Here is a 56,856-nt window from a genome sequence, read left to right as displayed (position 1 = left end):
CGATCGGGACGAGGCCGCCCGAGCTCGCCTCCTGAGTGACAGGCGTCAGTCGGTGACGATCTTGGCGCCGGTGGTGTTCTTGGCCGCATCGATGGTCCCCAGATCGGTGACGCTGGGGAAGCCGGCATTGCGCATGACGGCACTGGCCATCTTGGGCTGGTCATCAGTCCCGTAGAGCTGGTACTGGGAGTTGCGGTCCAGTCCCGAGAGCTCCTTCGGGAAATCGCCGGAGGAGAAGTCATAGTTGACGGCCCCCTCCAGGTGCCCCTGCTTGTACTCCTCGGCCGAGCGCAGGTCGATGATGACCACCGGGCCGGTGGCCTTCGCATCCGCCGGGGCGGTGTGCTTCGTGGCGGAGGTGTTAGAGCCAGAGGAGCCCGAGCAGGCGGTCAGCGCCAGTGCACCGCAGGAGACGAGCAGGATAGAGGCGGCCAGGACGCGGATGGGGCGTTTCACAGACAGTTCCTTCGAGAGTCACGCGGCTTTGTCGAGCCTGGATGGGATCAGGTGGGATGCTGGATCAGCGTGGTTAAGGCTCTGCGTCGGGAGACTCGGGGTGGGAACAGGGTCAGGGCCTTCAGAAACGAGGATAAACAGGTTCTGGTGGGAACCGGCAGTGATACTCAGCGAACCGTTGCGTGAATCTACAATCCACGTCATTCGCCGGTGAGCAGGCTCGCGGTCTCATCCTGGAAGAGCAGGGCGACCTCTCTGAGCTTCTCGCCGTGTCGACGGGCGTGGTGAGCGCAGAAGAAGAGCTCGCCGGTCAACATGACGACCCGGACGTAAGCCTGTGCATCGCAGACGTCGCAGCGGTCGGCCGTGGTCAACGGGCGCTCTGAGGAGTCGGTGGCAGAGGCGGTCTGCTCGTCCAGGGTGGTCACCGCCTGAGCGGCGGTCGAGATTCCGGTTGTGCTCATGGACCGCATTGCATCACGCCTGAGGACTCGCCGGTCGACCGAAAGGGCCGTTTCCGCCTGAGGCGCACGTGCTTTCGCCCACGGCGCACCGCCGTCATGGCGCACCTCACCGTGGAGCCGAGCGATCGGGTGAATCCTGGAGGTGGTATCGGCGGGTTGCCAACGGACGGAAATCGGGAGGGGAGCAGTCAGGATGTCGGGGATGCAGGAGTTCCGCAACCGTGAGATCGCGCGCCTGGAGCGCTCGGGATGGGCGACCAACGCGGCTCTTCGCGAGGTGCTGGACGCCGTGGGCCTGAGGCCACCGGCCGAGGTCGTGGCCGAGTGCCTGGATGAGGACGCGGACAGTGCGAACAACGTGGCCGGTGGAAGCGCTGGAAGCCGCTGGGAGCGGGCCGAACGCGCGGTCGCCCATCTGCGCGAGCACTTCGCCTCCTTCCGCTTCGCCGACGACGTCGACTATGGGCTCCTGGCGATCCCGGCGATCGACCGGCTCGACACCCGCGGCGCCATGGATCCCCGCATCCGCTGCGGCCAGCGGCCCGACCTGGTCGAGGATTTCGTCGACCCGGCCCTGGGAGAGGGTGCTGACCTCGCTGACCTCACCGGCACTGTCAAGGCCACGCTGGGCCAGGACGGCTGGACGGTGGTGGCTGGCGTCGTCGGCCAATACGGGATCTCGGCGGGAAGCTACGAGGAGATCGCCGCAGCCCCCGCGGAGCGCTTCGAGGTCGACGGCGTTGACACCCGCGCCCTCATGACCCGCCAGATCTGGGGCGCCCGCCTGCTGCAGTGTCCGCCAGGGCTCGTCCCCGACTCCGACTACGCCGAGCGGTGGACCTTCACCCTCTTCCCGGCCGAGGGCCTGGTGGAGGGCCGGGCCGTCTCGGGAACCGTGCTCAAGAAGCGGGTGCGCTTCCGCCTGGGGAAGGCGGACCGTGGAATCGGCAGCGCCCGCGTGAGCCCCGCGCTCCCGCTTGACTGAACGATCCGGCGGCGCCGGATGGCCCGACGGTGGTATGACGGTGGCATGACGTATGACGCCACACGCTTCCCCGCGGCGGGGCACGAGGCGCGGGCGGTGCTGATCGGCTAGATTCCCAGCGTGCCCTCATCCGAGAACAAGACCAGCCGGGGCGATTACTCCGCCCGCCACCTCTCCGTCCTGGAGGGGCTCGAGGCCGTGCGCAAGCGCCCGGGAATGTACATCGGCTCCACCGACCAGCGCGGGCTTATGCACTGTGTGTGGGAGATCGTCGACAACGCCGTCGATGAGGCCCTCGAAGGGCACGGCGACGACATCTCGGTGACCGTCCACGACGATGGCTCCATCGAGGTGCGCGACAACGGGCGCGGCGTACCCGTCGACATCGAGCCCTCCTCCGGCCTGACCGGCGTCGAGCTCGTTTACACCAAGCTGCACGCCGGCGGGAAGTTCGGCGGCGGCTCTTACGGCGCCGCCGGTGGCCTGCACGGTGTGGGCGCCTCCGTCGTCAACGCCCTGGCCGAGCGCATGGACGTCGAGGTCGACCGCGGCGGCAAGACCTACGCCATGAGCTTCCACCGCGGCGAGCCCGGCGTCTTCGACGACTCCGCCGGGCGCAGTCCCTCCTCACCTTTCACCGAGTTCACCAAGGCCTCCGAGCTGCGCGTCATCGGCAAGGCGCGCCGCGGCGTGAGCGGCACTCGCGTGCGCTACTGGGCCGACCCCCAGATCTTCCCCAAGCCCACAGAGTACGACTCCGCCGCCTTGCGCGCCCGGCTGCGCCAGACCAGTTTCCTCGTGCCCGGACTCACCCTGCGCCTGGAGGACCGGCGCCCGGAGGCCGAGGCCATCGCGGCCTCCAGCACGCCCGCCGCCGACGCCGGCGAGACCGACGACGCCGTCCACGAGGTCACCCTGCGGGCGGCCGCCAAGAACGCCACCGAGAACCGCGGCGACCTGTTCGACACCGGCGCCGATACTGGCGTCGAGGTCTTCCAAGCCCTGGGGGGCACCGCGGACTTCGTCGACTTCCTGGCCTCCGACGGCTCGGTTACCGACACCTTCCGCCTCACCGGACAGGGCACCTACACCGAGACCGTCCAACAGCTCGACCGCACCAGCGGCCACCTGCGGCCCGTGGAGGTCGAGCGCACCTGCACCGTCGACGTCGCCCTGCGCTGGGGGATCGGCTACGAGACCACCGAGCGCTCCTTCGTCAACATCATCGCCACCCCCATGGGCGGCACCCACCTGACCGGTTTCGAGCAGGCCCTCACCAAGGTGCTGCGCAAGCGCATCGAGGCCGACTCCCGTGCCCTGAAGATCACCTCCAAGGACGGCCGGGTCGAGAAGGACGACATCATGGCGGGCCTGACGGCCGTCATCACCGTGCGCGTGCCCGAGCCCCAGTTCGAGGGGCAAACCAAGGAGGTCCTGGGCACCGGCCCCGTGCGCCAGATCGTCTCCAAGGTGGTCGAGCGCGAGCTCACTGCCCTGCTGACCTCCTCCAAGCGGGACCTCAAGACCCAGGCGCGCGCCCTGGAGGAGAAGATCGTCGGAGAGATGCGCGCCCGGGTCTCGGCCCGGCTGCACAAGGAGATCACCCGCCGCAAGACCGCCCTGGAGACCTCCTCCCTGCCCGCCAAGCTCGCCGACTGCCGCAGCGACGACGTCGTCGCCTCCGAGCTGTTCATCGTCGAGGGCGACTCCGCCCTAGGCACCGCCAAGAATGCCCGCAACTCCGAGTTCCAGGCGCTCCTGCCGATCCGCGGCAAGATCCTCAACGTGCAGAAGGCCTCCCAGGCCGACATGCTGCGCAACGTCGAGTGCTCGGCCATCATCCAGGTGGTCGGCGCAGGCAGCGGACGCACCTTCGACATCGAGGCCGCCCGCTACGGCAAGGTCATTCTCATGACCGACGCCGATGTCGACGGCGCTCATATCCGCACCCTCCTGCTGACCCTCTTCTTCCGCTACATGCGCCCCATGATCGAGGCGGGTCGGGTCTTCGCGGCCGTCCCGCCCCTGCACCGCATCGAGGTCTCCGGTTCGGGACGGCGTAAGAAGGAGATCATCTACACCTACTCCGACGAGGAGCTGGTCACCACCCTGCGCCGCCTGGAGCGCTCGGGGCGCAGCTTCAAGGAGCCCCAGCGCTACAAGGGCCTGGGGGAGATGGACGCCCATCAGCTCGCCGAGACCACTATGGAGCCCCAGCACCGCACCCTGCGGCGCATCACCCTGGGGGACGAGGCCCAGGTCATGGAGGCCGAATCCGTCTTCGAGCTCCTCATGGGCTCATCGGTCGAGCCCCGCCGCGACTTCATTGTCGAAGGCGCTCGTGATGTTGATCGCGAGCGCATCGACGCCTGACCAACGCGTCAGGTCTCGGCAATTCCTTAAGGTAGCCTCGGTAACCTTCGCGTCACGGTCCCCTGACGGCCGAGCGCAGCATCATCGGTTCCTACCGGTTCCTACTCGTTCCGCACTCATGAGGGAGGTGCACCATGGCGCCTGGTTACGGCATCCGCCGGGCCGGCTCTTCGCCGTGGCCCATCCTGCGCCCTGGGCCCCGTTCGGCCCTGTCGCGCGAGCTGTCCTGGCGCCCTCTGGGCCCCGAGGACAACCACGAGCTGGCCGAGCTCATCGCTCGGGCCGAGGCCGTCGACAACCCTCCCTACCGCACCAGCGAGCAGGAGACGGCCGAGTATTTCATCGACCCCACCTACTCCGGGGTCGCAGGCCGCGACGCCGACGGCGTCATGCGCGCCTTCGGCCTGGTGCGGTTGCGGCCCGCCGGAGAGATCTACGCCTCCATGACCGGCACCGTGGACCCCGCCGTGCGCAAGCGCGGCATCGGCCGTGCCCTCCTGCACTGGCAGGCCGAACGGGCCCGCCATCTCGTGGGCGCCGAGCGGGCCGGTTTCGTCCCGGGCAGAGGCTCGACCCAGGTTCCCGCGCACGTGGTCACCACCGTCTTGGAGGACGACGAGCGCATGCAGGGCCATCTCAAGGACATGGGGTTCGAGCCGATGCGCTGGTACCGCGAGGTGCGCCGTTTCCTCGGCGATGAGATCCCCGAGGTGGACTTGGATGGGTTCATCACCATCGACCCTTGGACTCCCGAGATCGACGGCGACGTCCGGCGCGCCTACGACCAGGCCATGGCCGAGACCTGGAAGGCCGAGAACATCACCCCCGAGGACTGGACCGCCGGTAGCGCCTACTTCGCCCCCCAGTGGAGCTTCGTGGCCATGGACCGCTCCGGTGACCGGGCCCGCGTGGCCGGATACCTGCGCTCGGGCCGCTACGAGCAGGACTGGGAAGCCCTGGGCTGGCGCGAGGGATACACCGACGTGCTCGGGGTCTTAAGCGACTACCGCCACCGCCGGATTGGGCCCGCACTGCTCGTGGCCGCCATGCGCGCCTACGCGGCTGACGGCATGGAATACGCCGCCGCCGGCGTCGACACCGACAACCCCAACGGCGCCGTGGACCTGTACGAGTCCCTGGGCTACGTGCCCACCCGCGGCACCATCCTCTACGCCCTCGACGTCTGAGCAGGCCGCCCGGGCGGTTCAGATGCGCTGATGGGCCACCGCGCCGGCCACGATCGTGGCCAGGGGACGTACCCGGGCCAGTTCCTCGGCTCCGAGGCGCAGGGGATCCTCTGCCAGGAGCACCAGGTCGGCCGGGCAGCCCACCGCCACCGGTCCGGCCCCGTTCACGCTGGCCGCCAGGGCCTCCTCGGCTGTGAGTCGTTGATCCGGTGACCACACTGAGCCGTCCGGGGTCTTGCGCCCTACCGCCGCAGACATGGCCAACCACGGGTCCAGTGGTGCCACCGGCGCATCCGATCCCAGTTGCAGCAGTGCCCCGCCGGCCACCATGTCCGCGAACGCGTAGGTGCGTCCCTCTAGCTCCGGCCACACCCGGCTCACGGCCGCCCAGTCGTCGATGAGGTGGGCTGGTTGAACCGACAGCTCGACGCCGCACGCCACGAGGCGCCTGAGGGCCCCATCGGGTTCATCGAGGGCGTCGGCGGGCAGCAGTTGGGCGTGCTCCAGGCGCCCGGCGGCTCCGGAGAGTGCGAAGGCGGCGGCGACGTCGTCGACGGCCGCGTCCCCGATGGCGTGGATAGCCATCTCATAACCCTGTTGGGCGGCCCGGGCCATGAGGTCGGTGAGCTCGGCCCGGTCGATATTGACCACGCCGCAGGCGTGCTCCAGGCCCAGCTCGGTCGGGTAGGGCTCGCACATATGCGCGCTGCCCGAGCCCATCGATCCGTCGGCGATCACCTTGAGCGGCCCCTGAACCAGCACCGCGGAGCCATCGGGCAGGTGCGGTGAGCCGGCCAGTTCGGTCCCCGTGCGCAGGCCCTTGACGATCCAGCGTTCCAGCTTGTCGCGGTAGACCCCGATACGGATACGGGGCAGCACCTCAGGAAGAACGCCCTGGGCCGCCATGGTCTGTAGGCGCCGCGGCCAGTCGCCGGGGTCCTCCGACCAGCTCATGTCGACCACGCCGGTCACGCCCCGGGCCAGCATGTCGGCCAGGACCTGCCGATAGCCGGATTCCCGCAGCTCACGTGTCCCCGGAACCTCATCGAGCCGGTCCAGCAGGGCGAACCACGGATCCTCCTTGAGCGGCGCCCCCAGATCCTGGGCACTGGCCCCCGGCAGGCCGAAGACGCGCAGCGCCGCGGAGTTCAGCCACCCGGAGTGCACGTCCCCGGAGATGAGCAGGGTGGGAATCTCCCCGGTGACGGCGTCGAGCTCGGCGACGGTGGGAACCCGGGGCCAGTTGGACAGGCGGTGCCCGAAACCCTGGATCGTGACTGGCTCGGCGCCGGTCGGCAGGTCCCGCAGCCCCTTGGCCACCAGTTCCAGCGCCTCCTCGGCGCTACGGGTGGCCAGCGTATCGATGCGCGCCGAACGCGCCGCCTCCATGTCCAGATGGGCGTGCGCGTCCCACAGGCCGGGGATGAGAAAGGCCCCACCCGCATCCAGCACCTGCGCCCCGGGCGCTCGGAGACCCCGCCCCACCTCGACGACGCGGCCACCTGCCACGTGCACGTCGCCCGGCTCACCCGGGCAGGGCGGCGTATCCAGGGAGCCCGGGCCCGAACCGTCACGGCGCAGCGCGCCCAACTCGGTGCGGGAGCGGAAGGGGACGATGCGCGCGTCCCTGATCAGCAGGTCTGCGGATGGTAGATCGACCATAAGCCACTCTAGGCACATCCGGCCTGCATACGCGCAGTTTCAGGAAGACCTGGTCGGCATCGCGATCAGCCGATTCCGACGATGGGGGCTGGCAGTGGCGAACCGGAGCCGTCACGCCGCTCATCGGCCTGCGGCAGCGCGACCGGCTTGCCGTCCTCGCTCAGGGCCCGCGCCGGTGCCACACCCACCCAGGCGGTCACCAGCTCGTCCTCACCGCGGAGGAAGCGGTGGGAGCGCACCCCACCCGTGGCCCGGCCCTTGGCCGGGTATCGGTCCAGCGGCGTGACCTTGACACTGCCGCCGCCGGTGCCCGGAAGCGAGTCTTCGGACCCGGCCACCGTTACCACCACGGCCTCGGCCAGGAGCTCCTCGGGAACCGCCGCACCGGCGATGACCCGGGCGCCCTCGCGCAGCGAGATCCCCGCCATGCCGCCTGCACCCCGTCCCTGCGGGCGCACCTTGGTGGCCTGGAACCGCAGCAGCTGGGCATCGGAGGTCACCAGGGCCAGGAAATCCGTGTCCGCCGCGGTGCCCGCGAAGACCACCCGGTCCCCGCCGGACAGGGAGATGACCTCCCAGGCCTCGGCGTTCCTGGGCTCATCACCGGGCTTGACCCGTTTGATGACGCCGCCCACCGTGGCCAGGACGATCGGCGAGTGGACGGCCGGGCCCACCGGGACCAGACCCACCACTTTCTCCTCGGGATCGATATCCACCAGCTGGCGGGCTGGGGTCGCGCCGGCCAGGCCCGGGGCGTCCTCGGCGCGGGGCACCTCCGTGGTGGAGACGACGTCGAGCAGCACCAGCCGTCCGGTGTCGGTGACCGCGCCGATACGCCCCCGCGCCGTGGTGGCCACCTGGGAGGTCAGCGCGTCGTGGGGCCTGCGCCCGCCGATGCGGGCGACCGGCTCGGCGCCGGGGGTGCGCGCCACCAGACCGGTCGCCGATAGCATGACCCGGCACGGGTCGTCGGGAACGGTCAGCGGAACCGGCGACGAGCTCGGCATGAGCGTCATCGGTTCCACGGACGCCCCGGCCCGCCGCGCCGTCCCGCCGGAGTCAGCGGATACCGAGGCGTCGTCCGGGGTTGCAGCGCTGCCCGCCGACGATGTCACGCGCTCACCGGAGGCCTCCACCAGCACCGTGCGCCGCGGGGTGCCGAACTGTTCGGCCACGGCCGCCAGCTCACGGGAGACTACGCGTCGCAGCAGGACGTCGTCGGCCAGGATCGCCTCCAGGGCCTCGATCTCCCGGGCCAGCTCGTCGCGCTCCTTTTCCAGCTCGATGACCGAGAACTTCGTGAGCCGACGCAGCTGCAGCTCAAGGATGTAGCTCGCCTGCGGCTCGGTGAGGTCGAAGACCTGCATGAGCCGAGTGCGCGCCGTGGCCGCGTCGTCGGAGGAACGGATGACGGCGATGACCTCATCGATGTCGAGGATGGCGATGAGCAGGCCGTCCACTAGGTGAGCGCGCTCGCGGCGTTTGCCCAGGCGGAACCGGGTGCGCCGTGTGACCACCGTGAGGCGGTGGCGCACGAACACCTCCAGCAGCTCGCGCAGCCCCAGGGTGTGGGGTTGGCCGTCCACGAGGGAGACGTTGTTGATGCCGAAGGAGTCCTCCAGCGGCGTGTGCTTGTAGAGCTGGGCCAGAACGGCCTCGGGGTTATAGCCGTTCTTGACGCTGATGACCAGGCGGGTGCCGTGCCTGCGGTCGGTGAGGTCGGCGACGTCGGTGATGCCTTGGAGCTTCTTGGAGCCCACCGCCTCCTTGATCCGGGCGATGATCTTCTCAGGCCCCACCATGTAGGGCAGCTCGGTGACCACGATGCCCTTGCGGCGCGGCGAGACGGACTCCACGTGGGCGGTGGCCCGCGTCAGGAACTTGCCGCGCCCCGTCCGGTAGGCCTCCCGGATCCCGTCCAGGCCCACGATCATGCCGCCGGCCGGCAGATCCGGCCCCGGCACGAAGGCCATGAGGTCCTCCAGGCTCGCCTCGGGGTGGGTCAGCAGGTGCCGGGCGGCCGCCACGACCTCCACCAGGTTGTGCGGCGGCATATTCGTGGCCATGCCCACCGCGATACCAGCCGCGCCGTTGACCAGCAGGTTCGGGAAGGCCGCGGGAAGGACCTCGGGCTCGGTGAGCGTGTAGTCGTAGTTGGGGGTGAAGTCGACCGTGTCCTCGTCCAGGTCCGCCGTCAGCGCCAACGCCGGCGCGGCCAGGCGCGCCTCGGTGTAACGGGGAGCCGCCGGACCATCGTCCAGGGAACCGAAGTTGCCGTGCCCATCGATGAGCGGCAACCGCATCGTGAAGGGCTGAGCCAGACGCACCAGCGCCTCGTAGATCGCGGTGTCGCCGTGGGGGTGGAGGCGTCCCATGACGTCGCCCACCACCCGCGAGGACTTCACGTGCGGACGGTCCGGGCGCAGGCCCATGCGGTCCATCTGGAACAGGATGCGGCGCTGAACCGGCTTAAGCCCGTCGCGCGCGTCCGGCAAGGCGCGCGCGTAGATGACGGAATAGGCGTACTCCAGGAAGCTGGTACGCATCTCCGTGGACAGGTCGAGGTCGACGATCTCCCCGTCGGTCGGGGGAGGAGTCTGGGTGGAGGCAGACTTCGGCATGGGCGCATTGTCCGGGGAATCGGGCCGAAAACAAACCACGACACCCGGGCGTGACAGGTCAGACGCGCCCGCTGACAGCGATCGGCGGGCTTTGAACGGGGCCGCCGGCGCTCGACGACGATGGCCCAGACGATGGCACAATGGCGCCCATGACGACCCACTCACGCCAGAACTCGGCTGCAGGCCCGGTCCCCTCCGAGGAACCCCAGGACGCGGCCGCCGAGCTGGCGCAGCAGGTCGAGCTCGCCGGCTACTACCCCGACCTGGTGCTCGACACCCTCCGACTGGCTGCGGGCGAGGAGGAGATCGTCTCCGGCATGGTCCAGGCCGAGACCACCTTCGCCGAGGCCGTCCACCGGCACCTGACCGTTCTGTCCCTGACCTCCACCCGCCTCATCATCGTCCACGTCGATGACGCCCCCCGCGACGACGGCGGCCCCGGCGCCCTGGCCACCAGCGAGGCCGTCCCCCTCAGTCGCATCCGTTCCATGGCTCTGACCCGCGGCGTCTCCGATCCTGCCAGGGGCGGCGGCACCCTGACCGAGATGACGATCGCGATCTCCTGGGGCTCGGTGCGACGCATCGACATAGAGCCCGCCACCTGCGGCGACCCCGACTGCCAGGCCGATCACGGCATGACCGGCGTCTCCGTCCCCGACGACATCGTCATCCGCGTGGCCGCGGGCGTCGAAGGGGCCTCCGCCTTGGCCCGGGCCGAGGCCTTCGCCGGCCGGCTCTCGCAGATGACGGCCCGCGCCGCCTCGGCGTGACGGGACCCGCGATGAGGCCTCAGATGCTCGCCGAGGATGATGCCGAGGATCCTGTTCCGACTCCCGTCCCGAACCACCCGCAGGATCCGGCACTCCGCTACGTCCTGGCGGTCGGTGCCGTCAGCGCCGGGCTGTCCCTCAGTGATACCGGCAACGGCGGCGAAGCAGTCCTCGGCTCAGTTGCCGATTCAGTCGTCACCGACGCCCGGGCCCGTCACATCGCCCGCAGCTGGGGGATCGAGCCGACCGGGAGGCCCGGTGAGACCCCCGCCGGTGGTCCAGGAACCGTCGTCGTCCTCGTGGACGGGCTGGGTCTGGAGATGCTCCATCAACGGCGCGGGCACACCCCCACTCTGCGCCGATGGCCGGAGCGGGGCTATCAGGGTGCGGGTGGTGGCGACGAGGGAATCCTCACCTGCCGTCCCTCGACGACGGCCGCGGCCCTGACCATGTTGGGGACCTCGGCCCTGCCCGGCACCACCGGGATGGTCGGCTACTCGGTGCTCAACCCCCGCCTGGGACCCGCTCTTCCCGCCTCTACCGCGCCCAGCCCCGCCCAGGTCCTCAGCCTCATCACCTGGCAGGGCGATGACGCCCCCAGTCCCCGGGCCTGGCAGGACATTCCCACGATCTTCGAGCGCGTCCCCGCAGGGAGCGCGGTGAGCATCGGGCCTGCGCGTTTCGCCGGCTCCGGCCTGACCGAGGCGGCCCTGCGGGGCGCCGAGCACCTGGGTGCCGATCGCCTGGAGGACCGGCCCGGTCTGGCGGCGGGCGCTCTGCGCCGCGGCACGCCCCTGGTCTACCTCTACGTCGGCGAGCTGGACAAAACCGGCCACAGGCACGGCTGGCTCAGTCCGCAGTGGCTGGCCCAGCTCGAACGCCTCGACGCCGCCATGGCTGAGCTGATCCGTCGGGTCCCCGCCGGCACCCGGATCATCCTGAGCGCCGACCACGGGATGGTCGATACCGACGCCGACCATCGCATCGACCTGAGCGCCCACCGCGAGCTCGTGCGCGACGTCGTCGCCGTCGCCGGTGAGCCCCGCCTGACGCACCTGCACGTCGCCGGGGGCGACGTGGACCTGGCCGCCGAGGTGGCGCACCGGTACCGCCACGTCCTGGGGGAACGGGCGGCGTGGATCGGAACCCGCGAACAGGCCGCTGAGCACCTGGGGACTCTCAGCCCACGGGCGCTCGGCGTCGTCGGCGACGTCGTCGTGGCGATGGCCTCCACCTGGGTGCTCGTGGATCCCCGGGTCCACTCCGAGGCCGCAATCGCCATGCCCGGCGTCCACGGCTCCTTCACACCGGCCGAGACCGAAGTGCCGCTGCTCGTCACCGAGGCCTGAAGGCCCGGGCGTTCCGAGAGGCCCCGAGAGATCCTGAGAGGCCCGGTCGCTTAGCTACTCGGGCCTGGCGCCGAAGACGATCTCGTCCCAGGAGGGGACGGAGCGGCGCGAGCGGCGACGCGACTTCTTCTTGGCTGGAACCGTCCTGGGCATGTCGGGCAGTGTCTCCTGGGCGCCCGCGGTCGACGGGCCTGGGGCGGCCTTGGCCATGACCTCCGAGCGCGAGGGCATGGGAATCTCCGGCACCGGCTCGGTGGGGCTGTCGGCTCCCACCGGGGCCTGGCTGCCCACCGGTACACGTCCGAGGGCGGGGCTCGGGGCCGACGGCGCCGCCGAGGGAGCACTGGAGGCCGTTACCAACCTGGTCCCGGCCGGATGGTTGCCGGTGTGCAGACGCCGGCGCTCCGACATGGAGTAGACCTGTGCGTTCAGGCCCGCGGCCTGCTCGAGGGGATCATCGGCCGACCTGGCGCGGGTCTGGGTGTGGCGCTCCTCGATCCCCCTATTCGGGGGCGAGGGGACTTCAGGGCTGTCCGGACTGCTGATGTAGTCGATGCCGTGAGGGTCGGTGAAGGCGTCATCATTGCCGGGACCCTGCCCCGGGAGACCACCCAGGTCATCATCGTGGGGAATCTCGACCTCTACGCGCCGGCCCCGGCTGGAGGCCAGATCGGCCAGCAGTGCATCGGTGTCGTCCGCCGACATCGCCCCGCCGGTGGGACGGGCGTACTCCCGTACCGGAAGCATCCCGGCGGGCATTTCGACGGCCAAGCCGGTCGACTCGCCGGAGGCGGCGCCTGGAGCGGAGACGGCCGAGATCGCGCCGGTGCCGGGCGAACCGGCGGTAGCGGGGGAGCGCCCCGACTGGGCCGACGGCGCGGTGGCCGAGGCTCCGGGCGCCTTCGAGTCCTGGTCGAAGACCGCTGGGCGCCTCGAGCTCGCCCCCGCCTCCGTGAGCCAGCGCGCCTCGTCGTCCAGGGCGTGAACCGCGCGGGCCGTCAGGTCCAGCGACCATCGGGCCTGCTTCTCCTCGGCGGACTGCACGAAGGTCACCATGATGAGCCAGGGGTCGCGGCCCTCGCGCAACGCATCCCACTCAAGGCTGGAGGGGTCGACGCCCCGGGTGGCCAGCCGGTCCACGACCAGCTCGCCGAGCAGGGGGGAGTCCTTCTCCCAGCCGATACGGCAGGACTGGGCCTGCGAGACGGCCCACTGGCGCTCCGCGAGCACCGGCCCCTCGAAACGGCGCACGTGCTCCACGTCCATGCCCGTGCTGATCGCGACCTCGGCCGCGGTGGCGCCGGCGCGCATGTACGCCTGGAGCTGGCGGGGGCGCAGGGGCGCCGGTCCTTCGGTGGTCGTCCCCGACTGGGGGCACGATTGCGCCGCGGTCACGGCGTACCGCAGCCCTGAGGGCGTCATCGACGACGATGCTGTAACGCTCGCCGTCTTCGTCTGTCATGACAATCGTGTCACCGTTGGCACCCAGCAGCTCGAGTTCGACCATGGGTGGGGCCTCCTTCATCCCGATGTCAGCACGATATGCTCCACTACGACTCACAGCCTGCCACCCGCAGACGTCAAGCCGTGGGAGGCGCAGCGGTGTGCCACATGTGAAGCACGTGTGAATACCCTCGTGAATACCCTCGGGTGGAGCGCACTGCAAGCGAACTGTGCTCTTTCATTGGGCGATTTGGCTTGACGGGCCGCCTGTCGGTGCTATTGTGCGCGTGCCTTCCGGGACGGATGCGCCGGTCGTCGTCACGACGCCAATGTGCCTGCACGGCTCGACCGCCGTCCCCGGAGGCCACCCGAGAGCCGTCGACAGAAAAGAGTGACGAGGCCATGGCGACCGACTACGACGCCCCGCGCAAGAATGATGACGAGCCCGAGGCCGATTCCATCGAGGAGCTGACCTCGCGGCAGAAGGACCAGTCCTCCGCCGCGATCGAGGAGGACGAGAATGAGGCCGCCGAGGGTTTCGAGCTTCCCGGGGCGGACCTGTCTCGCGAGGAGCTGAGCGTTCACGTCGTTCCCCAGCTCGAGGACGAGTTCACCTGCTCGGAGTGCTTCCTCGTCCACCACCGCAGCCAGCTGGCCTTCGTCGACGAGGCGACCGGCCTGCCGGTGTGCGCCGACTGCGCCGGCTGACGATCCCACCCGAACTCAGGAGAACCCTATGGGACTGTTCTCGCGCCGCCGTGACGACGCGTCCACCGAAACCGACGAGCCCGCCCTCGACTCCGACGACGGCTCCAGCGAGTCCACGGCCTCTGGCCCCTGGGACCTGCACGAGCTGCCCGAGGACCAGGAGGAGGTGCCCCGCATCGATCTGGGCTCGCTGCGGATCCCGGCCGTCGACGGGATGCAGCTGCGCATGGAGCAGGGGCCCGAGGGCACCATCACCGCGGTGGTCCTCGCGTTGGGAGGCTCGGCACTCGAACTGAGGGTCTTCGCCGCACCGCGCACCGCCGGTATCTGGGACGAGCTGCGAGGCGACATTGCCGATGAGCTCGCCGGAAGTGGCGCTCGCTATGAGGAGAGCTACGGGGAGCACGGTACCGAGCTGGTCGCCTACCTACCCATGCGCGGCCCCGACGGCAAGACGACGACCGGCACGATCCGCTTCCTGGGCATCGACGGGCCCCGCTGGTTCCTAAGGGGCGTCCTTCAGGGGCATGCCGCCTCCTCCGAGCAGTCGGCCCAGGCCCTGCGGGAGGTTCTGCGCGGCATCGTCGTCGTTCGCGACGGTCAGGCCCGTCCTCCCCGGGAGATTCTTCCTCTGCACGCCCCTGGGGCCGCGGCTGGCCCCGAGGCCGAGGACCTGCCCGGCATCGACCCGCTCGCTCCCGGTCCGACCATCGCCGAAGTGCGTTAGATGCCGGTGCTGTCCGTCCGTCTGAAGCGGCTCGTCCAGTCGCTGCGCACCAGCCGCGAGCACCTCGAGGCCGAGGACGAGGAGCGCTCCGCCAGCCGCCGGGGCACTGATCCCATCGGGGCCCTGGCCTCGCGGCAGCGGGCTCGCGTCTCGGGGGTTCTGCAAGCGGTTACCTACCGCTCCAGTCAGGACAAGCCGATTCTCGTCGGGCAGCTCTACGACGGCACTGGCAGCATCGACCTGGTGTGGTGGGGGCGACGGCGCATCGCGGGCATCAAGCCGGGCATTCACCTGCTGGCCGAGGGACGAGTCGCCGACGGCACCCACCGCCTGCAGATCCACAACCCCGCTTATCAGTTGCTGGGGCCGGGGCAATAGCGACCGGCAGCGAGTTTCCGGGGAAGGACTTACGAATGAGCAGCCGTTCTGCTGACACTACGCGCACGGGACTGGGCGCGATCGACTCCGAGCGCTTCGACGCCATGACCGCCGTGGGCGGATGGCGCGGCATCGTCGAGTCCGTCGTGCCCACTCTCGTGTTCGTCCTCGTCATGGCGGTGCGGCCCACCGCCCTGGTGATGGCCCTAGCCGCCTCCCTGGCCGTCAGCGCCGTCGGCCTCGCGGCCCGCCTGGTCCAGCGCCAGTCTCCGGCCCAGGTCGTGGGTGGAATCGTCTTGGTGCTCATCTCGGCCCTGTGGGCCTGGCGCAGCGGCGAGGCCTCCAACTTCTACGCCACCGGACTCATGATCAACGCGGCCTGGCTGGTCGCCTGCCTAGTCTCCCTGCTCATCGGCTGGCCGGTCGTGGGCGCCCTCATGACCCTGTGGCACCGGGTCGCCGACGAGTCGGACGGGAGCGGAAATCCAGAAGAGTCTGAGGCGACGGAAGCGATCGATGACCCCGACGCCACCGCCGACGATGATCCCGCCGCGCGCCCATCGGCCTGGCGCACCGACCCGGCCCTGCGCAACGTGAAACTCCGCTACCACGCGGGCACCTGGGTTCTGACGCTGATGTTCGCCCTGCGGCTCGTCGTCGAGGTGCCCCTTTACCTGGCCGGCGAGCGGGCCGTGTCCTACCTGGGCGCCGCCCGCCTCATCCTGGGCGTGCCGCTGTACGCCCTGACCCTGTGGTTCATCTGGCTCCTGGTCGCCCCCGGCCGGATCGCCCGGGCCGAGGCGCGCACTGATCGCACTGACCAGTAGCCCTGTCACCCTGAGTCCGGTGAACGCGGCTCAGGGCTGCACGGTCACGTGAAGATGAGGGGCAGTTCCTTCAGGCTGGACTCCCCCTCGCGCGCCGTGAGGAAGATGAGCTCGTCCCCGCGCTCGAAGCGCTCGTCGCGATCGGGCGTGATGGGGCGGTAATCGCGCAGGATCGCCGCCAGCACTGTGTGGGGCGGCAGCTCGATGTCGGAGACGAGCTCGCCGACGACCGGTGAGTCCTCCGGCAGGGTCAGCTCGTGCATGGAGGCGCCCGACTGGTGGAAGTGGAAGATGCTCACCAGGCTGCCCACGCTGACGGCCTCCTCCACCAGGGCCGTCATGAAGCGGGGCGTCGACACGGCCACGTCCACGCCCCAGGTCTCGTCGAAGAGCCACTCGCTCTTGGGATTGTTGATCCGGGCCACGGTGCGGGGCACCCCGTACTCGGTTTTGGCCAGTAGGGAGATCACCAGGTTGGCCTTGTCGTCCCCGGTGGCGGCCACGATGACGTCGCAGGTCTCGGCCCCGGCGCGCTCAAGCGCCTCGATGTCGCAGGCATCCGCCAACTGCCAGTCTGCCTCGGGGACAGAGGCGATGCACATGGCCTCGGCGGAGCGGTCGACGAGTGTGACCTCGTGACCGTGGCTGATGAGCTCGCGGGCGATGGAACGGCCCACGGATCCGGCTCCGGCAATCACGATCTGCATGGCTCAGGCCTCCTGGGTCGGGGCGTGCGACAGGGCCCGGCGCACCTGGCCGATGCGGTCGGTGCTCACCGCGAGGTGCAGGCGGTCGTGCTCCTGGATGACGGTGGCGGCCTCGGGCAGCAGGGCCGTGGCATCGCGCGAGATCCAGGCGACGCGCACCCCCAGGCGGTCCTCGAGGGCCCCGATAGTCGTACCCACCCACTGCGGGGAGGCACTGGGCTGGATGAGGGCGACCATGCCCGAGGGATCCTCAAGCTCGCGGGCACTGGAACCGGGAAGGATTCGGCGCATCATCTGGTCGGCCGTCTGGCGCACGGTGGCGACCGTGGGGATACCCAGGCGCTCATAGACGTCGGCCCGGCGCGAGTCGTAGATGCGGGCCACGACGTTGTCCACCCCGAAGCTCTCCCGCGCTACGCGCGCGGCGACGATATTCGAATTGTCCCCGTTGGACACCGCGACGAAGGCGTAGGCCTCATCGATGCCGGCCTGCTCCAGGGCGTCGTGATCGAAACCCACGCCCTTGACCTTGCGGCCGTTGAAGTCCGAGGGCAGACGGCGGAATGAGTCCGAGGACCGGTCGATGACGGACACCGAGTGCCCCATGCGGTCGAGCTGAACGGCCATGGACGCTCCGACGCGGCCACAGCCCATGATGACGAAGTGCACGAGGAGGACGGTACTCCGTTCTCGGCCTGCGGACGTAGCATCTGGAGACGTGCGTGACTTCGCAGACCGCATCAAGCGGCTTCTCGTCGGCCGTCCCGTCCCCAGTGGGGCTCTGGGCGAGACGCTCCTGCCCAAGAGAATCGCCCTACCGGTATTCGCCTCCGATGCCCTGTCCTCCGTGGGCTACGCCCCAGATGAGGTGCTCATCACTCTGGCCGTGGCCGGAGTTGCCGCCACCTCACTGTCCCCGTGGGTCGCTCTGGCCGTTGTCGGCGTCCTGGCAGTCGTGGTGGCCTCCTACCGCCAGACCGTCCACGCCTACCCGTCGGGCGGAGGCGACTATGAGGTGGTCTCGGCCAACCTCGGCTCCCACGCCGGCCTCCTGGTGGCCTCGGCCCTGCTGAGCGACTACGTCCTGACCGTTGCGGTCTCCGTATCCTCCGGCACCTCCTACCTCGCGGCCGCCCTGCCCGCCCTGGCCCCCTACAAGGTGGAGATCGCCGTCGCCGTGGCCACTGTCCTGGCGGTGCTCAACATGCGCGGTTCGAAGGAATCGGGGCGAGCCTTCGCCATCCCCACCTACCTGTACATGGGCGTTATCGGCATCATGGCCGTCGCCGGCTTCATTCAGGAGCTCACCGGGAGACTCGGACAGGCCGAGTCCGCTGGTTTCGACGTCGTCACCTACCCCGCCTGGGAGCAGGGGCTGACCGGCCTGGCCGGAGGCTTCCTGGTCCTGCGGGCCTTCTCCTCGGGCTGCGCGGCCCTGACCGGCGTGGAGGCGATCTCCAACGGCGTCCCCAGCTTCCAGCGCCCCAAGTCCCGCAACGCCGCCACGACACTGCTGCTCCTGGGCGGGATCGCCGCCCTGATGCTCATGAGCGTCATCCATCTGGCCGGCGCCGTCGGCGTGCGCATGGTGGAGGACCCGGCTCATCAGCTCCTGCGCAACGGCGTCCCGGTCGGGGACACCTACCACCAGGATCCCGCGATCGGACAGATCGCCGCCACCGTCTTCTCCGGCTTCCGGCCAATGTTCTACCTGGTCGCCGCCGTCACCGGCCTCATCCTGGTCCTGGCCGCCAACACCGCCTTCAACGGCTTCCCGGTCCTGGCCAGCGTTCTGGCCCGCGACGAGTTCCTGCCCCGCCAGCTCTCCCAGCGCGGCGACCGTCTGGCCTTCTCCAACGGCATCATCGTCCTGTGGCTGGGAGCCGTGGCCTTCCTCGTGGGCTTCGAGGCCAACACCACCCGCCTCATCCAGCTCTACATCGTGGGCGTGTTCATCTCCTTCACGCTCTCCCAGGTGGGCATGGTGCGCCACTGGACGCGCGAGCTGACGATTGCCACTGACTCCAAGGCCCGCTCGCGTATGCACCGCGCTCGCATCATCAACGCCATCGGTGTGCTGGGCACCGGCACGGTCCTGGTCATCGTCCTGCTCACCAAGTTCACCCGCGGAGCCTGGATCACCTTGACGATCATGGCGCTGCTCTACCTGGTGATGAACCGGATCCGCCGCCACTACCGGCGAGTCAGCGAGGAGGTCGCCATCTCCGACCTCCACGACGCCCGCGTCCTGCCCGCCCACGTCCACGCCATCGTCCTGGCCTCTCGCCTCCACCAGCCGACGCTACGGGCCCTGACCTACGCCCAGTCGACCCACCCGACCGCCCTGGAGGCGCTGACAGTGGATACCGGGGACGGTGGCGCCGAGCGCCTCCTGGACGCCTGGGAGGAGGCCGACATCGCGGTGCCCCTGACGGTTCTGGACTCGCCCTACCGGGACATCACCCGCCCGGTCATCAATTACGTGCGCTCGGTGCGCCGCGAGTCCCCCCGTGACCTCGTGGTCGTCTTCCTGCCCGAGTACATCGTGCGCCACTGGTGGGAGCAGATCCTCCACAACCAGACCGCCCTGCGTCTCAAGACCGTCCTGCTGTTCACCCCGGGCGTCGTTGTCGCCTCCGTGCCCTGGCAGCTGGGACTGCCCGGACAGCGGCACATCCACCACGGCGTGCGCGCCCGCACCGCCGAGGGCATCATCGACGCCGATGTCGCCATGCGCCGTCACGTCGACAGCCACCTCAGTCACCTCAACGGCTCCGGCACCGGTGACGTCGGCGCAGACCGCCAGGAGAACTGATGACCCCGCACCCCAACCAGACCGGTCGGCCCGCCCCCAGCCGCGGGCGGCCCCGCGAGATCACCCTGGCCGTCGGGGCACCGGCGCACGGCGGGCATTGCGTGGCCCGGCCCGTGGACGATCCGGGCGGCCGCGTCATCTTCGTGCGCCACTCCCTGCCAGGGGAGACCGTGCGGGCCCGGCTGACCGAGATGACGTCGCGGACCTGGCGCGCCGACGCCGTCGAGATCCTCCAGGCATCCCCGGACCGCGTCGACTCCGTCTGGCCCGAGGCCGGTCCTGCGGGCGTGGGCGGGGGAGAGCTCGCCCACGTGGCCCTGGACGCCCAGCGCACCTGGAAGCGCTGGGTCCTGGCCGACTGCCTGCGCCGGATCGGCGGTCAGGAAGTGGCCGACGCCGTCGCCTCCCTGCCCGAGGCCGCATCCGGAGCCGCCGTGCCGGTCGAGCCGATGCCCACCGACGCCGAGGCCCAGGCCTCCACCAGCGCCCGCCGGCGCGCCCTTGCAGGAACCGCCACCCGCACCCGCGTGAGCCTGACGGTCACCGACGACGGCGAGCCGGGCATGCACGCCTTCCGCTCCGGGACGGTCCTTCCCCTGCGCCGTCTGCCCCTGGCCGTGGCCGCCATCACCGAGATCGGTCTGCTGGAGCGCTCCCGTTGGCGCGCCCACTACCGGCCCGGTATGCGCATCGAGGCCGTCGCCCCCAGCGGTGGAGAGCCAGTCGTCCTGCTCGACGACCGGCTCCTGACCGCCCAGGCGCGCAGCACCGGGCGTCGCCGCGTCCAGGAGGTCGTGGACGCCTCCGCCCTGGGGCTGGGGGAGCTGACCTACTCCGTGCACGCCGAGGGCTTCTGGCAGGTGCACGTCGATGCCCCCCGGGTCCTGGTCGAGCGCGTCGTGCGCGCCGCCCTGGGGGAGGATCTCGACCGCGCCGCGGGTAGCCGCGTCCTGGAGCTCTACTCGGGGGCCGGCCTGTTCACCCTGCCCCTGGCGGCCCTGGTGGGTGGCGCCGGCCAGGTCCTGTCCCTGGAGGGCGACGAGCAGGCCGTCCGCGATGCCCGCCGTACTCTGCACGACCACCCCGCTGCTCGCCTGGCCGCCGGGCGCGTCAGCCCCCGCTCGGTGCGCGAGCTCGCCGGTTCCTTCACCGGAGACCGCCCCGACGTCGTCGTCCTCGATCCTCCGCGGCAGGGGGCCGGCCGCGAGGTCATCGAGGCCGTCGCCGCTCTGGGAGCAGAGCGCATCGTTCTGGTGGCCTGCGACCCGGCGGCTCTGGCCAGGGACCTGGGAACCCTTCTGCATGCCGGCTACGTGCTGAGCTCCCTGAGCGCGCTGGACATGTTCCCGCACACGCACCACTTCGAGACGATCGCGGTGCTCGACAGAACCTGAGGCAATGGCGATGGGCCCCAGTCCGTGAAGGACTGGGGCCCATCTCATGCTCCTGGAAGGAGTTCTGTCAGCCGGCAGGCCGATCAGGCTGCACGACGACGAGTGGCCAGGATCGCATATCCCGTTGCCAGGAGGGCGGCAACGGCCGCTACCACCGGCATGGCGTTGGAACCAGTACTCGCCAGGTTACCGCCGCCATCACCCGATGGCGTGTCGGCTGTCGCACCGGGTGCGGGGACCTCGGTGGGAGTGGGCGTCGGCGTGGGCTCCTCGGTGGGGGTCGGCGTCGGCGTGGGCTCCTCGGTGGGAGTGGGCGTCGGCGTGGGCTCCTCGGTGGGAGTGGGCGTCGGCGTGGGCTCCTCGGTGGGAGTGGGCGTCGGCGTGGGCTCCTCGGTGGGGGTCGGCGTCGGCGTGGGCTTCGGAACCTCCGAGTAGGTGTTGGTAACCGTGACAAGGGTGGCGCTGGCAGGACCCTCCTTGATCGTGAAGGTCCCGTTGTCGACCTTGGTGTTGACCGTGTAGCCCTCGCGCTCGGCGCCGCCGTCAGCCTGCTTCTCCTTCTCGGAGACGACGCACTTGGTGCCTACCGGTACCAACGGGCCGTCAACGGGGGTGCCGTCGCCCTTCACGTCAAGGGTCCCCTTGGAGTCGTTCTCACACGTGTAGTCGATCCGGAAAGTCTCCTTGGAGAAAGCCTCCTTGTTGCTTCCCTCGACCTTCTTCGAGATGGAGAAGGAACCTGTCTTCTGAATGACATCGTTGTACAGGCCCACGGCCTGTACGGAGGAATCGACCGAGAACGTCGCGGTGTCCTGCGTTTCGGTGCCGTTGACGGAGAAGGTCTTGCTTCCCCAGCCGAGGGCTTCGGGAAGAGCCGCTGCGGACGTGTCCTCCGTCAGTGTGACCTTGGTTCCCTTGGGGAACTCGCGCAGGGTGTCGGTGGCCTGCTGCTGCCCCACGGTCACCTCGACGGTGTAGGGGTTCGACGTCGGCTTGTTGGCCCAGGTCGGGTAGTCGGCCTCGGTCGTGCCGTTGGGAAGCTCGTAGGAGACGTTCACACGGACCTTGGTGTCGGCTGCGACGTCATTCTGGCGGGCGCCGGTGACGTACTTTTTGACCCCAAAGGAGCCGAATCCCTGTGTCAGCTGCACGTCGTAGGAAATCGGGTCCTTGTAGGCCATCTGTGCGGATACCGTGGTGTTCTTACCACCGTTCAGGGTGGCGCTGTTGGTGTAGACCCGACCTGGAACGATCTTGCCGCCCTCGGCCAGGGACTGGTAAACGATCTCGTAGTTCGCGTTCTTGGCGAAGGTGCCGTCCGTACGGGACAGGGTGATGGACGCAGTGGTCCCGTCAGCGTTGATGGTCGGCTTCAGGACGAACGTTCCGTGGTCGGTGTTCATAGCTGTACCGTCGGCCTTGGCGACGTTGAAGTAGCCGTCGGCGCCACCGCCGTATTCCTCGGGGTTGACTCGCACGTACCAGGAGCCGAGATCCGTGTTGAGGGTTTGCCCGCCCCCGGAGACGTCGTTGAAGGTGACGCTGTTGACGCTGCCCGCCTCCACTCCCAGGTGGTTGGCGATGGTCGTACCACTGAACTGGATGTGCCAGGTCAGAGCACTGGAGTCGCGCTTAAGGGAGTTGGCGTACTTGCCAAGGTCCTTCTCAACCCAGGCGATAGGTAGAATCCGCTCGTTGTTGGGGTGGAAGACCTCGACATCGGTGCCATTGGCGTTGAAGGTGGTCTTGTTATCCTGGGTCACCTTCTGGGCCACGATCATCTGGTTACCTGACCCCTTGAGTTCGGTGGCGGCGCTGATCGCGGCGTTGAATGTGCAGGTGAGGGTCTCAGAGGTCGTGACGCAGTCGCCCACCTTGGTGCCGTTCCCGAGAACAAGATCGTCGTGTCGACCGATCTCACGGTACCGGTACTCCGCCGGAAGACCGATGCTGAAGGACTCACCCGGCTGCGGATTGGCGGTAGATGCGTCCCAGGCGAACTTCATGCGAACCGGGTCTTCGAGGTGCGCAGGCTTACCCGGATACTCCGTACCATCCTTGTCGGCGAGGATGAGAGGACTGAAGGAAACCTTCACCCCGGCATTCTGATCCGCGCTCGCACGAGGTGCCACTAGCGCGGCAAAGCTACCCAGTGCGATCAGTAGTACGCCGGCGAGCAGAGTCGCCACGTGCTTGCGATGCACAGAGAGGTGCTGTAAGTGCATTCTTTATCTCCGTCTTGATGGGGATGTTCCTGTGTTGCTGGGGGAAGTACAGGAATTCGTCGGGATACTATGATGTTGACTCCAACGGCGGGCGCACCATTTACGTTTTGTAACCATTGCGTTGCCGTATTGGTATATTTGCTGATCGGACGCTTGGGGCGTGCGCACTCCCCGTGGGCCCGCGTGGCCGCGTGAGGACTCCGTTCCCAATGCGTGTGTCTGGCTTTACCTCATTGCCGTCGTTCTACTCGATGACTGGCTCCTGGACCGCCCAGGCGCGTAGGGCCGTGCTCGTCGCCTGCGGCTCGGCGGTGCTCGCCCGGGACCTGGGCTCCCTGCTGCACTCGGGCTACGCCGTCGGCGCGTACGCGCCCTTGGCATGTTCCCACACACGCACCACGTCAAGACGATCGCGGTGCTTGACCGCCCCTGAGCCCGGCCTCGCGCATGGGGAGGGTATCCCGTGGACCGCGGCGCGGCTCTGCGGTCACCATGTGGGCATGAGTTCCACGGTGATGAGTCGTCGTGCGCTTGCGGGGCTGGTTGCGCTCGGCGGTGCCGGCGTGGTGGCGTCCTGCCGGAATGGTGACGGCGGTGCGGTGGCGTCCTCTCCGAGCGGCGGTGCCTGTCCTCGACCGGGGCGGGAGCCGGGGGTTGAGACCAGGATTCTCAAAGATCATGATGATGCGGACGGTCGTCTGTGGCAGGCGGCGACTGCGGCGAGCTGGCGGACGGACACGGGGTTGCGGTTCACCGGTTCCTTGAGTGGGGACTATCTCGACTACGGCGGTCCTGAGAGGCTCGGTTCGTCCCGCCAGGATTTTGCGGAGATGCCCAAGCTGGTGCATGAGGATGAGAACTGTGTGGTGGTTCAGGCGGGTGCGGGGGTGTGTGCGCTCGAGCGTGCCGATGGGCGGGTGCGTTGGTCGGTGGTGCTGGAGGCTTCTCAGGGATTGGTGGCCGGGGGTGTGTCGCGTGGGTTGGTGTGGACCAACGCAGGTGCGGTGGATCTGGGGACCGGTGAGGTGAGGGGTGCGCCCGAGGCGGCGTCCCGGGCGGACAACCTGGTGGCCGGTGAAGGTGTCGTCGTGACTGTCGTGCCCCGCTACGGCGACAGGAGTGAGCTTGTCTGTCTGGAGTCCCGCAACTGCTCGGAGAGGTGGCGCACTGAGATCGACGACCCGGGTACGGCGTCACTGAGGCTCGGTGACAATGAGGTTTCTATCGGGATGTCGAACTACTACGACCTGGACAGCGGTCAGTACCACCTGGCGCTGGTGGATGTTTCCCCTCCCAGGCCGCGGGAAGGGGTCTTCCTCGTGGTTGACACCGAGGCCGGCAGGTGGGTGCGGGTGGTTGTTGACGACGACGGAACGGGGGTCGCGGTTCGCGCCTTCGCCCCGCAGGAGGGAATGTACGACGCGGGCTACCGGGAGCAGTACACCTCGGGGGAGGAGCTGTGGTCGGTTCCCTTGGAGGCCCGCCCGGGCTCCGTCGTCGCTATTGACTCCGCCCTGGGGAAGCAGGGATCCTCCTTCTGGGTCGTGGACCTGGACGATTCCGGTGCGCTGTACCTGTCGCACTGGCAGCCCGGCCCTGCGTAAGTGCGGCCCCGACCGACGATAGGTGCGGGTGACCGCACGTTAATCGGCTTCGCCTCGCGGTGGGCCCTGCATTGCTATCGGTACTCTGCCTGGGATCCTTCAGACTCTGCGGCATGTTGACGCTGGATGACGGAGTGTCGTCTAGCGTGTGTCGCGGCCTGATCGGGCAGGTCGGCTCCCGCACCCCGCGGGCGCTCGGCGGCCCGCCCCCTTGTGCAGAACAGGAACGACGTTGACGAGCCTCGACACCTTCCACTCCCGCTCCACCCTCGACGTGGACGGCCGCGGTTACGAGATCTACCGCCTCGATGCCGTCCCCGGCCTGGAACGTCTGCCCTACAGTCTCAAGGTGCTGGCCGAAAACCTGCTGCGCACCGAGGACGGCGCCAACATCACCGCCGACCACGTGCGCGCCCTGGCCGCCTGGAACCCCGCCGCCGAGCCCGATACGGAGATCCAGTTCACCCCGGCCCGCGTTGTTATGCAGGACTTCACGGGCGTGCCGTGCATCGTGGACCTCGCCACCATGCGCGAGGCGGTCGCCGACCTCGGTGGTGACCCCGAGGTCATCAACCCCCTCAATCCGGCGGAGATGGTCATTGACCACTCTGTCCAGATCGACTCCTTCGGCCTGCCCGGCTCCCTGGAGCGCAACAAGGAGCGCGAGTACGAGCGCAACGCCGAGCGCTACCAGTTCCTGCGCTGGGGCCAGGGGGCGCTGTCCAACTTCCGCGTCGTCCCCCCGGGCACCGGCATCGTCCACCAGGTCAACATCGAGTACCTGGCCCGTATCGTCTTCACCCACGAGGCCGACGGCGTCACCCAGGCCTACCCCGACACCTGCGTGGGCACCGACTCCCACACCACCATGGTCAACGGCCTGGGCGTCCTGGGCTGGGGCGTGGGCGGCATCGAGGCCGAGGCCGCCATGCTGGGCCAGCCCGTCTCCATGCTCATCCCCAAGGTCGTGGGCTTCAAGCTCTCCGGAGCCATCCCCGCCGGCGCCACCGCCACCGACGTGGTCCTAACCATCACCGAGATGCTGCGCACCCACGGAGTGGTGGGCAAGTTCGTCGAGTTCTACGGCGAGGGCGTCGCCGAGGTCCCGCTGGCCAACCGCGCCACCATCGGCAATATGAGCCCCGAGTTCGGCTCCACCGCCGCGATCTTCCCGATCGACGACGTCACCCTGGACTACCTGCGCCTGACCGGCCGCTCCGAGGATCGCGTGCGCCTCGTGGAGACCTACACCAAGGCCCAGGGCATGTGGCACGACCCTGCCCGCGAGCCCGTCTACTCCGAGTACCTCGAGCTGGACCTGTCCACGGTGGTGCCCTCGATCGCCGGCCCCAAGCGCCCCCAGGACCGCATCGTCCTGTCGGGGGCCAAGGAGTCCTTCCAGGAGGTCTTGCCCACCTACGCCTCCCAGCCCTCCAAGCCGACGCCGGTGACCCTCGCCGACGGCACCGCCACCGAACTGGACCATGGCCACGTCGCCATCGCCTCGATCACCTCGTGCACCAACACCTCCAACCCCTCGGTGATGATGGCCGCCGGTCTGCTGGCACGCAACGCCGTAGCCCGGGGCCTGCGCTCCAAGCCCTGGGTGAAGACCTCCACCGCGCCTGGCAGCCAGGTCGTCACCGACTACTACGAGAAGGCCGGGCTGTGGCCTGCCCTCAACGAGCTGGGCTTCAACGTCGTCGGCTACGGCTGCGCCACCTGCATCGGCAACTCCGGGCCCCTGCCGGCCGAGGTCTCCCAGGCGGTCAACGACGCCGACCTCGCCGTGGTCTCGGTGCTCTCGGGCAACCGCAACTTCGAAGGGCGTATCAACCCCGACGTCAAGATGAACTACCTGGCCTCTCCGCCACTGGTCATCGCTTACGCCCTGGCCGGGACCATGGACATCGACTTCGCCACCGAACCGCTGGGCCAGGATCCCGAGGGCCGCGACGTCTTCCTATCCGACATCTGGCCCGACCCCACCGAGGTCCAGGCCGTCATCGACGCCACCATCGACCGCGAGATGTACACGCGCGACTACGCCGACGTCTTCGCCGGTGACGAGCGCTGGCAGGGCCTGGACACCCCCGAGGGAGACACCTTCGCCTGGGACGAGGAGTCCACCTACGTGCGCAAGGCCCCCTTCTTCGAGGGGCTGACCATGGAGCTCACCCCGGTCACCGACATCGAAGGCGCCCGGGTACTCGCGCTGTTGGGCGACTCGGTGACCACCGACCACATCTCCCCGGCCGGTGCCATCAAGGCCGACTCCCCGGCCGGCCGCTACCTGGCCGAACACGGCGTGGCCCGCGCGGACTTCAACTCCTACGGATCGCGCCGCGGCAACCACGAGGTCATGATCCGCGGCACCTTCGCCAACATCCGCTTGCGCAACCGGCTGCTCGACGGCGTCGAGGGCGGCTACACCCGCAACTTCCTCACCGGCGAGCAGGAGTCGATCTTCGACGCCTCCCAGGCCTATCAGGCCGCCGGCATCCCGCTGGTGGTCCTGGGCGGCAAGGAGTACGGCTCGGGCTCCTCACGAGACTGGGCCGCCAAGGGCACGGCCCTGCTGGGCGTCAAGGCCGTCATCGCCGAATCCTTCGAGCGCATCCACCGCTCCAACTTGATCGGCATGGGCGTGGTGCCTCTCCAGTTCCCGGCGGGTCAGAGTGCCGAGTCCCTGGGGCTGGACGGCACCGAGACCTTCTCCATCGCGGGCCTGACGGCGCTCAACGAGGGCGTCACTCCGCGCACCGTCGCGGTCAAGGCGCAGAGGGCCGACGGCTCGGTCATTTCCTTCGACGCCGTCGTGCGCATCGACACCCCCGGCGAGGCCGACTACTTCCGCCACGGCGGCATCCTGCAGTACGTGCTGCGCAGCCTCGCTCGGGGTGAATAAGGATGTGAGACGCATCGCGTTTCTACCCGTAGAGGAAGTTTCGGATAGCACTCCAGGTATCTGCAGGATTTTCCTGTAAGGTGAAATGTCCTGATCCAGGTACGAGGGCACTTTGAATATTGGTCAACCCTGCTTGTTTGAAACCGGCAATGTAGGTGTTGATGTCCCCGTGTTCTTGGTCGCCTCGTAAATAAAGTAATGGAATGTTAATCGCATCACTTGATGTTGCGTTCTCTTGGGCATCATCCCAAAGTGCTCGGTAGAATTCGAATCCCTGGCGCAAAGAGTCAGGGGACTGGTAGGAAGAGACGAACTGCCTGCGTGAGGCTCTGCTGATTCTCTCTGGGGTGGCGCTCGTTGTGTCGTAAAAGTAGTCGAAGTATGCTGGCAGATTATTTACGGTGATCTGCTCTGGTAGGTCTGGGATGGAGTGAAAGGCGAAATGCCATAACCAGGGAATTCTGATGACGTCATCCCATGGCGCAATTCCAGGAATCACTGTGTTCATGATGACGGCTTTGGTCAGGTCTCCGAACTCTCGTAGGTAGGAGAAGGTGATCATGCCTCCAACGTCGTGACCGACCATAGCGGCATTCTCCAGGCCTAGGTATTCGAGGAAGTCGTGGATTTGTCGTGCCAGCAAGACCTTACTGCCACAGGGGCCTGTTGTTTTTGAAGCGCCGATACCAGGTAGGTCCACTGCTATGCATTGATAGTCGTGAGCGGCCAGAAGGAGAATATCTTTCCAGGCTGTACTGTCCTGCGGCCACCCGTGAAGAAAAATTATAGTGGGCGCGCAAGGGTCTCCAGCGCGAAGGATACGGAAGACGCGGTCGTCGAGGGTGACGTCGTGAGTGCTGATCGTGGTAGACATGAAACATGTCTACCACATCGAGTCGTTCGTCGCTTGTCAGTTTTCGTGAAGGGGCCGGGTTCCTGATCTCGCGATTGGGGGGTATGGTTGAGAAGGAGTGGGGGTCTTTGTTGCGAGATGTTGGGCTCACTCAGGCTGAGTTCGCGATTCTTGCAACTCTTGCTGACGGGGCGATGGTTCGACAGCGAGATCTTGCGATCCACGTTGGAAGTGAGCCTCGCAACATCGTTCCTGTTGTAGCTTCTCTAACTGATCGAGGTCTCGTTGAGGTGGCGCCTGCGCTGGAGGATCGTCGCGTGAAACAGATTAGATTGAGTGTTGAGGGGGCTGATCTGCTCGACACTGTCCAGATTATGTTAGCTCCGTCTCGGGCGAAATTTTTTCGTGGTCTCTCTGATGCGGAATATGACCAGCTTTGTCATCTCTTGCGGGTGGTCTACTCCTCTGCAGTGTCTGTGTGACCTATTCTATGCCCTTCAAGGCAGGTTTGTGCTGCCAGTGCTGAAAAGTGTGACCACCTAGGGTCGTCGCACATAGGGGTCCTTCGAGCTGTTAGTTGGTCGGGGTTGTCGTGAGAGGCGAGTAACTCAGGAAGTCTAAGGTGTCGCTCATGGGATTCCTTATCGCGGCCACTAGGTCACGCCGCTCTTTCTCGGACTGCTTCGTGGTGTATTTCAAGATGTACTCCGACTTCCTCGCCGGCTGTGGAACCAGGTTCTTCTTGGGTGTGATCAGGGGTGGTCGACGACCGTTTCATCGTCCTCATCGTCGAGTCACTCGACCGGCTGCGGGCTCAGGCCTGCGGCAATTGTCGCAGTTGTCTCTTGCCAATTGGTCAACTTGGTGACCTCCAGGTGTGGTTGGTGTGTTGAGAAGGGTGCTCGTGCAGTGTCGATGAGGTCTCGAGTGCACCGTTCTTGATCTTGAACGGCTGTGCAAGGAGTCTGCTTGCCCTCGGACGTGAATGGCAGTAACTTAATGGCTATGACTATTAGCCAACTTGGGGTGTCGGGCGGCACCATCGCCTACGAGGTGCATGAGCCTGTCGGTGCAGGTGCTGGATCGGCTGCAGCGAGTCGGCCGCTCGTCGTCTGCTCACCGGCCATGGGGGACGTGCGGGACGTCTACGCACCGCTGGCGCAGTCCCTGAGCGAGGCGGGCTTCCGCGTTGTCACTGCGGACCTGCGCGGTCACGGGGACAGCTCGGCAACCTTCACCGCCTATGGTGACGAGGCCACAGCATCCGACCTCATTGCCCTGATCGAGGCTCTCGACGCCGGCTCCGCCGTCGTCGTAGGAGCCTCCATGTCCGGGGCTGCTGCGGTGATCGCAGCCGGGCGCCGCCCCGACCTGGTGTGCGGGCTCGTGCTCGTCTGCCCCTTTCTGCGTGGGCCGCAGAGTCGAGTCAAGACTCTCGTGCAGCGCACCATGCTTGGGATCGCGCTGATGCGCCCTTGGGGTCCTGCTGTGTGGAACAGCTACTCGGCCAGGTTGTGGCCGGGACTGCCCGACGCTCGGCAGCGAGCCACGAGCCTGGTGGACCTGCTGTGCCGCCCAGGGCGCTGGCGCGCTTTCTGGGCTACGACTCGCACCGACCACCGCGTCGTCACCCCCTGGCTGGACAAGGTGGACTGTCCTGCCCTCGTGGTCATGGGACAGAAGGACCCCGACTGGAAGGATCCCATGGCTGAGGCCTCCTGGGTGGCTCGTGCCGTTGGTGACGGGGTGGGAGAGGTCATGATGGTTCCCGACGCAGGGCACGCCCCGATGCTGGAGTGCTCCGACGTCGTCGGGCCGCGTGTAGTCGACTTTGCTCGGCGTATCGTCGCAGGCAACGCCGGATCGAGGTCGGCAGGGGAGAGGTTAAGGAGGGGGAGATGCCCAGAGCAGGACTGAGTGCCGAGCGTGTGGTGGAGCGGGCGGCGCAGATCGTTGACGAGCATGGTCTTGAGGCACTGTCCCTGAGTCGTCTGGCTGCCGATCTCGGAGTCGCGCCGCCGAGCCTGTACAAGCACGTTGCAGGCATGGACGATCTGGTTCGGGGAGTCTCTGTGCGGGCGGTGGAAGAGCTCGCCGACCGCCTGGCGGCCTCCGTCATGGGGCTGGCCGGACGTGACGCTCTGAGTGCCCTTGCTGAGGCCTACCGTGGCTTCGCCCACGAGCACCCCGGGCTCTATCCGATGACCCAGGTCCCCGCGGGGACGTCAGATGGGAGCCTGAGCCCGATACGTTCATCCGCAGCCCGACGCACGGTTGACGTCGTCACTGCGGCGCTGGCCGGCTACCGCATCCCCGACGAGCGGATCATCGATGCTGTGCGAATGACTCGGGCGTCACTTCACGGTTTCGTTGATATCGAGGTCCACGGGGGCTTTGCCATGGACGCATCCATTGACGTGAGTTTCGCCACTCTTGTCGACTCCCTGGATGCGGCCCTGGTTGCTCTGGGCGGATAGGAGGGTGGTGCCACGTATCAGTGGGGATGAAAGGATAAGTCACCTCAATGACCCTACTGGGAAGGGTGACGGCTGCGTGAGCTTCCCCAGGCGTAGGTGGTGATCCACTGAGGATTCCCGCAGTCACCCCGGAATAGAGGCCCGTCGCTCCCCGTTGCCCTGGCGTCCAGACCACGCCGACCGGCCACCGCCGAAGGAGATGCGCATCCATGTCCCAGTCCATTGTCAACAGCGACGCGATCAGCCAGGCAGACGCTCCGATCGAGGAGGTCGACCTCCTCGTCGTCGGAGGTGGAAAGGCCGGCAAGTCCCTGGCGATGCTGCGCGCCAAGGCCGGAGATAAGGTCGTCATGGTGGAGCGCGACAAGGTGGGCGGCACCTGCATCAACGTCGCCTGCATTCCCACCAAGACCCTCATCTCGGCCGCCCGGGTCCTCCACGACGTCCAGGGCTCGCACGCCTACGGAGTCACCCTGCCCGAGCAGGACGGCGGCACCGACGCCCTAGCCCGGGCCCGTATCGAACTGGCTTCCTTCCGCGCCCGCAAGGAGGCCGTCGTGGGCGGCATGGTGGCGGCCCACGAGAAGATGTTCCCCGCCTCCGGCATGGACTTCGTCAAGGGCACTGCCCGCTTCGTGGGGGAGCGCACCGTCGAGATCGCCCTGAACGACGGTGGCCTGCGGCGCGTGCGCGGCGCCAAGGTCCTTATCAACACCGGCACGACGCCGTCGGTCCCCCCGATCGAGGGCCTGGCCGACGTGCGCTACTGGACCAGCGAGGACCTGCTCACCCTGCCCGAGCTGCCCACCGGGCTCGTGGTCCTGGGCGGCGGCGTCATCGGCGTCGAGATGGCCTCCCTCATGGGCCTCCTCGGCGTGCCGGTCACCATCATCCACGCCGGGCAGCACATCCTGGACCGCGAGGACGACGACGTCGCCGCCGAGGTGACCGCCGGCCTGGAGGCTCTGGGCGTCACGGTCCTGGCCGGCGCGCGCGCCTCGAAGGTCGCCGCCGCCCCCGATGGGCAGGGTGTCGTCGTCACCACCGCCGACGGGCGCGAGGCGACCGGATCCCACCTGCTCGTCGCCCTGGGGCGCACCCCCGTCACCGCCGGTCTCGGCCTGGAGGCCACGGGCGTGGAGCTGACCGAGCGCGGCTTCGTGCGCGTCGACGACCACCTGCGCACCACCGCCGAGGGCATCTACGCCGCCGGTGACGTAGCCGGGACGCCCCAGTTCACCCACGCTTCCTGGAACGACTTCCGCGTCCTGCGCGATCTCTTCGCCGGTAAGGAGGCCTCCACCTCCGGGCGCCTCATCCCGTGGGCCGTCTTCACCACGCCCGAGCTCGGGCACGTGGGCCTGACCGAGGCCGAGGCCCGCCAGGCCGGCTACGAGGTGCGCGTCGCCAAGACCCTTACGGCCGCCGTCCCGCGCGCTAAGACCCTGGGCCGCACCGAGGGCTTCTTCAAGGTCGTCATCGATGCCCGCACCGACCTCATCCTGGGCGCCGCCATCATCGGTGCCGAGGCCAGCGAGGTCGTCACCAGCATCCAGATGGCGATGCTGGGAGGCCTGAGGTGGCAGCAGGTGCGCGACGCCGTCATCACCCACCCCACCATGAGCGAGGGACTCAACATCGTCCTGGACTCCCTGGGCTGATTCACCGGGAGGATGTCCCCGCCTGAACAAGGCCGCTTCAGGCCTGTTCAGGCGGGGCGCACCCCCAGGTTCTCAACGCGCTCGGCTCCCGGCAGCGCCATCAGCAGTTCCCCGGGAACCAGAAGCTTGGAGTGGCGCACGCCCGAGCCGATGAGCACCGTGTCCCGGTCCGCTACGGCCCCGTCGATGAAGAGCCTCCAGTCCTCGGGCAGGCCGACCGGCGTGATCCCTCCGTACTCCATGCCGCTCATCTCCACGGCCCGCTCCACCGGCAGGAACGAGGCCTTGCGCACGTCGATGCGCTTCTTGACGACGTGGTTGACGTCGGCGAAGTCGGTGGCGCGCACGACGCAGGCGGCGATGCGCTCCTGGCCGGTGCGCTTGCCGGCTACGAGCACGCAGTTCCCGGTCGCCTCGGGGTCTAGGGAGTAGTGCGCGTTGAGGGCGTCGGTGTCGGAGTGGCTCGGGTCGATGGGGACCACCTGCGCCTGGCGGGCCAGATCCGCACCCTCGGGGGAGGAAGCCTCCAGCGCTTGCAGCACGGCGGCCACGGGCTCGGCGAGCAGGTCGGTGCGCTCCAGTGCCGGCTGCCAGCCGATCTCCGCGGCGAAGACCTCAGCCGGATCATGCAGCTCAGTCATTCCTCTCATCCTTTCGACGACGTGGAGCGCCTCTCGATGCGCTCCACCAGACGGGCTCTGACTCCAGGCCACTGCGTCGGGGTAATGGCGAACATGGCCGTGTCGCGTGGGCGTCCCTCCTCCCCGGGTGCCAGCGAGGGCTGCCAGGCGCGCAGGACTCCTTCGAAGGTCGCGCCCAGCGCCGCGATCGCGCCGCGAGCCACCTCGTTGCGCGCGTCGGTCTTGATGTCCACGCGGTCCACATTCCACTTCTCAAGGGCCTGCGTGAGTAGCAGGAGTTTGGCGGCCGGGTTGACGGCGGTACCGCGAACAGCGGGGGAGAGCCACGAGGAACCGATTTCGACGGCGAAGAGTCGCCCGTCCGGCATCCACCGCGGCGTCAGGTAAGCGGTGTGCCCGACGATGCGGCCGGTGGCGACCTCCACCTGCGCAAAAGGCGCGTAGGTGCCCGTGTCCCGGCGGGCCAGGCTGCGGGCCACATAGTCCTCGACCTCCTCGGGCGTCGGCACCGTGGCGAATGGGCTGGTCGCGGCGGCCTCGGCGGCCTGCTGCAGTCCCGGAACGTGCTCGGGCATCAGCGGCTCCAGGCGCACGATGCTGCCAGCCAGTACGTCACAGGTCAGGACGGGGGAGGGAACATGCGACACGATGGTGTTCACGATCAATGATTATCGCACTATGTCAAGTACCCACTAGTGGGAGTAAGTAACCCACAATGAGATATATGTGATATGTCAATTACTCACGCTGCCTGTGTCGATCCTACAACGGAGAATCCTAGTTCTGTTGGGTTCGTCGTTATTCTCGCGGAGAGTAGATATTAGGAGGGTGAGTCGTCTAAACTGCCCTATGTTGACATATTCGTCTACCACTCACCAAAGGTGGTTACGGGGATGCGAAAGTTTGATTGGAACTTAGATCGTGCGCCTTCTATAGTTGTAGCGGCGGCGGTTTTCTTCGCTGGCTTCTTTGTGATGTTAATTCAGTGGTCAATGAGCAACTATATCGGCAATCGAGGGTTCTTCTATTACCTGTCCGCCACCTGGGGTGACGCGTTATGTTTGCCAACGATTTCTTACGTGATTTCTCGGAGACTTAAGCGAATCAAGTGTAACAAAGTTCTTTCGGGGATTTCAATAGTTTCATGTCTGTTAGGAACATTCGCGGGGGCGATAATTCAGAATTCCTGACTGGCGCCATCGTCAACTGGACCTTTGTCGAGGTAGGTAAGTTTAATTCAGCTGGATGGTATCATGCAGTTTTCTTTATTGCAGTATGCGCATGGTTCTCTTTTGGGGCAATTTTTGTCTTCTACGATCTTGTCACGCGAAGTGAATGGACTAAAACCGACGTGCTGGAATACATGTCGTTAGGCTATTCTGCAGTAATGTTCGTGGTTCTTCAATCGACGGACAATGTCGATAGCATCCCAGCATCGCCTCTTAGGCTAAATTCTGCACCTCTTATGTTCGCTGTGGTTGTGACAGGGATTTCGATGCTGCCTGTGTTGATTGGAAGAGTTTCATGGAAACAGTGTCGTCTCGCATTACTGGCTTTTGCCTTAATGCTAGTCTCCACTGCTGCGTTTGCTCCGATTATGCTTGTGAGTCGTCCTTACGGAACCGTAATAGAAATACTTTTAGGTGTTAGTGCGTTTGTGTTTACTTTAAGTTTGACATATGTTCCAGCTAATGCTGGGGTAGCTGAGAGGTTGGTTAGAGCTGCACCTCCTGCAATATTGGTTCTTTTGTTTACATCGAAAGCGCAAGGGTCGTTCCGTGTAGCCGCCTCAGTTCTTTTGGTTCTGTTACTTATTGTTGGCGTTTACGCATACATAAATAACGAGATTGATGCAAAGGAAGAAAGGATAAGGGGGCTTCATGCTGTGGTTTTGCTGGTCCTTCTGGTATGGTGTGCTTGGGCAAATATTAAAGGATGAACTATTCGTTCTTCACTTTCGACAGACTTGACTATCTTGTTTCCTATACCGACATTGATTTTCGGCAAGTTTTGGGTCGAAGGTCATGTTGATAAAAATATCATAGCTTTCGAGGGGCTTTATGGAAGTAAGCAAGGACTAGTCGGTCGTGAGAAGAAATATAGATTTCCAACTCTCATTGCCTACATTCTACTGTGTGCGATGGTGCTGCTCGCGGTGTTAGCTAAGCATCTTGGTCAGGCTGGTGAGCAGAGTTCGTCTCATGGATGGGAAGTGCTGAGGAACGTTTACATTGTTTGTGGAGTTTCTATTGTTTGTGGAGTTGGTGGGGCGAAGATATTTGCAAAGCGCTGGTTTAGTGTTGTGTTAAACGGTGCGCTCTTTGCGTCGATAGGATTGTTTTCGCTACTCTGTGTAATTCGAGAACTCACTGGAAACTCTATTGATCACATCGTCTATTCTGTGGTTTTGTTGTTTATGGGATTTGTAGGATTTTCTCTAACATTTATTTCGTGGAGAGGTAATGTATATGAGTTGTTTGCCCATTATTTTGGGCGTCGTGAACGCTTTGTTTCCTTTTGTGTTGCGTCTTATTGCGGCACTATATCTGCTGCCTATGGAGTAATATTGCTGATTACACCTTCGATGACGGGGACAGTGCTGTTGTGGGTAATGGCAACTGTGTGGTATGTGGCGTCGTCTTTGGTGGGGTGTTATCTGGTTGTGCGTTTGGAGTTACCTGTCCTGAAGAAAGAGCGAAAGGTTAAAGGAGTATCTGTGGGAAATATTTCGTCGGAAGGGGCTATTTTTCAAGATCAGATGAGTGTAATTCTCATCAATGTTCTTTTCTGGGGGTTGTGTGCATGGTCTTATGGGGCTGTAGCATCTGTACTGGAATGGCTTGGGTTGATCGCATTAATAAGTATTCCGCTTTCTTCTGTTTATGTTTATTTTCTCAAAAATAATCGTAAGCATGTCGAGCGTCAAATTGAGGAATTGTCGACAACCTCGGGTGAATTGGAGTGGTACGCTGAAGCTCTGAGCCGGCATTGTTTGGCGCAGAATAGAATGTCATTTTTTGGTTTATTTCCGATTTCTTTCGTGAGATTATTTATCCCCGGATTGTGTCAGATTGGAGATGGAGAAATGTCGAAGTATTTTCGAAACTTCTACCTATTAAAATAGGGGTCGAATTCTCGAAAGGTCTATGTGCTCAAATTGTTTTGATGGCAGGATGTCCCCGTGCTGCACGTCATCTTCTTCTCTCCGCGCATCCCGGGCAACACCGGGGCCGCGATCCGTCTGAGCGCCAATACCGGCTCCATGCTCCATCTCGTGGACCCCCTGTTCGACATGGACGACGCCAAGCTGCGCCGCGCCGGCCTGGACTACCACGACCTGGCCAACACGCGCGTCCACGCCACCTGGCAGGAGTGCCTGGAACAGGTCCCCGGGCGCATCTTCGCCTTCACCTCCCGTACCGAGCGCCTCTACACCCAGGTCGACTGGCGTGACGACGACGCCCTCCTGTTCGGCCCCGAGCCCACCGGCCTGCCCCAGGAGATCCTCGATCACCCACGGGTGGACGCCCACCTGCGCATCCCCATGGTGGAGGGCAACCGCTCCCTCAACCTCGCCAACTCCGCCGCCATCGGCCTGTACGAGGCCTGGCGATCCCTGGATTTCGCCGGCGGAGCCTGAGCTCTGGTCTGAGTCCCGGTCCCGGACTCCGCTGTTGACCCCGGCGCTTTGTCAGAGCATGCCGGCGGGGCGGATCGCCAGGTCCTCCACGACCGCGTCCAGCGGGGTGTCCACGGCCAGGCGCACCGCTGCGGCCACCGACTGCGGCGCCATATGGTCCGCCGCCCGGTAGGCGGGGGTGGCCATGATCCCCTCGGTGCGCATGCGCGCCGCATTGAAGGCGTGCATCCGTTCCTGCATGGGGGTGTCCACCCGGCCGGGGTAGATCGAGGTCACCCGCACCTTGCCCGCCTCCTCCTGGCGCAGCGTGTCGGCCAAGGACTTCAGCCCCGCCTTGGAGGCGGAGTAGAGGGCGTTGCCCGAGCGTGGGTTCACTCCGGCGCCGGAGTTGATGAACACCGTCAGCCCGCGGGCCTCCCGCAGCGCCGGCAGTAGCAGGTTCGTCAGATAGGCGGCCGCCACCAAATTGAGATTCAGCACTGCCCGCCAGCGCGCGGGCGTGATCTTATCGATCGCACCGGGGGCCTCCATACCGGCGCTGTGCACCAGCACGTCGAGGCTCTCGATGTCGATCCGGCTGATCAGCCGGGCCAGAGCCGTGTCATCGGTCAGGTCGATCGGGCAGATGAGAACCGCGGTCTGAGACTCCTCCTCCAGGGCGAGCGCCAGCTCCTCAAGGTCGTTGGTGGAGCGGGCCAGCAGAATGAGGTTGTGGTCCCGCGCCAGGTCCCTGGCCACGGCCAGGCCGATCCCGGAGGTCGCCCCGGTGATCAGGGCGATGGGGCGGCGCTGGTGGCGGCCGGATCCCGGGCGAGTGAAACCGTGGGCCGGGGTGAAGGGGACGGACTCCCCCTGTCGACGACGTCGGCCCGACTTGGAGGCCGCGGCGTCGACCTGGGCGATCTGCGGGCTCACTTGCCGTCCCTGAGGAAGACGGCGGCCCCGGGTTCTCCGGGCACGGAGTAGGTGGCGGTGAGCGTGGCTCGGGCGATGCAGTGCGGGGCCAGGGTGAAGGCAGCCATGGCGGGGCTGGCCCCGTCATCCAGGCCCAGGGTGTCCACGTCCAGGGCGGAGACGGTGAAGATGTAACGGTGGTCGCCGTCACCCGCCGGTGGGTAGGGGCCGAACCAGGCGTGGTTGCCCGAGTCCCCGGCCAAGTGGAAGGCTGCGCCGTCGAGCTGAAGATCGCTGGCCCCCGCGCCCCGCTCCAGCGAAGTGACCGAGGCGTCCAGGTCCACGATGGTCCAGTGCCACCAGCCCGACATGGTTGGAGCGTCCGGGTCGAAGCAGGACACGACGAAGGACTGCGTCTGCTCGGGGAAGCCCGACCAGCTCAGGGCCGGGGAGACGTTGTCATGGACGGCGGTGAAGACATCCGGGATCCGTCCCTGCTCGGTCAGGTCCGCAGAGGTCAGAGTGAAAGAGGGGGCCGTGGGCAGGAAGCCGGTAGGGGCCTGCGGGCGGGGGCGAGTGAGGTCGACTGTCATAGGTGTACCTCCAGGCAGGTTGTGGACGGGACGGTGACCTTCCGTTAGGGCACGGCCACCACTGTAGACGCCACTCATCAAGCCCGTCCCTGTGTATCTCCTGAGGAGAGGCTCGGAGAAGTTTGTCACTGCCTCGAGGCCCCTTTGTTACTGGCGGTCCTGATTGATGTCACACCGGAGCGCTATCCTGGACCTCGCCCATCGAACGCATGTTCGATGAAAGGGAGGGGGTGTCATGGGAGCCGTGACCGCGTGCGCGCCATCAGGCGCCCAGGACCGTCTCGCCCGGGCCCGTCTCGCCCTGAAGGCGGCCGAGGAACGCACCGGGCTGCGGGAGACGGCGGCCCTGGAGGTGCAGCGCGCCATGTCCTGCACACCCTCCGCGCCGAACGATGCCCCCGCCAGATCGCCGGGGGCAGTCGCATCGGTCGCGTCCCTCATAGCACTCGCGGACTTGCAGGACTCGGGCGTACTCAGCCTGCGAGGATCCACCGCCCTCCTCCTGGCCGCCCTCGCCCTACGCCAGGGCAGCGCCGGCTGGTGCGCCGTCATCGGGGGAGAGGACCTGGGCTGGTGCGCAGCCACCGAGGTCGGACTTGACCTCAACCGGGTCCTGACCGTTCCGGCATCAGTCCTCGACGACTCCTCCGCCCCAACCATCGCCTCCACCCTGCTCGACGGCGTCGACTCCCTCCTCATCGGCGCCTCCACCGTCGCACGCCTGAGACCCCGGCACCGCAGGCGCCTGCTGGCCCGGGCGCACGAACGCGGCCGCCTCATCCTGACCCCCGCCCCCTGGGAGGGCGCCCGCACCCTCCAAGCCGAACCCCTGCCCCCAGACACCGGAACCGAAGACGCATCCCCCGCGCAAGCCACGGCGAGGCCCTCGACTGGATCCTCGGCCGACGGCGTCGTCGTCCCCATCGGGCGAAAGGACTCGCCCGCCGTTGCACAGGGCACTGCACAAGCCGTGGAGATGCCGGCCGGATACCTGCGCCGACTGACCTGGACACTGACCGACCCCCGCCGCCCGCAGCTCGCCACCCCCGGCGCCCTGACGCTCTCCCTGTCCGCCGAGGGCCTGAGGATCTGCTCTCACGACGTCGTCGAGGCGGCCGCCGGTCTCCGGGAGGCAGCCGGATGAGGCGGCTCCAGCAGAACCAGTGCCCCGGCCCGCCCGCCTCCCGGCTCGTGGCCATCTGGGTCCCCGACTGGCCCGTTGTCGCCCTCACCCTGGAGGCCCGCCGGCAGCGCCGCCACCCCCGCACACGCAACGCAGACCCCCACCTGACGGACCCAGCCACCGAACCCGTCGCCGTCGTCGGCGCTCGCGGAGTCCTCGCCGCCTCCGCCCCCGCCCGCAGCGCCGGTATCACCACCGGTATGCGACTGCGCACCGCCCGGTCCATCTGCCCCGGGCTCACCGTCCTACCTCCCCAGGAGGAACGCGAGGCCCGAGCCTTCGAAACCGTCATGGAGGCCATGACCTCCCTCCTGGCGGACCCCGTCGTGGTCCGCCCCGGACTGGCCCTGTCCGCAGCCGGGGGACCCACCAGGTGGGCCGGTGGAGAAGAACCCCTCGCCGCAGCTCTCGTCGAGGCCATCGCCCAGGAGGCCGACGTCGAGTGCCAGGTCGGCATCGCCGACTCCCTGTCCGGAGCCGTTCTGGCCGCCCGCCAGGGCATCATCGTCGAACCAGGACAGAGTCCGGACTTCCTCGCCCCCTGGCCCCTGGACGCTCTCCTGGCCTGCCTGCCCCTCAGACGCCTCAGACGCGACGCCCGTCCCCTGTTGGAGACCTTCACCCGACTCGGCCTGCGCACCCTGGAAGATCTGGCATCGCTGCCCCGAAAAGACATCGCAGCCCGCTTCGGCCCCCTGGGAGACAGACTCCACCACCTGGCCGCCGGCACCTGCCACGAGGCCCCCACCATGACCCGCCCGATCCAGGACATCGCCGTCACCTCCGCCCTGGACCCGCCCGTGGAACGCGCGGATACCGCGGCCTTCGCCGCCCGCCACCTCGCCGAGACCCTGGCGGCTCGGCTCCTGTCCGAAGGGCTCGCCGTCGGACGCCTCTCCGTCGAGGCAGGCTGCGAGGACGGTGCTGAGCTGGCCCGCACCTGGATGCTGGAGACCACGCCCACCACCACAGAGCTCACCGACCGTGTGCGCTGGCAACTCGAAGGCTGGCTCTCCGGGCGCTCCGGGCGCCCGCCCTCCTCCGGGCTGACCCACTTGAGCCTGACGGCCCTCGAACTGAGCCCCGCCACGGCCGCCCAGGCGGGACTATGGCAGGCACCCGGCCAGCAGGCCGACGCCCGCGCCCGCCGCGCCGCCGAGCGCGTGGAGTCCCTCATCGGGGCCGGCGGCATCCAGGTCCCCAGGATCGTTCCCGGACGGGACCCGCGCTCGCGGGTTCGACTGGTCCCCTGGGGAGAGGAGCGCGTGGACGAGCCCACTGGTAACGGCTCGGCTCCCTGGAGCGGAGCCCTGCCCGAGCTCTCTCCCTCCATCGTTCTGACCCGGCCGGTTCCCGTACATCTCACCGATGCCCGGGGGCGCGAGCTCGGCGTCGACATCCACGGCCAACTCGACGGCGTCCCCGGATTCCTGGCCATCGGCGACGGCGTGCACGACGCAGATGGTGTTGTTGACGGTGGTGCAGTCCGAGGGGAGTCCGTGCTCCTGTGGGCCGGCCCCTGGCCGGTCGACGAGGGCTGGTGGGCCCCGCAGGGGCCCTCGCGCCGCGCCTACCTCCAGGTGGTCACCGACATCGGACCGCCCCGTCTGCTGGTGCGCTCAGGCCGGTGGTGGCTCGATGCCGTGTACTCCTGATAGCGCGCCCGCAGGGACCTGGGCCGGGCGCCGTCGTCCCTGCAGCCACAGAAGCGCCAGCGTCACCAGGCACAGCCAGGCCAGACCTAGGGACCAGCCGGCCAAGACGTCGGTCATCCAGTGGTAGCCCAGGTAGACGCGGGAGGCGCCCACCATGAGGGTCGCCCCCACCGCCGCCATGATCGCCAGTAACCGGTACAGGATTGACGCAGTGGACATCAGGACCATCCCTGCCAGCAGGCCCGCGAAAACGGCCGTGTTGAAGGAGTGCCCCGAGGGGAAGGAAGCGGTCGATGCGGATGGGCCCAGAAGGGTGTCGGTGGAGGGGCGCGAACGCCCGAAGAGCTCTTTGAGCACCACCGTCAGCAGACTGGAGCCGACCATCGTCGCAGTCAGTACCAGAGCGCGCACGCGGCACTCCCGCATGAAGAGGAGGACAGCGCAGATCGCAGTCAGGATCGTCAGCCCCGCGGTGGAGCCCAGGGCAGTGAACACCTGCATGATGGCGGTCAGAGCCGGATGGCGCCCGTCTGCGGCCCAGGTGGTGACACTCTGGTCGTGAGGCGCCAGCCCCGTTCCGTTGCTCGTGGTCAGGGCCAGCCAGGAGAAGACCGACAGCGTGATGACGGCGGTCATGGCCAGCGCGCCGGCACGCCTGGTGCGCCAAGTGCCTGGCAGGTGATCGAGTGAGAGCATGAGCGCGAGGCTAGCGGCGACGGCCAGGGCGAGGCTATGCGTAGACCATGGGGAGGCTGAGTGGTGTTGCCCGCGCTCAGGCAGTTTGGCGGGTAGCATCCGGCGCGAGTGTCCGCACCCAGGCCAGGAGGACCCGCGTGGCCAAGCTCTACTTCCGCTACGGCGCCATGAACTCAGGTAAGTCCACCGGGTTGCTTCAGACCGCCCACAACTACGAGGAGCGCGGGCAACGCGTCCTGCTCATCAAGGCAGTGGTCGACACCAAGGGGGAGGACCGCGTGGTCTCCCGGCTCGGTGTGTCACGTCGCGTCGACCTCCTTATCGACGCCGATGACGACCTGCGCGCTCTGGTGCGCGAGCGGGCCCTGGCTGGTGCGCAAGCCGTCTCGGAGGGGGATGGCGGTCGGCAGGAGGAGACGGTGTCTCTGCGCGAGGTCCTCGACTGCGTGCTCATCGACGAGGCTCAGTTCCTCTCGCCCCTTCAGGTGGACCAGCTTATGGAGATCGCGCTGGTCGACGATGTCCCCGTCCTGGCCTACGGGATCCGCACCGACTTCCGCGCTCTCAGCTTCCCCGGGTCACGGAGACTGCTGGAGATCGCCCACTCCCTGGAGGAGCTGAAGACCATCTGCCGCTGCGGGCGCAAGGCCATCTTCAACGCCCGCAAGGTGGGGGAGTCCTTCGTCTTCGACGGCGACCAGGTGGCCATCGACTCCGGGGATATCACCTACGAGTCGCTGTGCGGCAAGTGCTACCTGGCCGCTGGCGGGAGGCTGCTCGGTCAGTGAGCCGAGGCTGCGGGACTGCGCTTGTATCGGCAGGAGTACAAGGCGGACCGAGGTGGGGTGCGCGAGGTGGGATGCCGCCAGCTCCGAGGTTTTCCTTGTATTTAGGGTATTACAAGCATTATCGTGAGACTGTGAACGTCTCCTACGCGCTCATCGCAGACATCATCCGCTCGCGTGAGCTGCCCGATCGCAGGCGGGCTCAACAGGTCATTTATGAGGCCCTGGGGCGCGCCGCCGAAGGTCTGGCGCTGACGCAGTCCCCGTACGCGACGGTCGGCGATGAGCTGCAGGCGGTCTCGGAGACTCTTGTTGAGGCGCTTGCTCTCACGCTGCGCATGCATCTGCTCCTGCCTGAAGGGCTCGGCCTGCGCTTCGGCATCGGCGCTGGAACGATCTCCGAGGTGGACGGCGTGGCGGGAGACGGTTCTGGCGGCGCGGCAGTGCGTCCTATCCAGGACGGTTCGGCGTGGTGGGCCGCGCGTGAGGCGATCGAGAGGGCCCACGCCCTCCAGGATGAGGGCAGATCCTTCGTTCGCACCTGGCTGCGCATCCACCCGGACGCGGTGAACGGATCAGGAGGGAAGCGGAGCGAGCGCGAGGGACTCGTCAATTCCGTGCTGATCCTGCGCGACCAGACAGTATTCCGTTTTCAGCCGCGTCAGCGCCGCATGATGGCCGGGCTCCTCATGGGGAAGACCCAGGTCGAGGTCGCCCGTCATGAGAAGGTGAGCCAGCAGGCCGTGTCTGAATTCGCTCGCGGTGTCGGTTCCTCTTTGCTGGAGGTCCAAAAGATCCTCGACCAGATGATCGGGGGAGACAAAGAAGGCATGCCCTCGTGACAGCGCTTCTTGTTCTTCTGCTCGCTGTCGCCTCCGTAGTCGACGGCTCCGCCTGGGTGAGAGGGAGGACGTCCCGGTCGCCCGCGAAGGCGAAACTGCTGGCAGGCGTGCCGGCTGTTGCCGCTCTTGGTGTCCTGATCGGGTGGCCGATCCTTCATCTTCATGGCAGCGGTATCATCCTCGGCATTCTGGTAGCAGTGGCGTGGTTGAGCAGCGCCCTTGTTCCTCGGCGCTGGTGGGGGAGGCTGAGGAGGTTCTGCCGGACGGAGCGGGCCGGCGCTGAGGACGACGTAGATCGGGTGGTGCGGCTGGCGCGCCTCGTCCGTGCGGGTGTCCTCATTCTTGCGGTGGCAATCTGTGCCGTTGCCTCTCAGTCGCTCGGCTCCGAGGTCGCCAAGGTGATTGCCGCCGCCGGGGCCGTCATTTTGCTGACTGTTCCCGCCAATCGAGTCGTCTCCGACATTCTTGCTATCGCTCGTCAGTCCCCGCAGAAGAATGAACAACAGGGCAACCTGGGTGCGTCAATGCGCGGCGGTCGCTGGATCGGCCCGCTTGAGCGCATTCTCATTGTTCTACTCGCCTCGGTCGAGGCATCAGCCGCGGTTGCCGCGATCGTAGCCGCCAAAGGCATCATCCGATTCCCTGAGATCAGTCTGGATGTCAAAGAGGCCGACGGAGGGCAGAAGGCCGAGGAGTTCCTCATCGGCTCCTTCGCCTCCTGGATCCTGGCCGCTCTCGGTGCTGTTGTTGTTCACGTTTCCTGAGTCGAAGGGAGATGGACTGTCTGTGCACTCTGTATCGGCACCTGAGAGAAGTCGGACCTAGACAGTACCCATATAGTGCACTATGATGCACTATATGGATGTGAGTGCAGAGTCGTTGGCACATGTGATCGGTTCGCGGATCAAGCAGGAGCGCAGCAATCGACGTTGGACGCTTGATCAGCTCGCCGAGGTTGCCGCGGTGAGCCGGCGAATGCTCGTGAAGGTCGAGCAGGGCGCAGTCAATCCGAGCGTCGGCACGCTGCTGCGTCTCTCGGATGCGCTCGGTATCGGGCTCCCGGCGCTCGTGGAGCCTCCGACGCCACGTACGGTCAAGCTCGTGCGCAGTGGCGAAGGGGCTCGGCTGTGGAGCGGCGACCATGGAGGAGCCGGTGTCCTCGTTGCGGGGACGCAGCCGCCGGATGTCGTCGAGTTGTGGGACTGGACCCTCAATCCAGGAGACCACCATGCCAGCGAAGCCCACACCTCCGGTACCCGCGAGCTGCTGCACGTCCAGACCGGATCGATCCTCGTCACGGTTGGTGACGATGCCTACGAGCTGCGCACCGGAGACGCACTGACGTTCTACGGAGACGTCGCCCACTCCTATGACAATCCCGGCCAGGAGCCAGTACGGTTCTCACTCACGGTCTTCGAGCCGGGGGTCGGAGCCGTACGCGGAACGGAGCCCTCGAATGACTAACTCCATGAGCCCGAACGACTTCCTTGACGTCTGCACCATCGAACCGGCCGTGTTCGAGCTGCGTCCCGACTACCGCGCGCAGCTACTCGTCGTCGACGGCATCTCGGCAAGCCTGGGTGCGCGCGAAGGTGACGATGTCGCAGACGGCCTTATCCAGGCGGCGGAGGACCATGCCCGAACCCTGCTCGCCGAGTCCACGGTCGACAAGCTGCCGCATATCGCAGCCTGGCGTGAGGTCTACCGGGCGTTTGGAGCCAAGCCGCAGCGCACCCGCAACAGCCTCGAGGCCTTGACCCGTCGTGCGCAGAAGGGTCTGCCCCGGGTGAATGTACTCACCGACATCTACAACGCGATCTCGGTGCTGCATCAGATCCCGCTCGGTGGTGAGGACTTCGCCCTGTACGCGGGGCCAGCGCGCCTGATCCGCGCCACCGGCCAGGAGTGCTTCGACACCACTGCTGACGGCAAGGTCGTCGTCGAGCATCCCGATCCCGGGGAGGTCGTCTGGTGCGACGACGCTGGAGTGACATGTCGGCGCTGGAACTGGCGCCAGACCCGTCGCACCGGCCTGAGCGAGGCCACCCGGACGGCCTTCTTCATTCTCGACGCTCTCGCCCCGGTCTCCGATACCGAGCTGAGTACTGCCACCGACGCCCTCATCCAGGCACTCGGTGTTCTTAGCGCCGGCGCGAGCATCTACCGACGAGTGATTGGTGCGCCGTGAAGCAGCCGCGCCAGCAGAACGACTCCGCCGCGATTAGCTTTACCGGACTCAGTGCCTTCCCCCTCACGCCGCTTCGCGACGACGCCGTCGATGAGCGAGCCTTCGCCGGCCTCGTCGAACGGCTCACTGCAGCCGGGGTGGATTCCATCACCGCCTTGGGCTCGACCGGTTCCTATGCGTACCTCACGCCGGCCGAACGTGCTCGGGTAGCCCGCATCGCCGTCGAGCACGCCGGAGCGACTCCGGTATTCGTCGGAGTCGGCGACCTGCGCACGTCGCGCGTCCTCGCCCATGTGGACAGCGCGCAGGAGGCCGGTGCGGCCGGTGTCCTGCTGGCCCCGATGACCTACCAGCCTCTTACCGACGATGACGTGTACGAGCTGTTCCGCATCGTCACCGAGCACACAGGCCTCCCGGTCATCGTCTACGACAACCCCGACACCACACACTTCACGTTCACCCTGGAGTTTTACGCCCGTATCGCCGAGCTACCTGGCGTCGTATCGATCAAAATCCCCGGTGTCCCCGCCGCCCCGGATGCAGCACGCGAGCACGTCACGGCGATTCGGGGCGCAATTCCCGAGCACGTCACCATCGGCGTGTCCGGCGATGCGCTGGCGGCCACCGGTCTGAATGCTGGCTGCGACGCCTGGTACTCGGTGATCGGAGGCACCCTCCCCGCGCCTGCGCTCTCGATTACCCGGGCCGCCCAGGCGGGCTGGGCCCAGGAGGCTGTCGCGGAGTCGCGGCGGCTTGCGCCATTGTGGGACCTGTTCGCCGAGCTCGGTGGGAGCCTGCGCGTGATTGCGGCGATCGCCGAGTACCTCGGCCTTGTTCCGCCGTCCTGCCTGCCGCTGCCGATCCGGGGCCTGAACAGCTCCCAGCGCGTTCGTGTTTCCGACGTAGTTGTCGAACTCGGTCTTGCTTGAGCACCGTAGGGCGCTCGGTGCACCGGACCGAGCGGCTTGGGCGCTGGCGCGGTACGTATTCGCCGCTACGCTCGTGCGCTCAGCTGATGGTGGTGCGGTGGTCGCCGTCGTGCTGCTTGCTCAAGTTTCCGGAAAGCCCGGATGGGTGTCCGGCATGCTGGGCGCATCGATAACCGCTCCACATCTGCTCGGCCCGCTCGTCGCCCGCCGCCTTGACGCCGCTGATGATGGCAGAAGAGTTATCGCCGTTTCGGCGGTTGTGCACGGTTTGCTGCTCGGGACGGCTGGGTGGCTGCTGCCGGTAGCTCGGGTCATCGTCCCGACGGTCCTGCTGGTCGTCGCAGGCATGTTCGGTCCCATGCTCACCGGTGGAGTGAGCAGTCGGCTGCCGTCGATCGCGGGGCCGACGCAGAAGAGTCAGCGACGCGCACAAAGCTGGGATGTCGCCAGCTATGGCGTCAGCGGCACACTCGGGCCGGCTGTCACCGCATGGATATCGGCTGCCGCCGGTCCGATGGGAGCGGTTCTTGTCCTCGCGGCGTCGGCGATCATCGGAGCTGGAGCCGTTCTTGTGCTCCCGAGACAGACGCCAGCAGCTGTTTCGAGGGAAGTATCCTCGCCGGTACGTGTCTTGGTGATGATCTGGCGATCTGGTCCGCTGCGCCGCGCCCTGGGGCTGACGATCGTGGTTGCGTTCTCAGTTGCTGCACTGCCGATCTATGCTGTCGCCGTTGCTCCGAGCCTCGGCGGAGCTGCTCTGGCGGGGGTCCTGGTCGCCGGCTACGGGGTCGGAGGTCTCGCCGGATCAGTTCTGCTCATGGTACGGCCGTTTAAAGGAGATGCCGACAGACTCACGTCGGTCCTATCCGGAGGAGTCGCTGCCGCGCTGGTCGTCGTGGTGCCGGCGTCGAACCTTATCCTGGCACTGGCGGCGTTCACCGTCGTCGGCGTTGCGAATTCCCTGTTCTTCGCCGCGACATTGGCTGCTCGTAGCGAATACTCGCCCTCCGAGTCGCGAGGGCAGGTGTTCATCTGGGTGGGAGCGCTGAAGATTGCGGCAGGAGCAGTTGGTACAGCAGTCGCTGGAGTGCTCGACGGCGGCGCAACCTGGCTTCCGGTCGCTGCTGCTGCGGTTCTGTCGGCCACGAGTTCACTGTGGTGCATCGCAGAGAGGCGTCGGGTCGGGCATCAGTCTTGATGACCCGTTGGAGTGCCTTCGGCGGTTCCGTTGAGCTTCGGTTATTCGTTGCTGATGAGCCAGTTCCGGGGGCGGCTCGTCGTGTGGGGAGCGGGGCCCGCTGCTATGCTGTACGTATGTTCGAAAGCTGTGTGCTTGCCCGCGATCCGGTCGGTGATGGGCTATGAGGAGAGGCGGTTCAAGACCTCTTGCCCGCTGTCGGCCCGCCTGGGGGTCTTGCGCACTCGGGTTGGGCAGATCGCCTACCAGTCGCCCGCCCAGGACGCTTCCAGTGATCGAGCCGAGGGGCAGCCCGAGGGCCGTGACTCGGATAAATCGGGATCGTTCCCTGCGATATCAACAAATTTTCGCGTTTCTCAAGATGACTCGGATATCGACGTCGCCGGGAGCCCCCGCCAGTGCTACGTCCCCGGCGGCCCGGTGCTGGCCAGTCCGAGTAGGCGGATCGGCCCGGACATCCTCAACCGCCGCAACCCGGCTCTCAACAACCAGCCCTCACCCTTCTAAACCTCCAGGTGCCACTGACAGCATGACCAGCCGACACCGCTACGCCGAGCTGCACGCCCACTCCGCCTACTCCTTCCTGGACGGAGCCAACGAGCCCGATGACCTGGCCTCAGCCGCCGTCGAGCTCGGGCTGGAAGCCCTCGCTCTCACCGATCACGACGGTGTTCCCGGCATCGTCAAGCACGCCCAGGCGGGTCGTGCTCACGGCCTGCCCACCATTCACGGCACCGAGCTCACCCTCGCCGACGGCTCCCACCTACCTGTCCTGGCTCGCAATCCTGTCGGCTACCACCGCCTGGTCTCGGCCATCTCCCAGCACAACCTGGATGCCGGAGAACGCCGAGATCCAGCCCATGATCTGCCCGCTCTCGCCTCGGCCCTCCGCGCCGCCCCCACCGGCCAGACCGGGGGAGCAGCCGGAACCTGCCTCGTCCTCACCGGCACCGCCAACGGCCCCCTGCGCCGTGCCCTGGGCGACCCCCTCCGGCCAGGCACCTGGGACCTGGCTGCGGCAGGCGACTGCCTGGGTCGACTCACCGACCTTTTCGCCGCTCCTGACCGGGGTCGCCCATCCGGTACCAGCACCATGGCCGGCGGCGCACAGGTTGAGGGAGATGCCGTCGTCGGCCTGGCCGTCGAGCTCACCCTGGACGGTGGCCCCACCGATGCCGCGCTCACCGAAGTCCTGACCCGGCTGGCCCACGACCACCGACTGCCCCTCGTGGCCACCGGCGCAGTGCGCTGCGCCCGACCCGCCGACGCCCGCCTCGCCGATGTCCTCACCGCAACCCGCTTGGTCACCGACCTGGAAGGAGCACGCGGGCACCTGCCCGCCATCGGCCGCTGGCTGCGGGGAGCCCAGGACATGGCCAGACTCCACCGCCGCAGCCCCGACGCCATCGACCTGGCCGCAGACTTGGCCGCGGACCTCGCCTTCGATCTGTCCCTCATCGCCCCCGACCTGCCCGAGGCCGACGTCCCTGCCGGACACACGCCCGCCAGCTGGCTGCGCGAGCTCACCCGCCAAGGCGCCGTCCGCCGCTACGGCGCCCCGCAGGAGCACCCCCGTGTCTGGGAGGTGCTCAACCACGAGCTCGACGTCATCGAGTCCCTGGGGTTTCCCGGATACTTCCTCATCGTGCACTCCATCGTCGAGTTCTGCAGACAGTCGGGAATCCTGTGCCAGGGGAGAGGATCCGCCGCCAACTCCGCAGTCTGCTACGCCCTGGGGATCACCGCCGTCGATGCCGTCCGGCACCAGATGCTCTTCGAACGGTTCCTGTCCCCGGGGCGAGCCGGCTACCCGGACATCGACCTCGACATCGAGGCCTGCCGCCGAGAAGAGGTCATCCAGCACGTCTACTCCCGTTACGGGCGAGACCGCGCCGCCCAGGTCGCCAACGTCATCTCCTATCGCCCCCGATCCGCCGTCCGCGATGCTGCCCGGGCCCTCGGCTACTCCGCCGGCGTACAGGACAGCTGGGCCAGGCAGATGGACCGGTGGACCACGGTGCGCCCCGGAGGACTGACAGGACAGGGCGACGAGGTCCCCGAGCCGGTCCTCGAAATCGCCGAGAAGCTGCTGCGTCTGCCCCGCCACCTGGGAATCCACTCCGGAGGCATGGTCCTATGCGGCCGCCCCGTCACCGAAGTCTGCCCGGTGCGCTGGGCCGCCATGGACAACCGCTCGGTCCTCCAATGGGACAAGGACGACTGCGCCGAAGCCGGCCTGGTCAAGTTCGATCTCCTCGGATTGGGCGAGCTCACCGCCCTGCGTCTGGCCTTCACCACCCTGGGCGAGCGCGGTCAGACCGTTCCCGACGTCGTCGAGGAAGGTGAGCTGCGCACCTCCCAGACCGGCCGCCCCTGGGGACTTCACACCCTTCCCGAGGAGGATCCGGCCGTCTACCGCCTGCTCACGGCCGCCGACACGGTCGGGGTCTTCCAGGTTGAATCACGCGCCCAGATGGCCACCCTGCCCCGCCTGCGGCCCAAAGAGTTCTACGACATCGTCGTTGAGGTCGCCCTCATCCGCCCCGGCCCCATCCAGGGCGACGCCGTCAACCCCTACATCCGCCGCAGGCTGAAGCGCGAGGAAGTCACCTACCTGCACGACTCCCTCAAACCCGCCCTGGCCAAGACCCTGGGCGTACCGCTCTTCCAGGAGCAGCTCATGCAGATCGCCGTCGACTCCGCGGGGTTCAGCCCAGCCGAGGCGGACACCCTGCGTCAGGCCATGGGGGCCAAGCGATCCATCGAACGCATGGAGGCCCTCCATGACCGGCTCATAGCCGGTATGAGGGGACGAGGAATCGATGAGACCACCGCTGAGAAGATCTACAGCAAGCTGAGGTCCTTCGCCGAGTTCGGCTTCCCCGAGTCCCATGCCTTCTCCTTCGCCTACCTGGTCTACGCCTCGGCTTGGCTCAAGGTGCGCAAGCCCGAGGACTTCTACGCCGGAGTCCTCGCCGCCCAGCCCATGGGCTTCTGGTCTCCGCAGTCCCTCGTGGCCGACGCCCGCCGCCACGGTGTGCGCGTCCTTCCTGCAGACATCAATCGCTCGCTGTCCCAGGCAACCGTCGAGCAGAAGGGCAAGCACCAGGTCGCCGAGCCGCCCGAGCAGTGGAGGACGCTCACTCCCCATCCTGCCGCTCCGACTCCGCTTGACGTCCATGAGGACCTGGCGGTGCGCCTGGGACTGGCCCCGATCAAGGGACTGGGGGAGCGGGCTGCGCAGGCCATCGTCGCCGAGCGCCGTGCCCATGGCCCTTACCGGGACCTGGCAGACCTTGCTCGACGCGTGAGCCTGAGCCGTCCCAATCTTGAGACGCTGGCCGCCTCGGGAGCCCTGGACAGTCTGGGGGTGGAGCGCCGTCGGGCGCTGTGGGCAGCCGCGGTCCTATCTGATGAGCACGGCCGACGCCGTGGAGCCTCCCACCAGGATCCAGGTGCATGGTTCCAGCCCACGCTTCCGGGCACCGTCGCAGGCGCCGTCGCCCCGGCCCTGCCGGCCATGACCAGTCGCGAGCAACAGGTGGCAGACCTGAGCCTGACCGGAGTGTCTACGCACGGCTCGCCTCTGACGCTGCTGCGCCCAGGGCTGAGCGCCGAGGGCGTGCTGACCACCGCCGACCTCTCCGATCAGGAGCACGGGCGCCGGGTCCGGGTCGCGGGCGTCATCACCCACCGGCAGCGGCCCCACACGGCCTCTGGCATGATCTTTCTCAACCTGGAGGACGAGACCGGTCTGCTCAACGTCGTTTGCCGAGCCGGCATGTGGCGCCGCTACCGCAGTATCGGCAGGCGCGCCGGTGCTCTCATCGTGCGTGGCACGGTGGAGAGGGGAGACGGAGTCATCGCCCTCATGGCCGAGCACCTCCAGGCCCTCCCCGGCGTTCCCGTCACCGGCAGCCGGGACTGGTGCTGACCGCCGAGGCTCTCATTCTTTGCGGGAGGAGTACGCGGGCAGCTCACCGGTGACCGGGGCGTCCTTGATGTGCAGTTCGGAATAGACGGACCAGACGACGCCGATCAGCGGGACCGCGACGATCGCCCCGAGCAGGCCGGAGGCGTAGGTTCCCAGGGCGACGCCGATAATCACCACCACCGGATGCAGAGAGACCTGACGGCCCATGATGAGGGGCTGGAGAATGTGCCCCTCGATCTGGCCGATGCCCGCCACCCCCACGCCGACGACGATCATGGTGACGGGGCCTCCGGACGCCAGAGCCACCACCATAGCGACGAGCATTGCCAGAGGAGCGCCGATGATCGGGATGAAGGCGCCGATGAACACGAGCACCGCCAGGGGTGCCGCCAACGGAATTCCCACCAACTGCAGGAAGATCCCGGCCATGATGGCGTCGGACAGCGCCACCAGCACGGTGCCGCGTGCGTACCCGGCGAAGGTGTACCAGCCGGCGCCCGCAGCCCGGTGGGTCGACTCGCGCATCGTGGCGGGCAGCTCGTTGAGGAACCAGCGCCACATCTTCCCGCCGGAGGCGAGGAAGAAGATCGTCACGAACAGCGCCAGGGCCAGGACCGTGAGCACATCGACGACGGCACTCGCGTTGGAGAGCACCTCCGAGGCAAGGGAGGGGGCATTGGACTGCAGATAGTGCTGCCCCTGGCGCAACCAGACCTGGAGCTGGTGATAGACCTGCTGCTGCGTCAGGTGCAGCGGTCCGTGCTCCAGGAAGTCCATGATCGTGTCGAGGCCGTCACTGAACTGGGAGGCCAGCGAGTTCCACTGACTGGTGACCGACGTAACCACGTAGGTGACCAGTCCGGCGATCGCGCCGATGGTGGTCAGCAGGGCCAGGAAGGTCGCCGGGTAACGGGGCATGATCCTGGCGAAGAGGTTGACCATCGGTTGGAGGATCGAGGTGAACACCAGCGCCATGAACAGGCCTATGAACACTGGGATTACCTGCGAGGTGGCGTAGAAGACGAGGCCGATCACGATAATGATGCCGAGCCCCAGCCATGCCCCCATGCCGCCCCGCACCAGCCATGCGGGAAGGGAATCCATGACCGAGGAGCGGGTCGTCACCGTCTCGGGGAAGGAGACTGACGGCGCCACTCGGACATGGGTGGTGGACACCGGGGGAGTGGTCGGGCTCGTGGTCGTCTCCCCACCCGAGTCGGACTCCCAGTGCAGCTGGTAGTCGCGGCCCGCCTGCCTGCGCTTCTCCGCCCAGTCGATCCCCCGATCCAGTGCCGTGCGGGCATTTCTGAGCCGCCCGAGAAGGCCGCTGCTGCTCAGAAGCTCTCGAGACGATTTCTTTTCGGAACCGGATGCTTGAGACGCCTGAACAGAGTCGACGTTCTCAGAGGACGGGGAAGCCTGAACAGGTGCGTCTTCTGACGGGGTCTCTGACGGAGAGCTGGTTGTTGCCATGGGATGAACGTTCAGTCCTTCGCTGGTCATCGGGCTGACGAAACACGCACAGCCTACTAGCGTGGCCCCATGACCGCCCCGAATATCAGCAATCCGACTTACTTCGCCGCCGCGAGCCCGGTGCGCCTACCACGCGCCGCCGCGCTCGGGCCGGGGCTGGGAGGCCAACCGCGCCTGCTCGTCGATGCCCCTGCCGGGGCAGCGGAGATATATCTTCACGGGGCCACCGTGACCTCCTGGACGCCGCGCGGCGGCTCGGAGGTCATCTTCACCTCACGGCAGGCGGTCTTCAACGGCTCCACCGCGATTCGCGGGGGAATCCCCCTGTGCCTGCCGGAGTTCGGCGTCGGCATCAACGGCGACGCCGTACCGAAGCACGGCTGGGCCCGCATCGCCCCCTGGCAGCTGCGGACGGTTACCGGTACCGACGACGGCGGGGTCCGCGCTCTTCTGAGCGTCAGCCGCGACCACTTGACGGCGCTTTACGAGGTCGAGGTCGGCCAGACCCTGCGCCTAGGGCTAAGCCTGCGCAACGATGGGGCCGAGCCTCGCACGGTGGAGGCCGCTGCCCACACCTATCTATCGGTTCACGATGTCACCGCCAGCATCATCAGCGGGCTTGCCGGCTCCTCCTACAATGACAATCTGGCTCGCAGCCCGCAGGAGGCTCGTCGGATCCAGGAAGGCGACGTGAAAATCTCCGGACCCGTGGATCGCATCTACGACTCCTCCGAACCAGTGGCGGTGACCGACCCCGGGCATCGGCGCACGATCCGCATCGACAAGCGCAACGCCCCTTCCACGATCGTGTGGAACCCATGGTCCACCTACAGCGCTCCGCTGCCGGATATGGCCGACGACGAGTTCCCGACCATGGTCTGCGTCGAGAGCGGAGCGGTGCGTGAGAACGCGCCCACCATCGATCCCGGGACGAGCTGGGCCATGCAGGTGACCCTCAGCGTCGAGAACCACCGGATGTGATGGGAAGCACTTGGAAGTGGTTTGGTGGCCCGGGCGGCCGTCATGCTAAGTTTCTCTGCGTCGCCGGGGCGGGTCTCCGGTGGTGCCGCTGAGAGGCGGAGGAGACAACACAAGTCCGAGTGGCGGAATAGGTAGACGCGCTAGCTTGAGGTGCTAGTGCCTTATTAAACGGGCGTGGGGGTTCAAGTCCCCCCTCGGACACCACCAGCACATGATCCCCGGAACCTTGAGGTTCCGGGGATCACGTCGTTTCGCTTTCGCGAGGAGGTCGGGTCAGCTCCACTCGGGACGGTAGAGGTCGGGGCGGGACTCCATGCAGAAGAAGACCAGGAGCACGATCGAGCCACCGGGGATGAAGGAGATGAAGAGCCAGAGCCCGGACTTGCCGTTGTCGTGCAGGCGACGTACTGCCAGGGCGAGAGTCGGGATGATGATCGCCAGCCCGTAGAGCCCGAGCAGAGCGCTCACGAGCATGGCGAAAACGCCTGTGGACTCTCCGGAGGAGTCGGAGGACAGTGTGAGGGCTCCACCGAGCAGCATCACCATGTAGAGACCGAAGGTGACGAGGGTGTTGAAGAGGTAGACGTACCAGAACTCGGAGCGTGAGGCGTAGCCGCGGAACTGGGCGTAGCGCTGGAAGAAGCGCTTGACGGCGTCTCCGAAGCCCGCGCCGGGCAGGGGGGCGATGTCAGGTGTCAGGGCCGGCGCGCCGAACTGTCCGAACTGGTTGGGGGCGCCGTAGGGGGCGGGACCGCCGCCGTAGGGAGCCTGACCGCCGTAAGGTGGCTGATCGCCGTAGGGGGCGGGGCCGCTTCCGTAGGACATGAATCCTCCAAATGAGACGGGTTAGGGAGTCGTGGGTGCCCACGTAACTGAGTGCACCCGAGCAGATGCGCTTTCTGATCTCAGATTGGCATACGCCCCATAGCCTAGGGGCAACAAGGGTACGTCGTCATCTTGGCTTCTGCCACAGTGGGTTCTAATGGTGGATGCACCACTCGTGGGAGGGGTGTTTTGTGTCTGGGACTCGGTTTGGACAGGGTATTCGTTGGGACGCGATGGCGCGTGTAGTAGCTGGTGAGTCGGCTTCGGCGGTGGTTGGGGAGCTGAGTTGCTGGCGCGGCAGGGTGAGTCAGTGGTGCCGGGATGCAGGGGTGGTCCTGGCCAGGGGGCGTCTGGGCGGGTCGTTCGAGGCCGACCAGGCCAGACACGGCCAGGTGTCAAGCCCTGGGTTTTGTGGAGACTGGTTTGTCTGGTGCCGGTGGTGGCTGGTTGTGGTTGTTCCTGGCGGTGGTGGGTGTCGGGTGCCCGGGCGGTTTCGTGCTCGGCGGGGGTTCGCATGTCGATGGCGGAGTGTGGCCGGATGGTGCCCGCCTAGCCTCGATCTTTCATTGGTTGGTTGAGTGGGGTTTGGTGGCGTCGTTGCCGGTGTCGTGGCTGGGATTATGCCGGTTGGGTGTGACGGCTTGCCGCGTGTCGTCTCGCGGTGGTCGGGCCTTTCCGGGGGCCAGAGGGTTCTTCCTTCAGGGGCGTGGTGGACAGGAAGCAGGAGCCGTGTGTCTACGGAGCCGGTAGGGCCTGGAGGTGCCCGAGGCCGTCAAGCAGAAGGCTGGTCCAGGGGTGGTCGGCCTTGTAGCGCAGGACGGTGCGGCGGGCGTGGTGGGCGATGACAGCGGGGATGCTCATCAGCCGCAGGCGGATCGTCCGGGGCTCCCAGGCGCGGGCGGGGGTAGAGGCCAGGGCGAGCAGCTGGGAGAAGGCCAGCAGGCCTGCGGGCCAGAGCCACGATCAGGCACCAGACCCGGTTGGCCGCAAACCCCTGCAAGGGAAAGCGGTCAAGCCCGGTGTCCTTGGCACAGCGGATACGGTCCCCTGGCAGCGGGCCCGCAGCCGGTGGCGCACCTCGAGATCGGCGAGCTGACCCACCCTCGTGCTGGTGGCGAAGGCGGTGGGCCGGTAGCTGTACTTCCTTGGGAGGTTGTGAACAGGGGTGAGGTTGTGTGAAGGCCTCCGGCAGGATGTGGGTTGACACACTCGCATCACTGACCGGAGGCCCTCATGACCCACGCTAACGCACCGCTGACCCCTGAGGGGCGCCGTCGTCTTGCTCATCTGGTGGTGGAAGAAGGCTGGCCCATGCGCCGGGCGGCCGAACGCTTCCAGGTCTCGCCGGCCACCGCCAGCCGGTGGGTGGGCCGCTATCGGGCCGGCCAGCCCATGGAGGACCGCTCCTGCCGTCCCCACCACAGCCCAGGGCGGCTGGCAAGGCGCACTGAGCGGCGCATCATCGCCTTGAGGCTCAACCGCCGGTGGGGACCCCACCGCATCGCCTACCACCTGGGCCTGGCACGCTCCACTGTGGGGCGCATCCTGGCCCGGTACAACATGCCCCGCCTGACCGAGGTGGATCAGGCCACCGGGCTGGCGGTGCGCCGCCCGCCGCCGGTGCGCTATGAGAAGACCAGTCCCGGGGAGCTGGTCCATCTCGACATCAACAAGCTCGGCCGCATCCCCGACGGCGGGGGCTGGCGCGCTCACGGACGGGGCTCAGCTCCCGCCCTGGCCGCGGACCGCGCCAAGACCCGCACCCGCCGTCGGGGGCAGCCCGGTCGGAGGCTATCGGTACATCC

At 67.0% G+C, this 56,856-nt stretch carries 50 protein-coding genes, 1 tRNA gene and 1 pseudogene; 34 read left to right on the top strand and 18 right to left on the bottom strand.

The features are described 5' to 3' along the window. Positions 1–45: 45 nt before the first annotated feature. Both HMPREF0975_RS09110 and HMPREF0975_RS09105 read right to left on the bottom strand, forming a co-directional pair. Positions 46–456: a rhodanese-like domain-containing protein gene (locus tag HMPREF0975_RS09110; protein ID WP_009233860.1), complete on the bottom strand. Its 411-nt coding sequence runs from the start codon at positions 454–456 to the stop codon at positions 46–48. Positions 457–656: 200 nt separating this feature from the next. Next, a complete protein-coding gene (locus tag HMPREF0975_RS09105) occupies positions 657–929 on the bottom strand; it encodes a DUF7455 domain-containing protein (RefSeq protein WP_009233859.1) in 273 nt (90 codons plus the stop codon). A gap of 184 nt (positions 930–1,113) precedes the next feature. Between HMPREF0975_RS09105 and HMPREF0975_RS09100 the strand changes: the two genes are divergently transcribed. The 3 genes from HMPREF0975_RS09100 to HMPREF0975_RS09090 all read left to right on the top strand — a co-directional run bounded on the left by HMPREF0975_RS09100 (position 1,114) and on the right by HMPREF0975_RS09090 (position 5,465). Beyond that, positions 1,114–1,905 (top strand): hypothetical protein, encoded by a 792-nt coding sequence (locus tag HMPREF0975_RS09100; RefSeq protein ID WP_049939685.1) that lies wholly within the window; start codon positions 1,114–1,116, stop codon positions 1,903–1,905. 120 nt (positions 1,906–2,025) lie between these two features. Continuing rightward, positions 2,026–4,278, top strand: a complete 2,253-nt coding sequence (locus HMPREF0975_RS09095) for a DNA gyrase/topoisomerase IV subunit B (RefSeq protein ID WP_009233857.1) — start codon at positions 2,026–2,028, stop codon at positions 4,276–4,278. Positions 4,279–4,412: 134 nt separating this feature from the next. Further along, positions 4,413–5,465, top strand: coding sequence for a GNAT family N-acetyltransferase (locus tag HMPREF0975_RS09090; protein WP_009233856.1), 1,053 nt, complete (start codon positions 4,413–4,415; stop codon positions 5,463–5,465). An 18-nt stretch (positions 5,466–5,483) separates the two neighbouring features. On the opposite strand, the gene HMPREF0975_RS09085 is transcribed toward HMPREF0975_RS09090, so the two are convergent. Continuing rightward, positions 5,484–7,127: an amidohydrolase gene (locus HMPREF0975_RS09085; RefSeq protein WP_009233855.1), complete on the bottom strand. Its 1,644-nt coding sequence runs from the start codon at positions 7,125–7,127 to the stop codon at positions 5,484–5,486. A gap of 65 nt (positions 7,128–7,192) precedes the next feature. Further along, on the bottom strand, positions 7,193–9,748 hold the full coding sequence (locus HMPREF0975_RS09080; RefSeq protein WP_009233854.1) for a DNA gyrase/topoisomerase IV subunit A: 2,556 nt from the start codon (positions 9,746–9,748) through the stop codon (positions 7,193–7,195). Positions 9,749–9,897: 149 nt separating this feature from the next. Between HMPREF0975_RS09080 and HMPREF0975_RS09075 the strand changes: the two genes are divergently transcribed. Further along, on the top strand, positions 9,898–10,518 hold the full coding sequence (locus HMPREF0975_RS09075) for a DUF5998 family protein (RefSeq protein WP_009233853.1): 621 nt from the start codon (positions 9,898–9,900) through the stop codon (positions 10,516–10,518). Positions 10,519–10,541: 23 nt separating this feature from the next. Continuing rightward, entirely contained in the window at positions 10,542–11,867 is a 1,326-nt protein-coding gene (locus HMPREF0975_RS09070) for an alkaline phosphatase family protein (protein WP_009233852.1), read from the top strand. Between the two features lie 54 nt (positions 11,868–11,921). On the opposite strand, the gene sepH is transcribed toward HMPREF0975_RS09070, so the two are convergent. Further along, positions 11,922–13,289, bottom strand: coding sequence for a septation protein SepH (gene sepH, locus HMPREF0975_RS09065; RefSeq protein ID WP_009233851.1), 1,368 nt, complete (start codon positions 13,287–13,289; stop codon positions 11,922–11,924). A gap of 34 nt (positions 13,290–13,323) precedes the next feature. Then, positions 13,324–13,374, bottom strand: a pseudogene (locus HMPREF0975_RS17115) (hypothetical protein); the annotation flags it as partial. Positions 13,375–13,712: 338 nt separating this feature from the next. On the opposite strand from HMPREF0975_RS17115, the gene HMPREF0975_RS09060 reads away from it, so the two are divergent. From HMPREF0975_RS09060 to HMPREF0975_RS09045, 4 genes are read left to right on the top strand one after another with little or no spacing between them, the layout of a single operon-like run. Then, positions 13,713–14,018 (top strand): DUF4193 domain-containing protein, encoded by a 306-nt coding sequence (locus HMPREF0975_RS09060; protein WP_004565030.1) that lies wholly within the window; start codon positions 13,713–13,715, stop codon positions 14,016–14,018. Between the two features lie 28 nt (positions 14,019–14,046). After that, complete coding sequence (locus tag HMPREF0975_RS09055; RefSeq protein WP_009233850.1) at positions 14,047–14,745, top strand: DUF3710 domain-containing protein; 699 nt, start codon at positions 14,047–14,049, stop codon at positions 14,743–14,745. Beyond that, positions 14,746–15,123, top strand: a complete 378-nt coding sequence (locus HMPREF0975_RS09050) for an OB-fold nucleic acid binding domain-containing protein (RefSeq protein ID WP_009233849.1) — start codon at positions 14,746–14,748, stop codon at positions 15,121–15,123. Positions 15,124–15,158: 35 nt separating this feature from the next. Beyond that, positions 15,159–15,950 carry a DUF3159 domain-containing protein gene (locus tag HMPREF0975_RS09045; RefSeq protein WP_009233848.1) on the top strand — a complete coding sequence of 264 codons (792 nt, stop codon included), beginning with the start codon at positions 15,159–15,161 and terminating at the stop codon, positions 15,948–15,950. A 44-nt stretch (positions 15,951–15,994) separates the two neighbouring features. Here the strand turns inward: HMPREF0975_RS09045 and HMPREF0975_RS09040 are convergent, their stop codons facing one another. Together HMPREF0975_RS09040 and HMPREF0975_RS09035 are read right to left on the bottom strand one after the other, a co-directional pair. Beyond that, complete coding sequence (locus HMPREF0975_RS09040; RefSeq protein ID WP_009233847.1) at positions 15,995–16,657, bottom strand: potassium channel family protein; 663 nt, start codon at positions 16,655–16,657, stop codon at positions 15,995–15,997. A 3-nt stretch (positions 16,658–16,660) separates the two neighbouring features. Further along, on the bottom strand, positions 16,661–17,284 hold the full coding sequence (locus HMPREF0975_RS09035) for a potassium channel family protein (RefSeq protein ID WP_009233846.1): 624 nt from the start codon (positions 17,282–17,284) through the stop codon (positions 16,661–16,663). Between the two features lie 91 nt (positions 17,285–17,375). On the opposite strand from HMPREF0975_RS09035, the gene HMPREF0975_RS09030 reads away from it, so the two are divergent. Both HMPREF0975_RS09030 and HMPREF0975_RS09025 read left to right on the top strand, forming a co-directional pair. Beyond that, complete coding sequence (locus tag HMPREF0975_RS09030) at positions 17,376–19,472, top strand: APC family permease (RefSeq protein WP_009233845.1); 2,097 nt, start codon at positions 17,376–17,378, stop codon at positions 19,470–19,472. Beyond that, a complete protein-coding gene (locus tag HMPREF0975_RS09025) occupies positions 19,472–20,866 on the top strand; it encodes a class I SAM-dependent RNA methyltransferase (RefSeq protein WP_009233844.1) in 1,395 nt (464 codons plus the stop codon). The genes HMPREF0975_RS09030 and HMPREF0975_RS09025 overlap by 1 nt, the downstream gene beginning before the upstream one ends. Positions 20,867–20,949: 83 nt before the next feature. Here HMPREF0975_RS09025 and HMPREF0975_RS15610 read toward each other — a convergent pair whose 3' ends face one another. After that, a complete protein-coding gene (locus HMPREF0975_RS15610; protein ID WP_232212498.1) occupies positions 20,950–22,962 on the bottom strand; it encodes a DUF7926 domain-containing protein in 2,013 nt (670 codons plus the stop codon). A gap of 959 nt (positions 22,963–23,921) precedes the next feature. On the opposite strand from HMPREF0975_RS15610, the gene HMPREF0975_RS09015 reads away from it, so the two are divergent. Together HMPREF0975_RS09015 and acnA are read left to right on the top strand one after the other, a co-directional pair. Beyond that, entirely contained in the window at positions 23,922–24,695 is a 774-nt protein-coding gene (locus HMPREF0975_RS09015) for an outer membrane protein assembly factor BamB family protein (protein ID WP_009233842.1), read from the top strand. Positions 24,696–24,927: 232 nt separating this feature from the next. Continuing rightward, entirely contained in the window at positions 24,928–27,603 is a 2,676-nt protein-coding gene (gene acnA, locus HMPREF0975_RS09010; RefSeq protein ID WP_009233841.1) for an aconitate hydratase AcnA, read from the top strand. A 22-nt stretch (positions 27,604–27,625) separates the two neighbouring features. Here acnA and HMPREF0975_RS14885 read toward each other — a convergent pair whose 3' ends face one another. Beyond that, positions 27,626–28,477 carry an alpha/beta fold hydrolase gene (locus HMPREF0975_RS14885; protein ID WP_009233840.1) on the bottom strand — a complete coding sequence of 284 codons (852 nt, stop codon included), beginning with the start codon at positions 28,475–28,477 and terminating at the stop codon, positions 27,626–27,628. Positions 28,478–28,482: 5 nt separating this feature from the next. Between HMPREF0975_RS14885 and HMPREF0975_RS14880 the strand changes: the two genes are divergently transcribed. The 4 genes from HMPREF0975_RS14880 to HMPREF0975_RS08995 all read left to right on the top strand — a co-directional run bounded on the left by HMPREF0975_RS14880 (position 28,483) and on the right by HMPREF0975_RS08995 (position 32,594). Beyond that, the gene (locus HMPREF0975_RS14880) at positions 28,483–28,938 is read left to right on the top strand and encodes a MarR family winged helix-turn-helix transcriptional regulator (protein ID WP_083840768.1); all 456 of its coding nucleotides are present in this window, start codon (positions 28,483–28,485) and stop codon (positions 28,936–28,938) included. Positions 28,939–29,461: 523 nt separating this feature from the next. Further along, positions 29,462–30,373, top strand: a complete 912-nt coding sequence (locus tag HMPREF0975_RS09005; RefSeq protein WP_156808236.1) for an alpha/beta fold hydrolase — start codon at positions 29,462–29,464, stop codon at positions 30,371–30,373. Beyond that, on the top strand, positions 30,355–30,933 hold the full coding sequence (locus HMPREF0975_RS09000; protein ID WP_009233838.1) for a TetR/AcrR family transcriptional regulator: 579 nt from the start codon (positions 30,355–30,357) through the stop codon (positions 30,931–30,933). The genes HMPREF0975_RS09005 and HMPREF0975_RS09000 overlap by 19 nt, the downstream gene beginning before the upstream one ends. A gap of 209 nt (positions 30,934–31,142) precedes the next feature. Then, a complete protein-coding gene (locus HMPREF0975_RS08995) occupies positions 31,143–32,594 on the top strand; it encodes a dihydrolipoyl dehydrogenase family protein (protein ID WP_009233837.1) in 1,452 nt (483 codons plus the stop codon). A 47-nt stretch (positions 32,595–32,641) separates the two neighbouring features. Here HMPREF0975_RS08995 and HMPREF0975_RS08990 read toward each other — a convergent pair whose 3' ends face one another. After that, on the bottom strand, positions 32,642–33,235 hold the full coding sequence (locus HMPREF0975_RS08990) for a YbaK/EbsC family protein (RefSeq protein ID WP_009233836.1): 594 nt from the start codon (positions 33,233–33,235) through the stop codon (positions 32,642–32,644). A 5-nt stretch (positions 33,236–33,240) separates the two neighbouring features. After that, on the bottom strand, positions 33,241–33,894 hold the full coding sequence (locus HMPREF0975_RS08985) for a GNAT family N-acetyltransferase (RefSeq protein WP_009233835.1): 654 nt from the start codon (positions 33,892–33,894) through the stop codon (positions 33,241–33,243). Between the two features lie 485 nt (positions 33,895–34,379). Between HMPREF0975_RS08985 and HMPREF0975_RS15605 the strand changes: the two genes are divergently transcribed. The 3 genes from HMPREF0975_RS15605 to HMPREF0975_RS08980 are packed head-to-tail and all read left to right on the top strand — an operon-like array spanning position 34,380 to position 36,875. Further along, the gene (locus HMPREF0975_RS15605; RefSeq protein WP_009233833.1) at positions 34,380–35,174 is read left to right on the top strand and encodes a hypothetical protein; all 795 of its coding nucleotides are present in this window, start codon (positions 34,380–34,382) and stop codon (positions 35,172–35,174) included. 54 nt (positions 35,175–35,228) lie between these two features. Then, a complete protein-coding gene (locus HMPREF0975_RS15600; RefSeq protein ID WP_156808235.1) occupies positions 35,229–36,359 on the top strand; it encodes a hypothetical protein in 1,131 nt (376 codons plus the stop codon). Between the two features lie 57 nt (positions 36,360–36,416). Continuing rightward, complete coding sequence (locus HMPREF0975_RS08980) at positions 36,417–36,875, top strand: tRNA (cytidine(34)-2'-O)-methyltransferase (RefSeq protein WP_009233831.1); 459 nt, start codon at positions 36,417–36,419, stop codon at positions 36,873–36,875. 51 nt (positions 36,876–36,926) lie between these two features. On the opposite strand, the gene HMPREF0975_RS08975 is transcribed toward HMPREF0975_RS08980, so the two are convergent. Continuing rightward, positions 36,927–37,790, bottom strand: coding sequence for an SDR family oxidoreductase (locus HMPREF0975_RS08975; RefSeq protein WP_009233830.1), 864 nt, complete (start codon positions 37,788–37,790; stop codon positions 36,927–36,929). Continuing rightward, positions 37,787–38,362, bottom strand: coding sequence for a YbhB/YbcL family Raf kinase inhibitor-like protein (locus tag HMPREF0975_RS08970; protein WP_009233829.1), 576 nt, complete (start codon positions 38,360–38,362; stop codon positions 37,787–37,789). Before HMPREF0975_RS08970 ends, HMPREF0975_RS08975 begins: the two co-directional genes overlap by 4 nt. A gap of 235 nt (positions 38,363–38,597) precedes the next feature. Here HMPREF0975_RS08970 and HMPREF0975_RS08965 point away from each other — a divergent pair, with 235 nt between their 5' ends. Both HMPREF0975_RS08965 and HMPREF0975_RS08960 read left to right on the top strand, forming a co-directional pair. After that, a complete protein-coding gene (locus tag HMPREF0975_RS08965; protein ID WP_009233828.1) occupies positions 38,598–39,506 on the top strand; it encodes a hypothetical protein in 909 nt (302 codons plus the stop codon). Beyond that, positions 39,503–41,200, top strand: a complete 1,698-nt coding sequence (locus HMPREF0975_RS08960) for a DNA polymerase Y family protein (protein ID WP_009233827.1) — start codon at positions 39,503–39,505, stop codon at positions 41,198–41,200. Before HMPREF0975_RS08965 ends, HMPREF0975_RS08960 begins: the two co-directional genes overlap by 4 nt. Here HMPREF0975_RS08960 and HMPREF0975_RS08955 read toward each other — a convergent pair. After that, on the bottom strand, positions 41,165–41,896 hold the full coding sequence (locus HMPREF0975_RS08955; protein ID WP_009233826.1) for a phosphatase PAP2 family protein: 732 nt from the start codon (positions 41,894–41,896) through the stop codon (positions 41,165–41,167). The two genes, HMPREF0975_RS08960 and HMPREF0975_RS08955, sit on opposite strands and share 36 nt — an antisense overlap. A gap of 137 nt (positions 41,897–42,033) precedes the next feature. Here HMPREF0975_RS08955 and HMPREF0975_RS08950 point away from each other — a divergent pair, with 137 nt between their 5' ends. The 9 genes from HMPREF0975_RS08950 (at position 42,034) to HMPREF0975_RS08910 (ending at position 51,772) form a co-directional block, all read left to right on the top strand. Next, positions 42,034–42,684 carry a thymidine kinase gene (locus HMPREF0975_RS08950; protein ID WP_009233825.1) on the top strand — a complete coding sequence of 217 codons (651 nt, stop codon included), beginning with the start codon at positions 42,034–42,036 and terminating at the stop codon, positions 42,682–42,684. 131 nt (positions 42,685–42,815) lie between these two features. Further along, the gene (locus HMPREF0975_RS08945) at positions 42,816–43,523 is read left to right on the top strand and encodes a SatD family protein (RefSeq protein WP_049939682.1); all 708 of its coding nucleotides are present in this window, start codon (positions 42,816–42,818) and stop codon (positions 43,521–43,523) included. Further along, positions 43,520–44,287: a hypothetical protein gene (locus tag HMPREF0975_RS08940; protein WP_009233823.1), complete on the top strand. Its 768-nt coding sequence runs from the start codon at positions 43,520–43,522 to the stop codon at positions 44,285–44,287. Before HMPREF0975_RS08945 ends, HMPREF0975_RS08940 begins: the two co-directional genes overlap by 4 nt. 94 nt (positions 44,288–44,381) lie before the next feature. After that, positions 44,382–44,987: a helix-turn-helix domain-containing protein gene (locus HMPREF0975_RS08935; protein ID WP_049939680.1), complete on the top strand. Its 606-nt coding sequence runs from the start codon at positions 44,382–44,384 to the stop codon at positions 44,985–44,987. Between the two features lie 4 nt (positions 44,988–44,991). After that, positions 44,992–45,711 carry a B3/B4 domain-containing protein gene (locus HMPREF0975_RS08930; RefSeq protein ID WP_049939679.1) on the top strand — a complete coding sequence of 240 codons (720 nt, stop codon included), beginning with the start codon at positions 44,992–44,994 and terminating at the stop codon, positions 45,709–45,711. Further along, positions 45,708–46,640: a dihydrodipicolinate synthase family protein gene (locus HMPREF0975_RS08925; protein WP_009233820.1), complete on the top strand. Its 933-nt coding sequence runs from the start codon at positions 45,708–45,710 to the stop codon at positions 46,638–46,640. Before HMPREF0975_RS08930 ends, HMPREF0975_RS08925 begins: the two co-directional genes overlap by 4 nt. Before the next feature lie 97 nt (positions 46,641–46,737). Then, a complete protein-coding gene (locus HMPREF0975_RS08920) occupies positions 46,738–47,838 on the top strand; it encodes a hypothetical protein (protein ID WP_049939678.1) in 1,101 nt (366 codons plus the stop codon). A gap of 135 nt (positions 47,839–47,973) precedes the next feature. Next, the gene (locus HMPREF0975_RS08915; protein ID WP_156341011.1) at positions 47,974–48,345 is read left to right on the top strand and encodes a hypothetical protein; all 372 of its coding nucleotides are present in this window, start codon (positions 47,974–47,976) and stop codon (positions 48,343–48,345) included. A 22-nt stretch (positions 48,346–48,367) separates the two neighbouring features. After that, complete coding sequence (locus tag HMPREF0975_RS08910) at positions 48,368–51,772, top strand: error-prone DNA polymerase (protein WP_009233816.1); 3,405 nt, start codon at positions 48,368–48,370, stop codon at positions 51,770–51,772. A 12-nt stretch (positions 51,773–51,784) separates the two neighbouring features. Here the strand turns inward: HMPREF0975_RS08910 and HMPREF0975_RS08905 are convergent, their stop codons facing one another. Beyond that, a complete protein-coding gene (locus HMPREF0975_RS08905; RefSeq protein ID WP_009233815.1) occupies positions 51,785–53,245 on the bottom strand; it encodes an AI-2E family transporter in 1,461 nt (486 codons plus the stop codon). A 69-nt stretch (positions 53,246–53,314) separates the two neighbouring features. Here HMPREF0975_RS08905 and HMPREF0975_RS08900 point away from each other — a divergent pair, with 69 nt between their 5' ends. Together HMPREF0975_RS08900 and HMPREF0975_RS08895 are read left to right on the top strand one after the other, a co-directional pair. Then, entirely contained in the window at positions 53,315–54,226 is a 912-nt protein-coding gene (locus tag HMPREF0975_RS08900) for a D-hexose-6-phosphate mutarotase (RefSeq protein WP_009233814.1), read from the top strand. 113 nt (positions 54,227–54,339) lie between these two features. After that, positions 54,340–54,430 (top strand) — tRNA-Leu (locus HMPREF0975_RS08895). A gap of 69 nt (positions 54,431–54,499) precedes the next feature. Here the strand turns inward: HMPREF0975_RS08895 and HMPREF0975_RS08890 are convergent. Together HMPREF0975_RS08890 and HMPREF0975_RS14875 are read right to left on the bottom strand one after the other, a co-directional pair. Next, positions 54,500–55,051, bottom strand: coding sequence for a DUF805 domain-containing protein (locus HMPREF0975_RS08890; RefSeq protein WP_009233813.1), 552 nt, complete (start codon positions 55,049–55,051; stop codon positions 54,500–54,502). A gap of 735 nt (positions 55,052–55,786) precedes the next feature. Next, positions 55,787–55,990, bottom strand: coding sequence for a transposase (locus HMPREF0975_RS14875; RefSeq protein ID WP_083840767.1), 204 nt, complete (start codon positions 55,988–55,990; stop codon positions 55,787–55,789). Between the two features lie 294 nt (positions 55,991–56,284). Between HMPREF0975_RS14875 and HMPREF0975_RS08885 the strand changes: the two genes are divergently transcribed. Beyond that, a partial coding sequence (locus HMPREF0975_RS08885; protein ID WP_009233811.1) for a helix-turn-helix domain-containing protein occupies positions 56,285–56,856 on the top strand: 572 nt, incomplete at its 3' end.

It is taken from the genome of Actinomyces sp. oral taxon 849 str. F0330 (assembly GCF_000239715.1).
GTDB classification, from domain to species: Bacteria; Actinomycetota; Actinomycetes; order Actinomycetales; family Actinomycetaceae; genus Actinomyces; species Actinomyces johnsonii.
The sequence above is the reverse complement of the archived record's forward strand: the minus strand, read 5'-3'. Positions and strand labels throughout refer to the sequence as shown.

Excerpts from the sequence above, each read along its gene's own strand:
- HMPREF0975_RS09085 (WP_009233855.1), bottom strand. The coding sequence starts at position 7,127 with ATGGTCGATCTACCATCCGCAGACCTGCTGATCAGGGACGCGCGCATC.
- HMPREF0975_RS14885 (WP_009233840.1), bottom strand. The coding sequence starts at position 28,477 with ATGTCTACCACGATCAGCACTCACGACGTCACCCTCGACGACCGCGTC.
- HMPREF0975_RS09005 (WP_156808236.1), top strand. The coding sequence starts at position 29,462 with ATGACTATTAGCCAACTTGGGGTGTCGGGCGGCACCATCGCCTACGAG.
- HMPREF0975_RS08965 (WP_009233828.1), top strand. The coding sequence starts at position 38,598 with ATGGGAGCCGTGACCGCGTGCGCGCCATCAGGCGCCCAGGACCGTCTC.
- HMPREF0975_RS09060 (WP_004565030.1), top strand. The coding sequence starts at position 13,713 with ATGGCGACCGACTACGACGCCCCGCGCAAGAATGATGACGAGCCCGAG.
- HMPREF0975_RS08910 (WP_009233816.1), top strand. The coding sequence starts at position 48,368 with ATGACCAGCCGACACCGCTACGCCGAGCTGCACGCCCACTCCGCCTAC.
- HMPREF0975_RS09040 (WP_009233847.1), bottom strand. The coding sequence starts at position 16,657 with ATGCAGATCGTGATTGCCGGAGCCGGATCCGTGGGCCGTTCCATCGCC.
- HMPREF0975_RS14880 (WP_083840768.1), top strand. The coding sequence starts at position 28,483 with ATGTCTACCACATCGAGTCGTTCGTCGCTTGTCAGTTTTCGTGAAGGG.
- HMPREF0975_RS09055 (WP_009233850.1), top strand. The coding sequence starts at position 14,047 with ATGGGACTGTTCTCGCGCCGCCGTGACGACGCGTCCACCGAAACCGAC.
- HMPREF0975_RS08995 (WP_009233837.1), top strand. The coding sequence starts at position 31,143 with ATGTCCCAGTCCATTGTCAACAGCGACGCGATCAGCCAGGCAGACGCT.
- HMPREF0975_RS08905 (WP_009233815.1), bottom strand. The coding sequence starts at position 53,245 with ATGGCAACAACCAGCTCTCCGTCAGAGACCCCGTCAGAAGACGCACCT.
- HMPREF0975_RS08890 (WP_009233813.1), bottom strand. The coding sequence starts at position 55,051 with ATGTCCTACGGAAGCGGCCCCGCCCCCTACGGCGATCAGCCACCTTAC.
- HMPREF0975_RS09090 (WP_009233856.1), top strand. The coding sequence starts at position 4,413 with ATGGCGCCTGGTTACGGCATCCGCCGGGCCGGCTCTTCGCCGTGGCCC.
- HMPREF0975_RS15605 (WP_009233833.1), top strand. The coding sequence starts at position 34,380 with ATGTCTGTTAGGAACATTCGCGGGGGCGATAATTCAGAATTCCTGACT.
- HMPREF0975_RS08990 (WP_009233836.1), bottom strand. The coding sequence starts at position 33,235 with ATGACTGAGCTGCATGATCCGGCTGAGGTCTTCGCCGCGGAGATCGGC.
- HMPREF0975_RS08960 (WP_009233827.1), top strand. The coding sequence starts at position 39,503 with ATGAGGCGGCTCCAGCAGAACCAGTGCCCCGGCCCGCCCGCCTCCCGG.
- HMPREF0975_RS08930 (WP_049939679.1), top strand. The coding sequence starts at position 44,992 with ATGAGCCCGAACGACTTCCTTGACGTCTGCACCATCGAACCGGCCGTG.
- HMPREF0975_RS09105 (WP_009233859.1), bottom strand. The coding sequence starts at position 929 with ATGCGGTCCATGAGCACAACCGGAATCTCGACCGCCGCTCAGGCGGTG.
- sepH (WP_009233851.1), bottom strand. The coding sequence starts at position 13,289 with ATGACGCCCTCAGGGCTGCGGTACGCCGTGACCGCGGCGCAATCGTGC.
- HMPREF0975_RS09050 (WP_009233849.1), top strand. The coding sequence starts at position 14,746 with ATGCCGGTGCTGTCCGTCCGTCTGAAGCGGCTCGTCCAGTCGCTGCGC.
- HMPREF0975_RS09075 (WP_009233853.1), top strand. The coding sequence starts at position 9,898 with ATGACGACCCACTCACGCCAGAACTCGGCTGCAGGCCCGGTCCCCTCC.
- HMPREF0975_RS09080 (WP_009233854.1), bottom strand. The coding sequence starts at position 9,748 with ATGCCGAAGTCTGCCTCCACCCAGACTCCTCCCCCGACCGACGGGGAG.
- HMPREF0975_RS08900 (WP_009233814.1), top strand. The coding sequence starts at position 53,315 with ATGACCGCCCCGAATATCAGCAATCCGACTTACTTCGCCGCCGCGAGC.
- HMPREF0975_RS09000 (WP_009233838.1), top strand. The coding sequence starts at position 30,355 with ATGCCCAGAGCAGGACTGAGTGCCGAGCGTGTGGTGGAGCGGGCGGCG.
- HMPREF0975_RS08970 (WP_009233829.1), bottom strand. The coding sequence starts at position 38,362 with ATGACAGTCGACCTCACTCGCCCCCGCCCGCAGGCCCCTACCGGCTTC.
- HMPREF0975_RS09015 (WP_009233842.1), top strand. The coding sequence starts at position 23,922 with ATGCCCAAGCTGGTGCATGAGGATGAGAACTGTGTGGTGGTTCAGGCG.
- HMPREF0975_RS09025 (WP_009233844.1), top strand. The coding sequence starts at position 19,472 with ATGACCCCGCACCCCAACCAGACCGGTCGGCCCGCCCCCAGCCGCGGG.
- HMPREF0975_RS08935 (WP_049939680.1), top strand. The coding sequence starts at position 44,382 with ATGGATGTGAGTGCAGAGTCGTTGGCACATGTGATCGGTTCGCGGATC.
- HMPREF0975_RS09100 (WP_049939685.1), top strand. The coding sequence starts at position 1,114 with ATGTCGGGGATGCAGGAGTTCCGCAACCGTGAGATCGCGCGCCTGGAG.
- HMPREF0975_RS08955 (WP_009233826.1), bottom strand. The coding sequence starts at position 41,896 with ATGCTCTCACTCGATCACCTGCCAGGCACTTGGCGCACCAGGCGTGCC.
- HMPREF0975_RS09070 (WP_009233852.1), top strand. The coding sequence starts at position 10,542 with ATGCTCGCCGAGGATGATGCCGAGGATCCTGTTCCGACTCCCGTCCCG.
- HMPREF0975_RS09045 (WP_009233848.1), top strand. The coding sequence starts at position 15,159 with ATGAGCAGCCGTTCTGCTGACACTACGCGCACGGGACTGGGCGCGATC.
- HMPREF0975_RS09035 (WP_009233846.1), bottom strand. The coding sequence starts at position 17,284 with ATGGCCGTTCAGCTCGACCGCATGGGGCACTCGGTGTCCGTCATCGAC.